The organism is Anabaena cylindrica UHCC 0172, assembly GCF_034931625.1.
Classification (GTDB): Bacteria; Cyanobacteriota; Cyanobacteriia; order Cyanobacteriales; family Nostocaceae; genus Anabaena; species Anabaena cylindrica_A.
On sequence record NZ_JAYGGY010000086.1, the window covers coordinates 1 to 57,671 of the forward strand.

General features: G+C 38.6%; 51 protein-coding genes (1 of these 51 running past the window's edge). 25 read left to right on the forward strand and 26 right to left on the reverse strand.

Annotation, left to right across the window (positions count from 1 at the left end):
* Positions 1-327 precede the first annotated feature (327 nt).
* Complete coding sequence (locus tag VB713_RS18030) at positions 328-2,406, reverse strand: mechanosensitive ion channel family protein (RefSeq protein ID WP_323312892.1); 2,079 nt, start codon at positions 2,404-2,406, stop codon at positions 328-330.
* Between the two features lie 162 nt (positions 2,407-2,568).
* On the opposite strand from VB713_RS18030, the gene VB713_RS28280 reads away from it, so the two are divergent.
* Positions 2,569-2,886 (forward strand): class I SAM-dependent methyltransferase, encoded by a 318-nt coding sequence (locus VB713_RS28280; protein ID WP_416242455.1) that lies wholly within the window; start codon positions 2,569-2,571, stop codon positions 2,884-2,886.
* 38 nt (positions 2,887-2,924) lie between these two features.
* Here VB713_RS28280 and VB713_RS18035 read toward each other — a convergent pair whose 3' ends face one another.
* From VB713_RS18035 to VB713_RS18045, 3 genes are all read right to left on the reverse strand, one after another.
* Positions 2,925-4,496: a type II CAAX endopeptidase family protein gene (locus VB713_RS18035; protein WP_323312893.1), complete on the reverse strand. Its 1,572-nt coding sequence runs from the start codon at positions 4,494-4,496 to the stop codon at positions 2,925-2,927.
* Between the two features lie 149 nt (positions 4,497-4,645).
* Positions 4,646-5,218 (reverse strand): phycobiliprotein lyase, encoded by a 573-nt coding sequence (locus tag VB713_RS18040; RefSeq protein WP_323312894.1) that lies wholly within the window; start codon positions 5,216-5,218, stop codon positions 4,646-4,648.
* 73 nt (positions 5,219-5,291) lie between these two features.
* A complete protein-coding gene (locus VB713_RS18045) occupies positions 5,292-5,972 on the reverse strand; it encodes a HEAT repeat domain-containing protein (RefSeq protein WP_323312895.1) in 681 nt (226 codons plus the stop codon).
* Between the two features lie 319 nt (positions 5,973-6,291).
* Between VB713_RS18045 and VB713_RS18050 the strand changes: the two genes are divergently transcribed.
* Positions 6,292-7,173 carry a hypothetical protein gene (locus tag VB713_RS18050; RefSeq protein WP_323312896.1) on the forward strand — a complete coding sequence of 294 codons (882 nt, stop codon included), beginning with the start codon at positions 6,292-6,294 and terminating at the stop codon, positions 7,171-7,173.
* 324 nt (positions 7,174-7,497) lie between these two features.
* Here VB713_RS18050 and VB713_RS18055 read toward each other — a convergent pair whose 3' ends face one another.
* Positions 7,498-8,322, reverse strand: coding sequence for a fasciclin domain-containing protein (locus VB713_RS18055; RefSeq protein WP_323312897.1), 825 nt, complete (start codon positions 8,320-8,322; stop codon positions 7,498-7,500).
* Between the two features lie 878 nt (positions 8,323-9,200).
* Here VB713_RS18055 and VB713_RS18060 point away from each other — a divergent pair.
* From VB713_RS18060 to VB713_RS18085, 6 genes are all read left to right on the forward strand, one after another.
* Positions 9,201-9,995, forward strand: coding sequence for a glutathione S-transferase family protein (locus tag VB713_RS18060; RefSeq protein ID WP_323312898.1), 795 nt, complete (start codon positions 9,201-9,203; stop codon positions 9,993-9,995).
* A 79-nt stretch (positions 9,996-10,074) separates the two neighbouring features.
* Complete coding sequence (locus VB713_RS18065) at positions 10,075-10,200, forward strand: hypothetical protein (protein WP_323312899.1); 126 nt, start codon at positions 10,075-10,077, stop codon at positions 10,198-10,200.
* A 26-nt stretch (positions 10,201-10,226) separates the two neighbouring features.
* Positions 10,227-11,957: an ATP-binding protein gene (locus VB713_RS18070; RefSeq protein ID WP_323312900.1), complete on the forward strand. Its 1,731-nt coding sequence runs from the start codon at positions 10,227-10,229 to the stop codon at positions 11,955-11,957.
* 543 nt (positions 11,958-12,500) lie between these two features.
* A complete protein-coding gene (locus VB713_RS18075; RefSeq protein WP_323312901.1) occupies positions 12,501-13,484 on the forward strand; it encodes an RNA polymerase sigma factor, RpoD/SigA family in 984 nt (327 codons plus the stop codon).
* Between the two features lie 188 nt (positions 13,485-13,672).
* Positions 13,673-15,016, forward strand: a complete 1,344-nt coding sequence (locus VB713_RS18080) for a P-loop NTPase fold protein (protein WP_323312902.1) — start codon at positions 13,673-13,675, stop codon at positions 15,014-15,016.
* A complete protein-coding gene (locus tag VB713_RS18085) occupies positions 14,976-16,670 on the forward strand; it encodes a tetratricopeptide repeat protein (protein ID WP_323312903.1) in 1,695 nt (564 codons plus the stop codon). The genes VB713_RS18080 and VB713_RS18085 overlap by 41 nt, the downstream gene beginning before the upstream one ends.
* A gap of 29 nt (positions 16,671-16,699) precedes the next feature.
* On the opposite strand, the gene VB713_RS18090 is transcribed toward VB713_RS18085, so the two are convergent.
* The 3 genes from VB713_RS18090 to VB713_RS18100 all read right to left on the reverse strand — a co-directional run bounded on the left by VB713_RS18090 (position 16,700) and on the right by VB713_RS18100 (position 18,149).
* Entirely contained in the window at positions 16,700-16,888 is a 189-nt protein-coding gene (locus VB713_RS18090) for a hypothetical protein (protein WP_323312904.1), read from the reverse strand.
* Between the two features lie 46 nt (positions 16,889-16,934).
* Entirely contained in the window at positions 16,935-17,630 is a 696-nt protein-coding gene (locus tag VB713_RS18095) for a Uma2 family endonuclease (RefSeq protein ID WP_323312905.1), read from the reverse strand.
* 69 nt (positions 17,631-17,699) lie between these two features.
* Positions 17,700-18,149: a hypothetical protein gene (locus tag VB713_RS18100; RefSeq protein ID WP_323312906.1), complete on the reverse strand. Its 450-nt coding sequence runs from the start codon at positions 18,147-18,149 to the stop codon at positions 17,700-17,702.
* Between the two features lie 428 nt (positions 18,150-18,577).
* Between VB713_RS18100 and VB713_RS18105 the strand changes: the two genes are divergently transcribed.
* Complete coding sequence (locus VB713_RS18105; RefSeq protein ID WP_323312907.1) at positions 18,578-19,303, forward strand: hypothetical protein; 726 nt, start codon at positions 18,578-18,580, stop codon at positions 19,301-19,303.
* A gap of 566 nt (positions 19,304-19,869) precedes the next feature.
* Positions 19,870-20,967, forward strand: coding sequence for an alkene reductase (locus VB713_RS18110; RefSeq protein ID WP_323312908.1), 1,098 nt, complete (start codon positions 19,870-19,872; stop codon positions 20,965-20,967).
* A gap of 207 nt (positions 20,968-21,174) precedes the next feature.
* On the opposite strand, the gene cobO is transcribed toward VB713_RS18110, so the two are convergent.
* Positions 21,175-21,852, reverse strand: a complete 678-nt coding sequence (gene cobO, locus VB713_RS18115; protein ID WP_323312909.1) for a cob(I)yrinic acid a,c-diamide adenosyltransferase — start codon at positions 21,850-21,852, stop codon at positions 21,175-21,177.
* Between the two features lie 488 nt (positions 21,853-22,340).
* On the opposite strand from cobO, the gene VB713_RS18120 reads away from it, so the two are divergent.
* Both VB713_RS18120 and VB713_RS18125 read left to right on the forward strand, forming a co-directional pair.
* Positions 22,341-22,688, forward strand: coding sequence for an STAS-like domain-containing protein (locus VB713_RS18120; RefSeq protein ID WP_323312910.1), 348 nt, complete (start codon positions 22,341-22,343; stop codon positions 22,686-22,688).
* 3 nt (positions 22,689-22,691) lie between these two features.
* A complete protein-coding gene (locus tag VB713_RS18125) occupies positions 22,692-23,300 on the forward strand; it encodes a hypothetical protein (RefSeq protein WP_323312911.1) in 609 nt (202 codons plus the stop codon).
* 24 nt (positions 23,301-23,324) lie between these two features.
* Here VB713_RS18125 and uvrB read toward each other — a convergent pair whose 3' ends face one another.
* Positions 23,325-25,322: an excinuclease ABC subunit UvrB gene (gene uvrB / locus VB713_RS18130; RefSeq protein WP_323312912.1), complete on the reverse strand. Its 1,998-nt coding sequence runs from the start codon at positions 25,320-25,322 to the stop codon at positions 23,325-23,327.
* A 402-nt stretch (positions 25,323-25,724) separates the two neighbouring features.
* Between uvrB and VB713_RS18135 the strand changes: the two genes are divergently transcribed.
* Positions 25,725-26,081, forward strand: coding sequence for a hypothetical protein (locus VB713_RS18135; protein WP_323312913.1), 357 nt, complete (start codon positions 25,725-25,727; stop codon positions 26,079-26,081).
* 80 nt (positions 26,082-26,161) lie between these two features.
* Here the strand turns inward: VB713_RS18135 and VB713_RS18140 are convergent, their stop codons facing one another.
* The gene (locus tag VB713_RS18140) at positions 26,162-26,938 is read right to left on the reverse strand and encodes an ABC transporter permease (protein WP_323312914.1); all 777 of its coding nucleotides are present in this window, start codon (positions 26,936-26,938) and stop codon (positions 26,162-26,164) included.
* 163 nt (positions 26,939-27,101) lie between these two features.
* Between VB713_RS18140 and VB713_RS18145 the strand changes: the two genes are divergently transcribed.
* A complete protein-coding gene (locus VB713_RS18145; RefSeq protein WP_323312915.1) occupies positions 27,102-28,250 on the forward strand; it encodes a DegT/DnrJ/EryC1/StrS family aminotransferase in 1,149 nt (382 codons plus the stop codon).
* Positions 28,251-28,362: 112 nt separating this feature from the next.
* On the opposite strand, the gene VB713_RS18150 is transcribed toward VB713_RS18145, so the two are convergent.
* Entirely contained in the window at positions 28,363-29,109 is a 747-nt protein-coding gene (locus VB713_RS18150; protein WP_323312916.1) for a DUF561 domain-containing protein, read from the reverse strand.
* A gap of 179 nt (positions 29,110-29,288) precedes the next feature.
* On the opposite strand from VB713_RS18150, the gene VB713_RS18155 reads away from it, so the two are divergent.
* On the forward strand, positions 29,289-30,482 hold the full coding sequence (locus VB713_RS18155) for a DUF4336 domain-containing protein (RefSeq protein WP_323312917.1): 1,194 nt from the start codon (positions 29,289-29,291) through the stop codon (positions 30,480-30,482).
* A 103-nt stretch (positions 30,483-30,585) separates the two neighbouring features.
* Here VB713_RS18155 and VB713_RS18160 read toward each other — a convergent pair whose 3' ends face one another.
* From VB713_RS18160 to mnmE, 5 genes are all read right to left on the reverse strand, one after another.
* Positions 30,586-31,074 carry a hypothetical protein gene (locus VB713_RS18160; protein WP_323312918.1) on the reverse strand — a complete coding sequence of 163 codons (489 nt, stop codon included), beginning with the start codon at positions 31,072-31,074 and terminating at the stop codon, positions 30,586-30,588.
* Positions 31,058-31,390, reverse strand: a complete 333-nt coding sequence (locus tag VB713_RS18165; RefSeq protein WP_323312919.1) for a hypothetical protein — start codon at positions 31,388-31,390, stop codon at positions 31,058-31,060. The genes VB713_RS18160 and VB713_RS18165 overlap by 17 nt, the downstream gene beginning before the upstream one ends.
* 69 nt (positions 31,391-31,459) lie before the next feature.
* Positions 31,460-32,851 (reverse strand): hypothetical protein, encoded by a 1,392-nt coding sequence (locus VB713_RS18170; RefSeq protein WP_323312920.1) that lies wholly within the window; start codon positions 32,849-32,851, stop codon positions 31,460-31,462.
* A gap of 15 nt (positions 32,852-32,866) precedes the next feature.
* Positions 32,867-34,159 (reverse strand): hypothetical protein, encoded by a 1,293-nt coding sequence (locus VB713_RS18175; RefSeq protein ID WP_323312921.1) that lies wholly within the window; start codon positions 34,157-34,159, stop codon positions 32,867-32,869.
* 331 nt (positions 34,160-34,490) lie between these two features.
* Complete coding sequence (mnmE, locus tag VB713_RS18180) at positions 34,491-35,939, reverse strand: tRNA uridine-5-carboxymethylaminomethyl(34) synthesis GTPase MnmE (protein WP_323312922.1); 1,449 nt, start codon at positions 35,937-35,939, stop codon at positions 34,491-34,493.
* A gap of 179 nt (positions 35,940-36,118) precedes the next feature.
* Between mnmE and VB713_RS18185 the strand changes: the two genes are divergently transcribed.
* On the forward strand, positions 36,119-36,319 hold the full coding sequence (locus tag VB713_RS18185) for a hypothetical protein (protein ID WP_323312923.1): 201 nt from the start codon (positions 36,119-36,121) through the stop codon (positions 36,317-36,319).
* On the opposite strand, the gene VB713_RS18190 is transcribed toward VB713_RS18185, so the two are convergent.
* A complete protein-coding gene (locus VB713_RS18190; RefSeq protein ID WP_323312924.1) occupies positions 36,316-37,005 on the reverse strand; it encodes a Uma2 family endonuclease in 690 nt (229 codons plus the stop codon). The two genes, VB713_RS18185 and VB713_RS18190, sit on opposite strands and share 4 nt — an antisense overlap.
* Before the next feature lie 180 nt (positions 37,006-37,185).
* On the opposite strand from VB713_RS18190, the gene VB713_RS18195 reads away from it, so the two are divergent.
* Positions 37,186-38,274: an AAA family ATPase gene (locus tag VB713_RS18195; RefSeq protein ID WP_323312925.1), complete on the forward strand. Its 1,089-nt coding sequence runs from the start codon at positions 37,186-37,188 to the stop codon at positions 38,272-38,274.
* Positions 38,267-38,968 carry a DUF3226 domain-containing protein gene (locus VB713_RS18200; protein ID WP_323312926.1) on the forward strand — a complete coding sequence of 234 codons (702 nt, stop codon included), beginning with the start codon at positions 38,267-38,269 and terminating at the stop codon, positions 38,966-38,968. Before VB713_RS18195 ends, VB713_RS18200 begins: the two co-directional genes overlap by 8 nt.
* Positions 38,969-39,040: 72 nt before the next feature.
* On the opposite strand, the gene VB713_RS18205 is transcribed toward VB713_RS18200, so the two are convergent.
* The 8 genes from VB713_RS18205 to VB713_RS18240 all read right to left on the reverse strand — a co-directional run bounded on the left by VB713_RS18205 (position 39,041) and on the right by VB713_RS18240 (position 46,636).
* Entirely contained in the window at positions 39,041-40,669 is a 1,629-nt protein-coding gene (locus tag VB713_RS18205) for a mucoidy inhibitor MuiA family protein (RefSeq protein ID WP_323312959.1), read from the reverse strand.
* A 186-nt stretch (positions 40,670-40,855) separates the two neighbouring features.
* On the reverse strand, positions 40,856-41,797 hold the full coding sequence (locus VB713_RS18210; protein ID WP_323312927.1) for a LysR family transcriptional regulator: 942 nt from the start codon (positions 41,795-41,797) through the stop codon (positions 40,856-40,858).
* A 247-nt stretch (positions 41,798-42,044) separates the two neighbouring features.
* Positions 42,045-42,839: a BMC domain-containing protein gene (locus VB713_RS18215; RefSeq protein ID WP_323312960.1), complete on the reverse strand. Its 795-nt coding sequence runs from the start codon at positions 42,837-42,839 to the stop codon at positions 42,045-42,047.
* Between the two features lie 52 nt (positions 42,840-42,891).
* Complete coding sequence (locus VB713_RS18220) at positions 42,892-43,656, reverse strand: transferase (RefSeq protein WP_323312928.1); 765 nt, start codon at positions 43,654-43,656, stop codon at positions 42,892-42,894.
* Positions 43,657-43,805: 149 nt separating this feature from the next.
* Positions 43,806-45,470, reverse strand: coding sequence for a ribulose bisphosphate carboxylase small subunit (locus VB713_RS18225; protein WP_323312929.1), 1,665 nt, complete (start codon positions 45,468-45,470; stop codon positions 43,806-43,808).
* 118 nt (positions 45,471-45,588) lie between these two features.
* Positions 45,589-45,888: a EutN/CcmL family microcompartment protein gene (locus tag VB713_RS18230; protein WP_015212737.1), complete on the reverse strand. Its 300-nt coding sequence runs from the start codon at positions 45,886-45,888 to the stop codon at positions 45,589-45,591.
* Between the two features lie 6 nt (positions 45,889-45,894).
* Positions 45,895-46,239 carry a carbon dioxide-concentrating mechanism protein CcmK gene (locus VB713_RS18235; RefSeq protein ID WP_015212738.1) on the reverse strand — a complete coding sequence of 115 codons (345 nt, stop codon included), beginning with the start codon at positions 46,237-46,239 and terminating at the stop codon, positions 45,895-45,897.
* Between the two features lie 88 nt (positions 46,240-46,327).
* Complete coding sequence (locus VB713_RS18240; RefSeq protein WP_015212739.1) at positions 46,328-46,636, reverse strand: carbon dioxide-concentrating mechanism protein CcmK; 309 nt, start codon at positions 46,634-46,636, stop codon at positions 46,328-46,330.
* A 655-nt stretch (positions 46,637-47,291) separates the two neighbouring features.
* Here VB713_RS18240 and VB713_RS18245 point away from each other — a divergent pair.
* From VB713_RS18245 to VB713_RS18275, 7 genes are all read left to right on the forward strand, one after another.
* Positions 47,292-49,148: an NAD(P)H-quinone oxidoreductase subunit F gene (locus tag VB713_RS18245; protein ID WP_323312930.1), complete on the forward strand. Its 1,857-nt coding sequence runs from the start codon at positions 47,292-47,294 to the stop codon at positions 49,146-49,148.
* Positions 49,149-49,303: 155 nt separating this feature from the next.
* Positions 49,304-50,803 (forward strand): NADH-quinone oxidoreductase subunit M, encoded by a 1,500-nt coding sequence (locus VB713_RS18250; RefSeq protein ID WP_323312961.1) that lies wholly within the window; start codon positions 49,304-49,306, stop codon positions 50,801-50,803.
* A gap of 102 nt (positions 50,804-50,905) precedes the next feature.
* The gene (locus VB713_RS18255; RefSeq protein ID WP_323312931.1) at positions 50,906-52,039 is read left to right on the forward strand and encodes a CO2 hydration protein; all 1,134 of its coding nucleotides are present in this window, start codon (positions 50,906-50,908) and stop codon (positions 52,037-52,039) included.
* A 153-nt stretch (positions 52,040-52,192) separates the two neighbouring features.
* Positions 52,193-53,038, forward strand: a complete 846-nt coding sequence (locus VB713_RS18260; protein ID WP_323312932.1) for a COP23 domain-containing protein — start codon at positions 52,193-52,195, stop codon at positions 53,036-53,038.
* A gap of 569 nt (positions 53,039-53,607) precedes the next feature.
* Positions 53,608-54,333: a peptidylprolyl isomerase gene (locus VB713_RS18265; RefSeq protein ID WP_323312933.1), complete on the forward strand. Its 726-nt coding sequence runs from the start codon at positions 53,608-53,610 to the stop codon at positions 54,331-54,333.
* Between the two features lie 79 nt (positions 54,334-54,412).
* On the forward strand, positions 54,413-57,418 hold the full coding sequence (locus VB713_RS18270) for a peptidase domain-containing ABC transporter (RefSeq protein ID WP_323312934.1): 3,006 nt from the start codon (positions 54,413-54,415) through the stop codon (positions 57,416-57,418).
* Positions 57,419-57,515: 97 nt separating this feature from the next.
* Positions 57,516-57,671, forward strand: partial view of an HlyD family efflux transporter periplasmic adaptor subunit gene (locus VB713_RS18275; RefSeq protein ID WP_323312935.1) — the start only. The gene runs 1,446 nt beyond the window's last position; 156 of the gene's 1,602 nt are visible here — the first part of the coding sequence; its start codon is at positions 57,516-57,518; its stop codon lies off the right edge, out of view.

A 57,671-nucleotide genomic window follows, 5' to 3' on the forward strand; every position in this document is an offset into this window, starting at 1 on the left:
TACCCTACGGGAAGCAAGCTACAGAATGACACTTTTAACCCGTTTTTAGTATATAATTTGTTGACTTTATCAAGTCTCAGTATTTACAAATACTACTGTTTCATCAGAGACAGTTAAAAAACTAGCTGCGTAGCAGGTTATTTAATTTTCATAGAAATCTTAATCATTTTTACCCATTCTTGATCAATTACCTCAGTGCGAATGCGAATTGTCGGGAAGGGAGAAAAAATCATCGACATAAGCTAAAAAAAAGAGACGTTACATACAACGTCTCTACATTTTTTAATAGATGTCTAATTGCAGAATTTGCTAACTGCTTAGAGGTATCTATTCTGGGATATATTCTGTCATTTTTTCCATAACAGGATAAGGTATTTGATTTAATTTCTGCCCGAAATTAAGGTTGCGTTCAGGTATTGCTGACATCTGGATATTTTCTTGCTTAAACCGTTCCTGAATCATCTGAATCACATCTTCATGAACTCCCCAAAAATCATCTGTTGTAGTCCAGCCACTTACACCTATAGAAAAATAGTAATCTTCAACTGACCAGAGAAATTTTCCTGGTTTGGGGTCTTGAAGAATTTTCGGGTGGGATTTAATAATTTCCACCAACAATTTTTGGATGTGTTCTAAATCTTCATTAAAGCTAATCCGTAACCAAATCGATACTTTACGGATTTCTGCATAAGTCAGATTTTCTATCATTCCCCCCCAAACATTATTATTGGGGATCACATACATCTGACCTGCAAAACCTTTAATTTTGGTATTTGCTAGAGAAATAGAATCTACATAACCCCAAATACCATCAACTTTTACTTCATCACCAATATCAAAGGGTTTGTTAAACATAATCATCAAACCACTGGCAAAGTTCCCCAAATTGCTTTGCAGGGCAAAAGCTAAAACGAAACTCGCACCTCCAAGCAAGGCTAAAATTGGACCAAGGCTGACTTCTAGTGCTGTCAGTGCCAACATTACACCGACGACTATACCACCACGTTTGACAACCATGACTGTAAAGTGACGCAATAGCTCAGATGTACCTCCAATCCGTTTTAAAGAGCGATTGAGGATAATTCCTAGAATCTGAGAAACAATGGTAGAGGCAATCACAATACCTACAAATTTACCGATGTTTGTCGCCCAGCGTAAGCCACCTTCTCCCGATTTAATCCAACTAACTAGTCGAACTAATGCACCTTCAGAATCCTTTAAATCAACTGCAACTATGCTAATAGCTTCGATATATTGTTGATAAGCTTTAGGATCTCCTCCTTTGCGTTCTAATTCTGCTAGAACAATTTTGAATCTATCAACTATGGCTGTTCGATCTGATTGCAGTTCTGTAACGTTAGCTACGAGTTGATTTTTTAATTTCGCTTCTGCGTCCGCATTTTTATCTAATTGTTCTGCGGCTTTTTCTAGTTTTTCTCCCTTGGTTTTGAGATTGTCTTTATCGTTAACAGTCTCAATTGATCCAGCAACTTTTGTGCTACCATCACCTTCGATTTTGGTGTTATCTAAAGCAGTTGCAGCTTTATTTAATTCTTGGGAAGATTGTTTGGTAGCATCTGGGGTTTTAATCCCTTCTATTTCTTCCCGTACTTGTTTGAGATTTTTTTTGGCTGCATCTAGCTTTTTAGTTGCTTCTTTAAATTCCGGTGAATCAGGAACAAATTCTTTTCCCTTTGTTTGGGCTTCTTCAAAAGCTTTTATTGCTGCATCTAATTTATCAATCTTTTTTGTAGCATTATCATAAGCTAATGAACCAGAAGTTAATGCTTCTCGCTCTTTTTTAGCTTTATCTAATGCTTCTTTAGCTTTATCTAATTCTCCTGTTTCTTTAGCATTTTCTATGGCCTCTTTTAAGGTATTATCTGTCTGAATATCCTGTTTAGCCTCTTTAGCCTCCTGAATAGATTCCTGCCCCTTTTGCAGATTTTGTTTGGCTTCTTCTACTTTTTTGGTAGCTTCTTCATATTCTGGAGAACCAGGAGTTGCCGTCTTGAGTTGTTCTTCTGCTGATTTAAGAGCTTCCTGTGACTTGTCTAAAGAGTCAGATGCTTCCTTCTGCTTATTAATGCTTTGATTTTGCCGTTTAATAGCTATTTCTGCATTACTAATTTTTTGAACTTTATCTTTTAGTAATATCAGCCAAGCTGCTGATTCATTTTGCAGTTCTTCTAAAGTTAATGGTTTAACTAATAATTCCAGTTCATCAACAGGAACTGTCGGATCTTGAGTTGTAACTGCAAATTTAGGGTCTCCACTAGCAACAGGTTGAATTTTTTCTGCTTTTGGTTCTTCTGATGTTTTTTCTTGCGTTCTTGCCGGTGTAGTCCATAATGCAAATGCACATACTACAACAACTAAAACAATACCACGAACTCGATAGCGCATGAACTTTTTCCTGGTGATTTACATATAAAGCTGATGATTGTAAGTCATAAAATCAAGCTATATAATAATCTGTGTTCAGGAAAATTACAGATGAGGTGTTATATAAAAACAGATATCTTAACTTTTCTTCAGCAAAAATGCCAAAATAGTTAAACACTGAAAATATCTTTTCATAAAACTTCTGCGACTAATTTACCTTTTACAGATGGTGAATTTACTCATATTTGGAGTCAAGCCACCTTATATCACATTTATGATCGTCATGCAGCATTAAAAGAGATTTATCGAGTCTTAAAAGAAGGTGGTACTTTACTATTTGATGATCTAGTCACGCCAAAATTAGAAATTAGTGCCACGGCTCATCATTATGTATATGAACGGCTACTATTTGAACCTACTTTCAGTCAAGAATCCTATATGAAAGCTCTCAGAGAACCGGGACTTTTAGTAGAGAAAAATATTCTTCCTCCTGACTCCTGACGAAAAGACTTTTTCCACAAGCCCTAATTTAAGTTGAGCTACTGGCCTAAAAGAAACAAACTGAGTAATGTGCCGCTATTCCAGAGACTGTGGAGAAGCATGGGGGCGAGGAGATTGCGCGATCGCGTGTAAACTATTCCTAATACCATGCCCAAGGCAGTGAGAGGCAGAATTTCCGATAGGCTCAGGTGAGCAGCCGCAAATAACAAGCTACTTGCGATAATGGATGCCCAAACTGGAATGTAACGAGTTAGAGAGGGCAACAAAAACCCCCGAAACAGAAATTCTTCAAAAAATGGTGCAGCTATACCAGCAGTAAAGAAAAATATCCCCAATGCGACATTATCTTTACTTTCTAGCGCCAGTTGCAACAATGGATTACTGCCACCTTGTCCTTGCCATATTTGTTGATTAATCAACGATACTACCACCACAATCGGTAAAGCGGTGCAGTAGCCACCCAATCCCCACAGAAACCAATTACTTTGAAAACGGAAGCGAAACCAGTCTTCTGAGAGGGGTAAATAGCGCCTAATGGAGAAATAAAGCACTGACAGCGCCCCGAATGCAACCAGCAAGTAACTCACCAACACAGAAAAAGCCTGGACTCGTGCATTACCTGTGCGACGAGGAATCGGTAAGGTGTTTAAAATTGCAGGTATGAATAATTGTCCCATCAGGAAAAATCCCAGAACAAAAACCTGTAAGATTATTTCTGCATTCCAAGGAGTAATCCAAGGCTTGTCACTATTTTCAGCTAATATAGACTCTTTTCCCTTCAGTAAACGCTGAATCAACAAGGCCACCAGCAGTATTACACCAATTAACGCCGTAAAACTGGGAATAGTGGCAATTATTGCTAATTTCCATACTGCGTCAGTAGCAGCAGCTTGTTGAGCAGCTTGAACATCGGCTAGAACATCTTCACGTTGTTGGAGTTGGTATAGCTGAATCAATGCAGTGGATTGAAACCAACCTTCTAAATTCTTTTGAATGAGTTGTTGAGCATTGGGGAGTAAACGAGGGGGGTTACTCCAAATTCCATTTAATACCTGAGCTATTTCGCTCAATTCTGGTTTGATATCTGAGTGTTGCTTTACTTCACTCCAAGTTGCAATGGCGTTTTCTGTTTGTCCTTGTTTGACTTGTAAGATTCCTAGCCGCAAGTCTAATTCATCCTGCAATTTTTGCAGTTGTTTAACAGACTTCTCTAACTGTTGCTGCTGTTCTTGAAGAGAGGGTTTGGTATCAAGAGGGTCGTTTGGTAAGGGTTTGGGAGGTGTGACAGATGTAATATCCGGCAGTAGCAATTTTGCTAATTTAATTTCGGCTTTGTCCAAATTAGTTTGAACAGACTCACGCGCTTGTTGATATTGCTTGGTAGCACCTTCTAGGGGTTTATCACCCAGTATCGCTGCCCGAATTGCAAGAAAATTCTCGTTGTTGCTATCCTCTGGCTGCCATGCTTGGGCTTGTAAGACAATATTGGTTTGGTATAATTCCAAGCGACTTTGGAACTGAGGTTTTTGCCAGCTACCAAATAAAGACAAGCCGGACAACATGAGTGCAAACAATGTCAGCCCAATTAACAGCAACCGCTTAAGTGTCATCTATCCCCCTTTGACTTATCCAGTGGAGAGCATACGCCCCTTGGAAATTATAAGCTAGTCGGGGGGATTGGGTAGATTTGATCTCAGGAGGTAGGGGGCAGCAGGAGTGCTAAGTACACAAAACTTGTTACTCAGCACTCAGAACTGTTTTAGCTTGCGGGTGCATTAACTGCATTAGCAGCCTCAGCAGCTTTGGCAGCTGGTGTACTACCCATACGAATTTCTGAAGTAAAAGAAGCCATACTAAACCCACCAAACCGCTTCAGGACACTTACCCGCATCCGTAAATTGGGACTAGCAAACCACAAGCGTTCTTCAGACCACATGGTTTCATATTCAGTAATTAGGGTAAGAGCGCCATCATTGCCCATTTTATAGCTGCCAGCAACGGGGGCTTTTTCTGCATAACCCATTTCCCGCAGTAATTTACCTTCATCTGGGTTATCTGTATCAGGAACGGTGGCTAACACGGTAGAACCTTGGTGTTTTTCTTCGTCCCATTCCATTGTGCCGTTCCAGGTAACTCGCGCACCACAGGAAGCTGTACTAGGTTCAATTTCATACTGTTGACACAATTTGATCACTTCTGGATGATCTGCGGCCAGCATTTCAATTACGATATCTGATTTACCATCTTCTGATTGCTTAAAAGCCAGATGGTGACTGGTGCGATGAGAAAACCATTTACCAGCACTTAACTCAAAAAATTCTTCAATATTCATGAATCAAATGATCCTGTATCAAAATTCTAACAATCCTACTTTTATTATTAAAATCTAGCAGGAGCCGTTTATCTTAAACTTGCTTGTCTATTTCTTCAAGTCTTGTGAGAGAAATTCTCGCAGCTTCAGCAACATGGGGATGACTGTCTTTTTGCAGGTATTTCAAAGCTGAGATACTCTTAGGTGTGGGCAGATTGCCTAAAGCTTCAGCTAGACGTTGCCGCACTAACCAATCCTCTGCTTGGGCAAAGCGCAGGATATTATCTACAGAGTCAATGGATTTGATTTCTCCCAAAGCGGAAATAGCAGCTTGCTGGATGACGACTTCTTCGCTATCTAGTGCTTGAATGAGGATTGTCCGGGCGCGGGGGTCTTTAATATTACCGAGAGATACTGCGGCACTAAATCTCACTAGCCAGTCGGTATCTTCATAAAATGCCCGTGATAGGGCTTCTAATGCTCTGTTATCTCCTAAATATCCTAAAGCCCCAGCGGCATCAGCACGGATACCATAATCTGGGTCACTTTCTAAAATTCTCACCAAGATGGGATAGCATTCTGGGGTTTGTTTGATACCTAGGGCAAATACTGCCATTGAGCGCAGTTGTAGGGATTCATCATCTAAGACCTTTTTAATTAAAGGTACGGCATCTTCTGGGGATATATGGCGCAAGCTGGCCAGGGCTACCATGCGATCGCGCAAATTTGGACTTTCTAACTGACTAGAAATTATATCTAAGGTTGGAGCAGTCATTTTAGGTTACAAAACATTTTTACTTATCTTTACTTTAACGTAATGCGGAAGTTCCCATTCTCAAACCTGATACCAAGGTTAACTTTTCGCGGCATGAAGAAAAGTCTAATTAGATTAGGTATACATTTCGATATAAATATTTTTCTAATCAATATGCCTACAGATAGTTAAATATATCTATCCAATAAGTTAATCGCTATTCTGAATATATCAACAATGGTAGATGTTTGCCAATGAAGAAATTGCTATGGTTGATGAAGGATGAAAAATCACAAATAAGTTCAACACAACATAGAGTAGGTATATGAAAATTAAAAACATGAAAATAAAAACTTTGATATCAGTCGCAACACTTGCTAGTTTTTATTTACTAGATCCTCAATTATTAAAAGCACAAGAACCAGGTTATCAAACACCTCCAGTTATTACTAACCAAGATCAGTCAGAGTCAGCCTATGATCAATACATGAGATTGGGGTATGCAGCAATGCAAAGGAAAGACTATCGTACAGCTAGTCAATACTTTCGATATGCATTATATGAAACACCCAAAGATCAGAAAGCCACAATTGCTTATTGGAATGCTAGAAATGAAATGAAGGGAGATAAAACTCCTTCTAACACATCCTATAACAAATATATGGAAATGGGCTACGATGCTACAGAGGCAGAAAGCTATCAAAATGCATTAATCAACTTTCAACGCGCCCTTAAAGAAAGACCCAGAGATTATTATGCGACTCAAGCTATTAGAAATGTCACCACTTATATAAATCGCGGTCAAAAGCCTTCTTCTCCGTCAGATGTAACGGCAACTACTACTTTATATGCAGGTGAATTACCTTATGATCGTTATATGAGATTGGGTTATGCAGCCACTCAAAGAAATGATTTCGCTACGGCTAAGAACTATTTTCGGAGTGCGCTTTACCAACGCACTAATGATAGACAAGCCACTATTGCTTACTGGAATGCCAAAGATAGTCTCAATAATGGCAAAGGAAAGCAAACACAAACAGAAGAGGCTTATGATCAGCAGATGAGATTAGGTTATGATGCTACGGAAAGAGAAGATTATCAAAAAGCTCTGGATCATTTCCAAGCAGCATTAAAAAACCGACCAAATGATGAATATGCGACTCAAGCAATCCGCAATGTAGGTACATATATTATTCGTGGGCAACAGGTATTAGCCAAGTAATATTAATTTCCGAAATACTTGTAACTCCTAACTCATGTACAAAAGTGCATGGGTTGTCAGCAAAATAATTTAATAATTTATCTATCATTTTAAGATATAATTTGCAGTGATAGATATTGTTAAAATCACATTTTTTGAAAATTTCAAATATAATAAATTCAGAACTAGACAGTATCTCTTCAATTTTATCAACTTGAGCAAGTCTTTATTTTGAAATATTGCAAATTAATAGATACGGTTAATTTTCAATATTTGCATTTGCAAAAGAGAATTTTCCCATATTTAAGAACCCCTTGCAAAATTTATCTACAAGGGGTTTCTTTGCTACAAACTAGGTGGCAAAATCAAATTATCAATTACATGAATTACACCATTGCTTGCGGGAATATCTGCTTTAGTGACCTGAGCGTCATTTACAAATACACCTTTAGCAGGATCAATTTTTACAGTAATGGGATCACCTTGTAGACTAGGAACTTGACCAGATTTTAAATCGCTGGAAAGGACTTTCCCTCCTACCACATGATAAGTTAAAACCTTGACCAATACTTCTTTGTTCTCTGGCTTTAACAGGTCTGCTACAGCATCTTGTGGTAATTTGGCAAAAGCTGCATCAGTGGGAGCAAAAATAGTGAATGGCCCTTGTCCTTGCAATACTTCTGTGAGTCCAGCGGCTTCTAAAGCTTTGATGAGCATTGTAAAAGAACCTGCTGATTCCGCTACTTCTAGAACGTTTTTAGTTTCAGTTGTCTCGGTTGGTTGTGGTTGGGTATCAGGGGTTGTTGGAGTTTCTATTCCAGGTTGAGTTGGTCTGACTGGTGGTGTTTCACTAGGTGCTGTACGACCATTATAGGGAGGTTCGTTGAAAATGCTTGGTCTAGGATTGAGAATGCCATTTCCCATGCTCTGGGCTATCTGTGTTTTACTTTTAGTGTTGCCCTTTTCTGTTGTTAAAGCTAGGTTAGCAGATATGGATGGAGAATTTGCTTGTATGCTTTGATGGCGATTATGGTCAGCTTCTGGGAAAATATTGGCATGAGGATTGAGGATTTCGTTCGCTCTAGATGGTAAGATTACCAGGAGACTGAAGCCAGTTACCCCTAGTATTCCCGCGAGGTTGGTCAATAATTTGCTGTAATTCGCCTTCATAAATTTGGTTTGTCTTCATTTTTAACAAGCTACATAAAAACTTATAGCATTTTGCCAACCCAAAATATAACTACAACAGGAAGTCTATTTTTTGGCAAAAACTTAGTTGGCGCTGTTAAGATAAAGTTTTACAGATTGGTTGCTCTAAATGATCAGCAGAATTTAGCCAAAAATTAATGTAAATTTGGTAACAAAGAATCTAGAAACCTTGCTACAACCTCTCTAGAAGGTTTATGCAATAGGTTTGGGTCAATTAGCTGTTGATATTGCAGGATCTGACAATTTCATTGTATTTCAAGATTTATGTAACTGGCATACTAGTAGGGTTTGTCAGGTGTCGAAAATCTATTGATACTAACCAATTTATTAAGTCTGATGTACTGTACAATTTGACATTGAGTATGAAACACAGTTTTAGTCCTATATTTTAGATGTCAGTAGTGTGAAAAATATGACAATTTAGTAAAATTGACTACAAAATATGCAGAAATATCTGCTATTGACAAACAATAAATTTGTGTATATTCAACATTTATGGTTTTATATTTAATGTCTACAATTTTTAATTAGGAAATGATTCAACCACAAAATTCTATATGGATAATTTAATAATTAATCATAAAATCAAATATTTGATAGCCTGAATTAAGCTCACGCATTAGATTTAAGAGTTAGTCTAATGGATTGATATAAAAATTTAATGATTTCAGATATATTTATTTCGAGGTGATTATTGATTATGCAAAAAAAAGGCAAGATTTCAACTCTAGATTTAATTATAAAAAAGAGCAAATGATTCAATATGATGAAAAAATTAATTATACTAAAGATGGAATTGTAAAATCAATAACTAATAAGTTAGTTACAAGGAATAGAATATGCTGGAATTATATCAGTGGGAACTATCTCAATATTCAGAAAAAGTGCGTCTCATCCTTGATTATAAAGGTTTAGAGTATCGCAAAATTGAGGTTACACCAGGAATTGGACAAGTCGAACTGTTTCGTTTAACTGGTCAAAAACAAGTTCCAGTTTTGAAGGATGGTCATAAATATATTGTAGATTCAACAGCGATCGCTAAATATCTTGACTTAGAATATCCAGAACGTCCGCTGATACCCACAACTCCCAAAAAACGCGCTACTGCTTTATTGCTAGAAGAGTGGGCTGATGAGTCAATCGGTGTTAAAGGTAGAAAAGCACTGTTTGCCGCGATTAGTCAAGATCAAAGTTTCCGTAAGTCTTTATTACCTGCTTCCACACCAGATATTTTCAAAAGCATGGTTGAAGGTGTGCCGGCTGATTTCCTCAGTATGTTGGGTTTTGGGGTTGGTTTCAGTCCAGATGCAATTACTGATGCGATCGCTAGTCTAAAACAAGATTTGGAAATTTTGACAGAATTATTAGCAGATAGTCCCTATCTCTTGGGAGATGAACCCAGCATTGCTGATTTAACAGTCGCTGGTTTGTCTATATTATTGAAGTTCCCAGAAGGTCCTTATTTGGATTTACCAGAATCCCTCAGAGGTAAAGGATTGCCCGTCTTAGTAGATAATCCTGATTATGAAGCATTTTTCACTTGGCGCGATCGCATCTACACCCAATTTAGAAAACCATTATCAGGTAAACCTCCCGCTCCTGGAAGCGCACCAACTTCAATTCAAATTGATTAGATAACAGGTAATAGGTGATGGGTAATGGGTAGGTAATAGGTAATAGGGAACAGGGAACAGGGAACAGGGAACAGGAAAGATGGGAAGGTTAATAACCCAATCACCAATTACCAATTACCAATTACCAATTACCAATCACCAATTACCAATCACCAATCACCAATCACCAATTACCAATCACCAATTACCAATTACCAAAGACTAATGACTAATAACTAATAACTAATAAAAATGAATTCAGCACAACCACTAGGTTCAGTCATCCAAGGTTCGCTTACAGGTGGGTTAGAAGTTAGATTACATCCAGATATTTCTGTAGAAGATATGCGGGTGGGTAAATTTTTAGTAGTACAAGGAGTGCGATCGCGCTTTTTCTGTATGCTGACTGATGTAGCATTAAGCGCAGCAAATGCCCGGATTATTGCAAGTCCTCCAAATTGGGAAGATACATTTTTGCGAGAAGTTTTAGCCGGTAGTGGTACTTATGGCATGATCAACCTCGCACCGATGTTGATGTTTACCCCCGAATCTCAAGAAACTTCCTTCTCCAGCAATGGTAAATCTATAAATCCCTTTATTCCCTCTACCAATGGTTTAGCATCATTTCAACCCCAAACCAGCACGACGATGGAATTGTTACCTGTAAAAACCATTCCTAGTCACTTTAGTCAAGTTTACGAAGCCAGTGAAGAAGATTTTCGTAAGGTGTTTGGTTGGGAAGATGACCCCCACAGAAATAACTTTTCTATCGGTAAACCCTTAGATATGGATGTGCCGATTTGTATTGATTTAAATCGGTTTGTGGAACGGAGTAACGGCGTTTTTGGTAAATCTGGAACCGGTAAATCCTTCCTGACAAGATTACTTTTAGCTGGTGTCATTCGCAAAAATGCAGCTGTTAACTTAATCTTTGATATGCACTCAGAATATGGCTGGGAAGCAGTAGCTGAAGGTAAAGAAGTTAACACCGTCAAAGGTTTAAAACAGTTATTTCCCGGTAAAGTTGAAGTTTATACCCTTGATCCCGAATCAACCAAACGCAGGGGTGTACGCGACGCACAAGAACTATTTCTTAGCTATGAGCAAATTGAAGTAGAAGATATTAAATTATGTGGGAGAGATTTAGGACTCTCAGATGCAGCTTTAGATAATGCAAATATCTTATTCAACGAGTTGGGTAAATCTTGGATTCCCCAGTTATTTAATATGACTGGTGAGGATATTAAAATGTTTTGTGATGACAAGCCAGGACACCCAGGTTCAATCACTTCTTTACAGCGGAAATTATTACGTTTAGATAGTTTAAAATATATGCGGGCAGTTTGTCCCCAAAACTATATCAGTAAAATTTTACAATCACTAGAAGCTGGGAAAAATGTTGTGGTAGAATTTGGTTCCCAGTCGAATATGCTCTCCTATATGTTGGTGACGAATATGATCACCAGACGCATTCATGAACATTATGTCAAAAGAGCAGATAAGTTTCTGCAAAGTAAAAATCCTTTAGATCGGCCAATGCCATTAATGATTACAATTGAGGAAGCACACCGCTTTCTTGACCCAGGAGTCGTACAAAGTACAATCTTTGGAACTATAGCTAGAGAACTGCGAAAATATTTTGTCACACTTTTGGTAGTTGATCAACGCCCGTCGGGGATAGATAATGAAGTTATGTCCCAAATTGGTACTCGCATTACTGCTTTGCTTAACGACGAAAAAGATATTGATGCCATTTTTACGGGCGTATCTGGTGCTGGAGCTTTGCGATCAGTATTAGCAAAGTTAGATTCCAAGCAACAAGCCCTAATTTTGGGTCATGCCGTGCCGATGCCAGTAGTTGTGCGTACACGTCCTTATGATTCAGCTTTCTACGCTGAAATTGGCGACCAAATTTGGGAAGAAAAATCAGATGCAGAAGTTTTCGCAGCCGCAGAACTAGCTAAAGCTGATTTAGGTTTTTAACCACTGTCAAAAAATCTACCAATTACTCAAAACTCAGCAATCAGCACTCATTACTATTTCGTGACATCCCTCCATTAAAGGAGCTTCATAAGTTCGGTTATCCGGCTACTTGTAAGCAACAGAAGAGGGGTTTTTAAGGTCACTATAGATATAGTCAGCTTTTTTAAGGAACTTCCTAAGAAACTTTAGCAGCTAGACTATTTTACTTTATAGTAGAGGGTTTTGATCTGCTACTATTTACTATCCGCCAGATTTGCCCTACCATAAAAGTAAAACTCATACTGACTTCGTGTTTGATAGTTACTGCCAGTGAATAAAAGGAAAGAAGAATTCTTGAAAACCAGTCAGTGTGCTGCGACAGAGTTTCCATAATTGAGGGAGGGTAGAGGAACCCATTCCCAAATAGCATCGTCCTAAAAAAGACTATATAAATTAATCGCTTATGGTACTTCACAAATTTTTAGTGATGTGTATACCACCTTTCTCAATCCACCCTAATTGAGAAATATTTATTTTGTTTAGGGAGTAGAGGACAACGCACCAATGCCTACTGTTAAAACCCAAAATGAAAACCTCAATACCAAATTCACGGCTGATATGGTGAGAACCTATCTGCGGGAAATTGGTCGTGTGCCGCTGCTAACCCGTGAACAAGAGATTGTATATGGGAAGCAAGTGCAACAAATGATGACCTTGCTGGACGCTAAAGAAGCTTTATCCAAAAAACTAGGCCATGAACCTAGTTTAGCAGAGTGGGCTACTCATGTTAACCAATCTGAAAACGAAGTTACGCAGACGGTAACGCAAGGTAAGCGAGCCAAGCAAAAAATGATTGAAGCCAATTTGCGTTTGGTTGTAGCTATTGCGAAAAAGTATCAGAAGCGAAATATGGAATTTCTGGATTTGATCCAGGAAGGAACCTTGGGATTAGAGAGAGGAGTAGAGAAATTTGATCCTATGCGGGGTTATAAATTCTCGACTTATGCTTACTGGTGGATTCGCCAAGCGATTACGAGAGCGATCGCACAACAAGGTCGAACAATCCGCTTACCTATCCATATTACCGAAAAGTTGAACAAAATTAAAAAAGTGCAACGGGAATTGGCACAAAAGTTGGGAAGATCCCCAACACCAACAGAAATCGCCAAAGAACTGGAATTAGAACCGGCTCAGATTCGTGAGTATCTGAACATGGCACGTCAACCAGTTTCTTTAGATGTACGAGTTGGTGATAACCAAGATACCGAACTGCAAGAAATGCTCGAAGATGATGGTCCATCACCAGAATATTACACCACTCAAGAATTCTTGCGCCAAGACCTCAATAACCTGTTAGCAGAACTTACACCCCAACAACGTGAAGTTGTGGCTCTGCGCTTTGGTTTAGAAGATGGAAATGAAATGTCTTTGGCAAAAGTTGGTGAACGGTTGAACCTCAGCCGCGAACGTGTCCGTCAATTAGAGCATCAAGCTCTTGCACATTTACGCCGCCGTCGAGCCAATGTTAAAGAATACGTTGCCAGCTAAAAGTCGAAACAAGCGCCCGCTTGTTAAAAAAGATGACTTTTGGCTGTATGCCTCCTGATTTCAGGGGGCAATTTTTTTCTCTCGCAGAGGCGCAGAGACGCAAAGAGTTAAAAAGAGTGAATTTGTACTTTCCTAAACTTGTATTTTTAAAGTAATCTATTGATATTCTTAAAAATATAATTTTATTTATGAATCAACCTAATTTTCAACGTGCTAATACTCTTAAGTCTGCTTATAATGCTTGTACTTTAGAACCGCTAGAAGGGGAAGAAATAGAAAAATATTATGTTGATTTATCAGCAGTGAGGAAAACTTCAGCAGTTGACGGCGTAAGTACAATTTTAGACTTTCAGGAAGCAGCAAATTTCAGCACTATTTTATTTACTGGCCATCGTGGTTCTGGTAAAAGCACCGAATTAAAACGCATTCAAAAGCTATGGGAGGAAAGTTATCATGTAATTTATTTAGAAGTGAATGAAGAAACAGATATTAACGATGCTAATTATACGGATTTATATTTAATTGTAATCAAACAAGTTGAGTTTGCTTTAAGAAAACTAGGTTTAACGTTTGATCAAAGATTGTTAAATAGTTTTGAAGCATGGTTTAAAGACATTACTAAAGAAAATGAAGAAAGCGTAGAAAAATCTGTCAATGTAGAAGCAGAAGCCAGTTTAGAAGGTGGTGCGCCATTTATTGCTAAATTAATGGTGAAATTATTGGCACAAATTAAAGGTTCGGATAAACAAAAAACTACAATTCGCCAAACTTTAGAAAAAGACATCTCTCGTCTCAAAGCAGATATTAACTTATTACTAGATGATGCTTATGTTAAATTACGGAAAAAATACCCAGATTCTAAGGGATTATTGATTATTTTTGATAATTTAGATCGCACTTCTCCTAGAGTTGCCGATCATTTATTTTTGGATTATGCAGCCCAATTACAAGAACTGCATTGTACAATTATTTATACAGTTCCTATTTCTGTTTTGTGTTCGCCGAAAAATCCCTTATCTTTGTTTGATGGTAATCCTCACATTGTGCCAATGGTGAACATATACCAATTAGACCGGAATATTTGTAATTTAGAATATAATCAGGTAGGACTGCAAGCAATAGCGAGTTTAGTAGAAAAGCGGGTAGATATTGATGCTGTGTTTAATTCCCGTGCAGAATTGCTAGAATTAGCTAAAGCCAGTGGTGGCCATGTGCGTCAACTCATGCAAATGATGAGGTCTGCTTGTCAAACAGCCAGTACTAAGAAGAATCCTAAAATTTTGCTAGAAGATGTTGTTTATGCTGTAAAGCAACAACAATTTAGTTTTGAAAGATTTATTCCTGAAGAACATTATCCATTATTAGCGCAAGTTTGTATTAACAAAGATGTGAGTAAAGATGAAATTGGACAGTTAATGCTGTTTAATACGTCTGTTTTAGAATACAACGGTGATAACCGATGGAATTATCCTAACCCAGTGGTGAAGCAAAATGAATTCTTCCAAAAAGCACTGGCAAAAATTACACCCTGATTTTCATGCCGAATTAGGTCAGTTTATCGCCATAAATCAGGAAAACTTGGCTGAATTATTAACCTTTATTAGTTTTTCGGAAAAGTTTACATTGGGATTTATTGAAATTAATTTTTCTCCAGATGAAGAGTTATTAATTGAGGCTTTACAAACAAATTATCAATGTGAAAATATTCAATTTGTAGTTCTCGAATTTGCTGATTCTAACTTGCGGTTTTTGCGAGATGCAATTATTCAGGAACTACCAAAAATTGAGAGAGATGCAAATAAAAAATTAGTCTTAATAATTCAAGGGCTAGAAAAATCTATTGGTCTTTCTGGTGACTATCCACCAGTTTTACAAGATTTGAATTTTGTTAGGGATTCTTATAAAAAAACAGTACCTTATCCTATTTTATTTATTTTACCAGATTACGCTATTAATCGTTTAGCTAAATTTGCCCCTGATTTTTGGGCTTGGAGTTCTGGTGTATTTCGGTTTAAAACCTTAGAAACAACTAGAGAAAATGCTATTTCTCAAACTTTAAACGCTGAGATAGAAATTGATAGGGTAGAACCACAGGAAAAACAAGAAAGGATTGAAATTTTACAACGTCTATTAATGGAATATAAGCCTACCTGTGAGCAAACAACTGATGGAAATTTACGCAGGTATAGTAATATTTTATTGGAATTGGGAACCGCATACATTAGTCATCATCAACCTAAAACAGCTAGAGAGTATTTAGCAGAAGCTTCGCAAATTGCGGAAAAATTAGCAGATGTTAATTTTCAATGTAAGGTTTTAAATAAAATCGGTGATGCTTATGCTGAGGAAAAGAAGTTGGACAAAGCGATTGATTATTATCAACAAGGGTTAAATATTGCCCAGGAATTAAATAATCGCAATGGCGAAATTTATACTTTATTTAAATTAGGTAATGCTTATTTAGATTTAAAACAGTTTACAGAAGCTAGAAAATATTATCAACAGTGTTTAGAAATTGAAAAAGAATTAGGTAGTCACGTTGCCCAAGCTAATATATACCATAATTTAGGCTGTGCTTCTCAACAATTAAGAGAATACGAACAAGCAAGATATTATTATCAGCAAGCATTGGATATCAAAATTGAATATGTTAATCGCTATTCCCAAGCTAGTACATACCACCAATTGGGAATTTTAGCCAGAGAATTAGGAGAGTATGAACAGGCAAAATACTATTATCAACAAGCTTTAGATATCTATAGTGAAAATGGAAGTTCCTATGAACAAGCCACAACATATCATGAGCTAGGAATAGTTGCCCAACAGTTGGGAGAATATGAAGAAGCACGGGACTATTATCAAATATCTTTAAATATTTATAGACAGTACGCAGATAACTACAAACAAGCTGCATCATACCATCAGTTAGGAATGGTAGCCCAACAGTTGGGAAAATATGAACAAGCACGGGACTATTATCAACAAGCTTTGGATATCAAAATCAAGTACGGTGATAGATATGCTCAAGCCTTAACCTACCATTGTTTAGGAAGACTAGCAATAGCACAGAACGATTTTACAGAAGCAAGAAAAAATTGGCAGAAAGCGTTAGATATATATGTTGAATATAAAGATGAATATCGTGCGAATATTGCGAGGGAGATTTTAGAGAGACTACCAGATTGATGGAATAAATAAAGTGGTTTTGTTTGCTTTTATTCTGGTGATCCAAACTTAGCCCTAACTTCCTGTACAGAAATTAATCTATTAGCTTGACTGTCAGCAAGTCCAGCCTCAACTACTTGCCTAACATAAATCCCATACATCAAATCATCCCAAGTAAAATTGTCAGGTAATCTGTCAATTAATTTTCGGGCTTCTGTTTTAATGTTAGGGTTTTCCATAGTTTTAGCTTAAGCCTATTTCTCTGATTACATTGTAAAAATTCTATCATGAACCTGATAAACGCCGTGAAAATTCCGTGTGTTCCGGTGAATTTAATCCAGCTTGTAATACTTCTAAAACCTTAACCATATCACTTGATAATAATGCCGTGACAGATAACCATAAACCGGGCATAACTTGACTTTTAATAATTCCCTCTGTATCAGGTTGCAGTAATATATATTCACTGTCATGTAACTGAAACCAATCTAATTTATTTTCTAAACTCTGCCAAACAATATATTCTTGAATGCCGTTACGTTTATAGGCTTTTTTCTTATCATATAAATCATAAGCTGCACTACTAGCGGCGATTTCTGCAACTAATTCCGGTGCGCCTTCAAGATAATCATCATCGGTAATTCGAGATTTTCCCCCCAAACTTTCATCAATGAATAAAACCCCATCGGGTTGAGGTTCATTATCTTGATCTAATCTAATGGTGGGTTCAATTCCTAGTTTAATTCCAGGGGTATGAATTTGATAATTTCCCAACCAAATCATCAATTTAGCATGGGGTTCTGCATGACGTTGAAAGCGTAAGGGTGAGGCCACGTAAACTACTCCTTCGATTAATTCAGCTTTTTTAACATCGAGACTTTCTGCATAACGACGCTCAAATTCATGGCGTGATAAGCGATCGCCATTTTCTAATGGTAAAATTTGAGGAGTTGGGTTAGTTTGTGGCCGCTGCATTACCATTTGCTATACCTCCAAGAATTAATTTACACAATCAGCAGAGGACGGGAAAACCCGCCCGTATATAATCAATTATGATGTTGGGGGTAAAGTTCTGCTACTAGTAGTCGGTGGTTCTGTATAATCGCAAAAGATATTTACCCCTATTTTGAGGATATACAAAACTATAACGGTTGCGATCGCCGGATCTAGAGGTAAGCCATTAGCTGAGGCTAAACTCACTAAGGAGACTATCAAACCGGTGAGTAGAGGTGAACTACCGGGATTTTTCGTGTATTCCTTGATTTGACCACGAAACCCATCATCGCCGCAAAGTTCATTTCGCAAGTTTTTGAGGGTGATATCCCACAGAGACTTACCTTCCACCATCATGGCTGCACCATTTTTTTCTCGCCATAAATCTTGAAAAGCCGTTTCCATATTACCGTTGTGCTTTTCTAACTGATCTAGTGCTTCTAGTCCGGGGGTATAATCGGGCATTAATTCCCGCATAGCTTGGATTTCGTTGTTAGTGAGTTGCATAACTGATCTGGGGTTATTACTGAGTAATGTGGAAATTAACTACATTTTCGAGATGAATATTTTTCTTACCCAATATTTTTCATTTCTCGTCCGAAATCTCAAGGTTTGCTGTTGTAGCTAACAATAGCCAAGCAAATTAGACTGTGAGAGCAATCTCGATGATCGCAATTTGCTATATATCAATATAGATTTGATTGGTAGTTTTGAAAATACATTTGTCATCCCCCAAATGAGTGAATTAATCGGCTGAAGCGTAAATTTATCAAATGATGATATTGTTCACATTATTAGCAAAAATCTATAAAAACTTCATTTTTTAAACCAGATTCTATATATAAAACCTTTGAGGGAATCGCACAGTGCCAGTGTTTAGTTAAGATTTAAGGAAATTAGAGAGAAGTAGTTAGCTTTATTACAGGAGAAATCAGGTGCTTAACAATATTTCTAAATTCATTACCTCACGTCAGTTAAAATTTCCTGTTGTTGGCGTGCTGATCACTTTTGGTATTTTAGGCTTGAGTGTGATCGGTGAGCAAACGAAAATTAACCTGAAATCTTCTACTGTGATAGCGGCTAGTTTACCAAGTTCTCAAAATCAAATTCAGAGTAGTGAGAAAACTCCTATTTTGGCGCGACTGAGAGAAATTAGAGATCAAAGAAGTCAACTCAGCGCTAACAATACAGATAGTAACGACTTAGAATCGGAAATTATTTCCGAAAATATTCAGACAATCACCACAAAGACAAGACAATTAGGGGGAACATCACGAGTAAATTTCCCTGAAAGCGATGGTATTTATCTCTATGGCCAGTCCTCAACACCAAACCAATTGGGACAAGGTTATATTGTGTTTCAGAAACAACAAGGTAAGGTGACTGGTGCATTATATATGCCGAGTTCTGAGTATAGTTGTTTTCAGGGAACAATTGCTAAATCAGGGGAATTGGCGATGACAGTAACTAGTTCTCCAGGTGAATTTGGTGCAACTCAAGTGTCAACTAACAGCAGAATACCCAGATTAAACGATGAAGATGCTATCACTTACGCTTACTCTGTAGCATTGCAGGATTATCATCAGCTAGAAGCTGTAAGTGCTAATGATAGAGAAATTTTGCAAGAGTGTAGTCAAGATGTTAATGGTGGCAATCAGTAAATGTTTGATGGAATTTCTTGACAAGGTTTCTAGATAACGCGTAAGAATTCAGGAGTCAGGAGTCAAGAGAAAGAAGGAGGTAAGAATAGTCTTGAATCTGGTCAAGTGATAGGTTTTTGATGGTGTCAACGCTTATTTCTTGCACCTTATTTACATTTTTAACCTTCAAACTATTGATATATAGCAATTCCCATTCAAGTGAGGTACAAGCAGTAATAATTAAACGCAGATGGACGCAGATAAACGCAGATAATTTTGTACTTCATTAGACTAGGAAATGCTATATATAGGTTTTTGCTTTATATGCCTAACGGCACGCTCCGCGAACAGCAAACCCTACATAAGTTTACCTCCGCAGTGTAATAGTTCTATACTAAAAACTGGTTAAAAGTTTCATTCTGTAGCTTGCTTCCCGCAGGGTACGAAGTATTCACGTAGCGTGCTGCACTACGTTACGTATGGCTATAGCTTGCGTAACGACGTAGGAGTATACGCTCCCGTCAGGAATACAGTATGACATAAGTCCAGATTTTACCCGTTTGCAGTATAGAAGAGGAAAAATGCCAATGCCAGAAAAATCAGGACTGTTCACGCCAGTTAGACTAGGTTCGCTTGACCTTCCCAACCGGATCATTATGTCTCCCATGACACGTCTCCGGGCTACTACTGACTGTGTACCTACCCCTCTAATGGTCGAATACTACAGGCAGCGGGCTTCGGCTGGACTCATCATTACAGAAGGAACACATCCTTCTCCGATGGGGCGGGGTTACACAACCTGTCCTGGGCTGCACAACGAGGAGCAGGTTAGAGACTGGAGAAAAGTGACAGATGCAGTTCATGCTGCTGGAGGTCGGATATTTGTGCAACTGATGCACGCTGGACGAGTGTCGCACTCCTCCCTATTACCTAACCATGCTCGGCCGATCGCACCTTCGGCTATCCCGGTGGTGTCTGAAGAAGTTCACACTTGGGATAGCAAAGTCCCTTTCGAGACACCCCGTCCTTTAGAGTTGGAGGAAATACCCGAAATAGTAGAGGAGTACCGCAGATCAGCGGAACTTTCTATTGAAGCAGGTTTCGATGGCGTGGAACTTCATGCAGCAACTGGATATCTCCCCAACCAGTTCCAAATCGGCGGCTCCAATAAACGCACGGATGCCTATGGTGGCACATTGGAGAATCGAACTCGCTTCACGCTCGAAGTAGTCAATGCTCTTTGTAGCGTCCGAGGAGCAGAGCGGATTGGGGTCAAGATCGCCCCCGGCTTCACAGTCAACGACACATTCGATGATGATCCTGCCGAAACTTATACTTATGTCGCAAAAGCACTCAATCCGCTGGGTTTGGCATACTTGCACGTCGGGTATGACCGAGGTTACAGCAGAGGGACTGCACCGAATTTCAACCCCATTGATCTCTTACGTTCCGTTTACCAAGGAACACTGCTGGCTGTGGGTGGGTTTGATCGACAACGAGGTGATGAAGCAATTAAAAGCGGGCGGGCTGATGCCATAGTTTTCGGACGACTGTTCATCTCTAACCCTGACTTAGTGGCTCGGCTACGGCTCAATGCCCCTCTGACCGAAGCTGATGTGAGGGAGTTCTATGGTGGTAGTGAACATGGCTACATAGACTATCAAACCCTGTCGCCACTCAATTGAGCGGCATATCTACCCGTGCATAGAGGCTGGGCAAAAACAATCAGCCCTAAAAATTCCTGTAAGGTTTCCTAAAAGGTTTTTTTAACGTATCGATTGTGGGATAAGGGTTTGGGATGACAAACTACCTTTTATCGAAACGTTTATGTATGTTTTGTTTTGCCAGAAATTATCAAGGCTCTTTTTTTTGGCTAAGGTATTGAGAATTGATCAATATTCAATTCCTGCTTGGGCTTTAACGCCTTGATCGCGGAAAGGATGCTTAACTAGAGTCATTTCGGTGACTAAATCTGCTTTTTCAATTAAAGCAGGTGGTGCGCCTCTACCTGTGAGAATTACGTGTTTATCATCTGGTTTTTCGGCTAGACCGGCTATTACTTCCTCAACTTGTAAGTAGCCTAGTTTGAGAGCAATGTTAATTTCATCCAAGAGTACGAGTTTGAAATCGGGGTTACGGATAAACTCTAATGACTTATCCCAAGCTGCGCTGGCTTTATCCAAATCGCGATCGCGATCTTGAGTTTCCCAGGTAAAGCCTTCACCCATTGCGTGAAATTCTAATTGCTCTGACCAATGGCTGAAAACCCGCTTCTCAGAAGGTTCCCAGGCTCCTTTGATGAATTGTACTATGGCTACTTTATAACCATGACCGAGCGATCGCATGACCATTCCTAAAGCCGCAGTAGTTTTACCTTTACCGTTACCGGTATTGACAATAATTAAACCTTTTTCGGGTATGGCTTTGGCTATACGTTTATCTTGGACTTCTTTGCGTCGCTGCATTTTTTGGCGATACTGGTCATCACTCAGAGATGATGACATGACCTCATCAATCAAACGCGAAATCTCTTGATCTGAATTTAAATCTTCTGGTGTGTCGTTTTTCATAAACCCTGTTAGAAATTTAAGTTTGGATGATTACTTGCTTCCTTCGCACCAAAAAATATTAAATGAACAAACTGCATTTGGTGAAGCCATTTCCGTAAGTTAATAGTATGAATAAGTATAGCATATTTTATTATTGTTAATAACAATTACCTGCTCACATAAATATAATAATTAATCAAATTAACCTGATATTATACAAGTTGATTTCAATTATTATAATTTACATATATCTATTCAGGTTACACTAAAAGCTATCAAAAAATGTTATGGCTTATAACGTTTAAGTAGTTATTTGTAATAATGGTACTGGGTATTAGACATTTACGTCAATATAGGGAATAATAGAGATAAATACGAAAGCATTTGTACTGATTTTTCGGGAACGCTAGTTGATATAGCCTTTCAATGTGATCAAAAATACTACTATTTAGCTTCAGAAGTTTCTAAACTCAAGAAGCTGAAGCTCTAGAAAGAGGGAGATAAGGACAATGATGTATAAAGCTTACGATATAGTTGGTAAATATGCCATCACTGCTGATGGTGGACAGAAGTTATATGATCAGATTCATTCATGTTTGCTGACTGGTAATCCTGTGAAGATAGATTTTAGAGGAGTAAAAGTTTTTGCATCTCCATTCGTGAATTTTGCATTTGGTCAATTGTTAAAAGATATTCCAGCAGAGAAGTTGAATCAATTGCTTGAATTCACTTTTCTCAATGAAGATGGGTCGGATGTTATTAATCACGTAATGGCTAATGCTAAACGATATTACTCTGATGAAAAATATCGTAATGCTGTGGATACGGTGATTACAGATATGGCTGGAAGTTTTTAAGGTATGGCAATTATTCAAGCTGATATCATAGATATCAAAACTGATACACCACAGCAAAGTGATATTTTCTTTGTAGATACTAACGTCTGGTTTTGGCAAACTTATAGAAATGCTGGGTTTGGTGCTAATAGTTACCAACTCAGCAATTATCCTAACTATCCCAATTATATCAATCTAGCTCTTTCAAATGGAGCTACTCTTACTTATTCTGGACTCACTTTAGCTGAACTTGCTCATATTATTGAGAAAACAGAATATAAGATTTATGTTCAATCTAATGGACATTTACACTTTAAGAAATACCGTCATGATTATCCAACAGAAAGAGCTAATGTAGTCGCTGAAGTTCAGTTTACTTGGCGACGAATCAAAAAAATTGCAATTCCTATTGATTTAACAGTAGATGACGCAACAACTGATGCTGCTATTAACCGATTTACCACTCAAGCAGTTGATGGTTATGATTTGCTGATGCTTGAAGCTATTAGAAAGCAGGAGCAGGAACAGTTAAGATTATTACTGATGATATGGATTATAGTGTTGTTCCAGGTATTCAGGTGTTTACTAGCAATAAATATGTTATTCAAGATGCTGCTATGCAAAAGAAGTTAGTAAGGCGTTAATTATACATTTATTTTATCTACCTAACATTTTATCTCGCAGATGTTTAATGCGATCGCGGAATTTTGCAGCTTCTTCAAATTCCATTTTTTTCGATGCTTCTTTCATTTGTGCTTCTAACAAGGTAATCAACTCTGGAATCTGCTCTAATGGGAGATCGTTGATATGTTCGTCTACAACTTTTAAATCTGTGGCATTTAAACGTCTGGATACATCTAAAAAAGATAAAATTGCATTACTCGATTTTTTTATAATTGGTTGGGGTGTAATTCCGTGCAGTTTATTATGTGCGGTTTGAATTCCCCTTCTTCTATCGGTTTCATCAATGGCTTTAACCATGCTTTTTGTTAAATTATCAGCATACATGATGGCTTTCCCGTGAATATGACGCGCAGCACGACCAATAGTTTGAATTAAGGAACGTTCAGTCCGCAAGAAACCTTCTTTATCTGCGTCCATAATTGCTACTAAAGAAACTTCAGGTAAATCTAAACCTTCCCGCAATAAATTCACACCTACTAACACATCAAAAATACCATTTCGCAAATCTTGTAAAATTTCTATGCGTTGAATGGAATTAATTTCTGAATGCAAATATCTGATCCGAATTCCTCTCTCGTCTAAATATTCGGTCAAATCTTCCGCCATGCGTTTGGTTAAAGTGGTAATTAGCGTTCTTTCTTTACGGTCAACTCGATCTTTTATTTCTGCTAATAAATCATCAATTTGTCCTTCTGTGGGACGAACAAAGATTTCTGGATCTACTACTCCAGTAGGTCGGATAACTTGTTCGACTATATTATCTCCAGAGATTTCTAATTCCCAAAGTCCTGGAGTTGCGGAAACGAAAATACATTGATTGGCTTTTTGCCAAAACTCTTCTACTTTTAAAGGACGGTTATCAGCCGCACTAGGAAGGCGAAAACCATGATCTATTAAAACTTTTTTCCTTGCTTGGTCGCCGTTATACATCCCCCGAATTTGCGGAACTGTAACGTGAGATTCATCAATTACTAATAACCAATCTTTAGGAAAATAGTCAATTAAACATTCTGGAGGTTCGCCGGCTTGTCTACCAGCTAAATGACGAGAATAGTTTTCAACGCCGTTACAATATCCGACCTCTTGCAACATTTCTAAATCGTAGCGTGTGCGCTGGTCTATGCGTTGTGCTTCAACTAATTTGCCTAATTCTTCTAATGTGAATTTTTGCTGTTTTAATTCTGCGGAAATATCTTCACAGGCAACTCCTAAACGTTCTTCTGGGGTGACAAAGTGACGCGCTGGGTAAATATTAACTGATTCGAGACTACTGAGAATTTCCCCAGTTACAGGGTCAATGTAGCGAATTGCATCAATTTCATCCCCAAAAAATTCCACGCGAATAATCCGGTCTTCGTAAGCGGGTCCGATTTCTAAGACATCACCACGGACGCGAAATTTGCCCCGACCCATTTCTATATCGTTGCGGCTATACTGTACAGATGTTAAGTCGCGCAGAATTTGCCTTTGGTCAACTTCTTTACCTATTTGTAGGGGAATGGCTGCTTTGAGGTATTCTGCCGGCATTCCTAAGCCGTAAATGCAGCTAATAGAAGCAACGACGATGACATCACGGCGTTCAAAGAGCGATCGCGTGGCGGAATGTCGCAACATATCGATCTCATCGTTAATCGCCGCTGTTTTCTCTATATAAGTGTCTGTAACGGGAATATACGCTTCTGGTTGATAATAGTCGTAATAGCTGACAAAATACTCAACTGCGTTATTAGGGAAAAATTCCCGCAACTCGTTACATAGCTGTGCAGCCAAGGTTTTGTTGTGTGCTAAGACTAAGGTCGGCTTACCGACTTTCTCAATCACTGCGGCGATAGAAAACGTCTTACCTGTTCCCGTCGCACCCAGTAAAGTTTGGTAACGATTACCCGCTTGAAGACTAGAGACAAGTTGTGCGATCGCTTGCGGTTGATCCCCTGTGGGACTAAAGGGAGCTTGAAGACTAAATTCCGTCATACAGTTTTGCTGAAGATACCCACTTCCATAGTAGCGAGTACCGAGGACTGAGTGCTGAGTGCTGAGTGCTGAGTTTTTGGAGGAAGTTTCAGACCCTATAATTTAGCACAATTAACAGATTTTCTATATCTGACACACCTTTGTATATTCAGAGAAGTAGTAAATCGTAGATACATATTATGTTCAATTTGTATAGTCCATAAGTCATATTTTTTACAAAAATTGACCATTTAAATTTACTTATGTATCAGTTTTAAATAAACTTATCTCTAGATGAGGTTTTTTAAGGTTACACTCACATATATAGGAGAAAATACATCTTTCCTTAATTATTGTAAAATTCACGTAATAAGTAAAAGGTGTTAGTTTACAAAACACCTAAGCTGCAAAGGAGACATAAAAGTGGAAGAAAATACCCAGGGTAATAATTTGAATACAGAAGAAGGTTCTCAAGGGACACTCATAGTTGCTGGAGATGGTTCCAATAGCAATATGCAGGTTGCAGAAACATTCTCAATGGCGGGATTACGTCCTATTGGCACAAGTAATTTAGAAGTAGTGGAAACCTACAATGCTATGGGAATTCGTCCTATAGGTGCAAACACGTTCCAAACGGTTGATAGTATCAACCTATCTGGTATTCGTCCAATTGGTTCGAGTTTAATAGTAATTTCTGATAACTATTCAGTATTTGGTAGTCGTCCAGTTGCACCCAATATCGTTGATGATTCTGAAATTTTGATGGGATTTCTAGACTAAGAACTAAGATTAATCCCATATCTTTATGAACCCAGTTTGATCACTAAACTGGGTTTTTTATGAAAATAAAGAGAAAAATTTTACCGCACTAACTGCATAGCATTATTAAAAAACTGACGGCATAAACCTTTGGTGACTAAAATTGTCGTTAGCAAATTGGCGACAACAACCATAAACATAATCAAGATTTCATAGGATACGGCTTCTAAAGCTGTCACCCCAGCTAATAATTGTCCACTGGTGAAAGCTGGGATTGTCACCATACCAATCAGCATCATTTGATTGAGAGTGGGAAGCATTGCGGCTCGAATTGCGTCTTTACGATAAGGACTAATAGCTTGCTGGGGAGTTGCACCTAAACTTAAATGAGTCTCTATTTCTGTGGGAAATTGGTTAATCGCACTGACAAGACGTTCTCCTGCGACTGCTGCTGCATTCATGCCATTACCAATCAATATACCGGCTAAAGGAATTAGATAACGTGGTTCATACCATCTATCTGGTTGGATAATCAAAAAGTTGGTATAAAGCAATGTTAGGGTGGTACTGACAAAAATTGCCCCCCACACTAAAGGTAGTACTTGAGGAATTTTTTGGCTGATGCGATTTCGTGCGACAATCGCCGTAATTGTCAGCATAATTGTTAAAATCCCCAAAACAGCCCAAACATTGTTTACAGCAAAGATGAAGTCTAAAACGTATCCTAATACGACGAGTTGGAGGATGGTTCTACCGGTGGCTAAGGCTAAGTTTAACTCTAGTCCTAATTTTTCCCAGGTTGATAAACCAATAGCGATCGCTATTAATGCTATAGCTAATGCTAAATCTACAATATCCAATTTAATTAAATCCGGCATGGTTTCTAACTCCTGAACTCCTGAACTCCTGAACTCCTGAACTCCTGACTTCTGACTCCTAACTCCTGCTATAAAACAGCCTACACGCAAATAATTCTAAATTTCATTAGCAAACATCACCCGTAAAAGTGTATCTTTTGTATCTCCATTAAAATAATAAATTATGATCCAACGCGTAAATTCCATCCCTGCATTTGATATAAAGCAGCAATACACAACCATTGAAGCGGAAGTCAGTAGTGCTGTTCTAGAGGTTCTTGCTTCTGGCCGTTATATTGGTGGCCCTGCAATTGAAGGCTTTGAACAACAGTTTGCTGCTTATCATGGTGTAAGTGAATGTGTAGCTTGTAATTCTGGTACAGATGCGCTTTTTTTAGCACTACGCGCTTTAGGAGTTGGTGCAGGTGATGAAGTTATTACCACACCTTTCACATTTTTTGCGACAACTGAAGTTATCAGTGCGGTAGGTGCAAAGCCTGTTTTTGTTGATATTGATGCTACTACCTTTAATTTGGATGTAACGCAAATAACAGATGCTATTACACCAAAAACTAAAGCTATTATTCCGGTTCACTTGTTTGGACTACCTGTGGATATGACAGCTTTGATGGAGGTTGCTCAATTTCACAATTTAGCAGTAATTGAAGATTGCGCTCAAGCTACAGGTGCAACTTGGGATGATCAAAAAGTTGGCAGCATTGGACACGTTGGTTGTTTTAGCTTTTATCCAACTAAGAATCTGGGTGGTTGTGGTGATGGTGGTGCAATTACAACTAATGATAGTGCGATCGCAACCAAACTCAGAATATTGCGAGAACATGGCAGCAAAGAAAGATATATTCACGAAGAAATCGGTGTCAATAGTCGTTTAGATGCCATTCAAGCCGTAATTCTGCAAATTAAACTCCGCTATTTAGATCAGTGGAACAAACAACGGCAGCAAATAGCCGCTTATTACTACCAATACCTCAGTCAAGTTCCCGGTATCATCACACCCCAAGAATTATTAGGAGGAGTTGGAGTTTGGAATCAATATACAATTCGCGTTTCCAGTGAAAATAGAAACGGTGCAAGTTCTAAATATCGGGACTGGGTGCGGACTCAATTACAAGAAAAGGAAGTGAGTTCAATGCTTTACTATCCTCGGCCATTACATCTGCAACCAGTTTATGAATATCTCGGCTATCAACCGGGACAATTGCCAGTATCAGAACAAGCTTGTCACGAAGTCATATCTTTACCCATGTTCCCAGAATTAACCCAGGAACAGCAAGATAAAGTAATTTATGCCTTGAAAGATTGTTTCAGCTAAAAGAGGTGACAGGGTACAGGTGACAGGTGACAGTTTTAAGAGGGAATAGGGACAAAAATTCATTATCCTGACTCCTGATTCCTGACTCCTGCCTCCTGCCTCCTATAGAAATTTATGCAAATGTACGAGTATTAGCAGTTGCCAAAGCTTCTACCAAACCACGGACAGCAGCAATCATGGCGATTTCGCTATTGAGTTGGTTGATAGCAGAACCGACACCAACACCAGCAGCACCAGATGCGATCGCTAAAGGTGCAGTAACATTAGAAATACCAGAGGCGCACAATACAGGCACAGAAACCACGCGGGAAATTTCATAAGCCGCAGCCAAAGTAGGAGCAGCCTTTTCAATCAATCCCAAAGTACCACCATGAGCAGGTTTGCTGCTAGTACCACCTTCAGTTTGAATGATATCAGCACCAGCTTTTACCAAATCTTCAGCTAATTGCACCTGTTGGTCTAATTCCAGGATATGAGGAACAGTTACAGATAGGGTAATTTCGGGTAACAAGGCACGGGTTTGGCGAGTTAGTTCTAAAACTTCTTCAGCCTCAAATCTGCGTCCTTGAGCGTAAAAAGAATCAAAATTACCAATTTCAATCAAATCAGCACCAGCAGCTACAGCTTGGACAAATTTTTCAGGTTCTACTGCGGAAACACAAACAGGTAAGCTTGTTAAACTTTTAGCTAATTGCACCAAAGACACATCAGCAGCAATATCAACAAAAGTCGCACCACCAAATTCAGTCGCTTTAATGGTAGCAGCAACACTTTCAGCATTGAAGTTATTCAAACCGCTAATCACCTTCAGGACACTGCGGTTAGCAAAAGCACGTTGCAAGTTAGGATGAATTGTCATAATTCTTGTTTTACAGCTATCAAAGTAGGAATATTTTTACACTATATAGACTCTAGAAACCAGAGGCTAGAGCAAGAGACTATTAAGAATTCAAGACAATAACACTAAAAACATCTATCCAAAGAACTAAAAATCCTGTTAGTACTAGAAATGGGAAAGAAGCTTTGAGTTAAAAAACCATGAACTCTCCAGGAAGCATCAATCAACGAGATTGGTCATGGCCTTTTTGGCCTATTTTACCACTATATCCCTACGGTAGAAGACGAACACTGCGCCGGGAAATAGTCAAGGATACTATTTGGACATTTGACCAATTACAAGGCATCCTGTATACCATAGTCCCAATTCGGATGACCGTCATCAAGCTGCAAACAGGTGGTCTTTTAGTTTATGCACCTGTCGCACCCACACCAGAATGTATCCGTTTAGTTCAGGAGTTGGCAGCAAAGCACGGTGAAGTCAAATATATCATTTTGCCAACCAGTTCTGGTTTAGAACATAAAATCTTTGTCGGACCCTTTGCCAGAAAATTTCCTCAAGCTTTGGTTTACGTTGCTCCTCACCAATGGAGTTTCCCATTTAATCTACCACTGAGTTGGCTTGGTTTTCCCCAAAAACAGACTTTAGAATTACCAAAAAATATTCATCAAAACCCTTTTGGTGATGAATTTGAATATAAAATTTTAGATATAAATTTAGGACGTGGTGCTTTTGTAGAAGTGGCATTATTGCACAAACCATCGCGCACTCTCTTAGTTACAGATACTATACTTTCAGTTCCCAAAGAACCACCAGAAATTTTACAATTAGATCCATATCCTTTATTATTTCACGCTAGAGACAATGCACAACAAATTATAGAAGATAATCAAGCTAATCGTCGTCAAGGATGGCAAAGAATATCTTTGTTTGCAATTTATTTTCGTCCCAGTGCTTTAGAAATTATGGGAATAAGAGAAATGTGGCATGATGCTAAAAAAGCACCAAACCATTCACCAAAATCATATTTTGGTTTATTTCCCTTTCGCTGGCAAAATAACTGGCAAAAGTCTTTTGATGCCTTGTGTGGAAATTCTCGTCCCTTTGTAGCACCGATTTTACAAATTCTCATTCTTCCCCAAGCACCAAAACTCGTATTAGACTGGGCAGATAAAGTTTCAAGTTGGGATTTTGAGCAAATTATTTCTTGTCATTTTGATTCACCAATTAAAGCGAGTCCGCAACAATTTCGGCAAGCGTTTACTTTTTTAGAGAAGGAACCATTATTAAAAGATGATAAACCTTTATTATCGGAAGATTTGCGATTTATTCAGGAACTAGAAGCGGATTTGGTTAAGCGTGGTATTGCAACACCTGTTAAGGATAGGATGTAGAGGATTTAAATATTGATCTGAATAAAAAGAGTCCAAGTTTATTTTTTGTATCCTCTGAATAGTTTGGATATCGAAAGATATCTCTAGATTAGAACTAACAAGTTTAAGTAATAATTTCTGGTATTACTTTATATTTATTACAATATTCTCTAATTTTGGTATCTGAGGTTATTAAAGCTGACTTAAGAACCACGGCTGTAGCCAAAACAATCTTGTCACGATTTTCTAGCTTGATATTCTCATCCTTTAAATCTAAAAAACTTTTCAAAACTTCAATATCTAATTCTCTAATCTCAATATTAGGTGTTAATTTTATAGGATTAAAGACTTCGGCGATAAATTTAGCTCGAAATTCTTGATTTGCTGTAGTGTTACCACGAAACCACTTATCAAATATTTCTATAAAAACAATACTTGGGATAATTATTAGATATTTGCTATTATAACTATTTAAAGCAATATCTATATATGACAATCCTTTTTGCGATATTTTTGATGGTACATTGAAGATATGAGCAGAATATGAAATTAATGCCACTGTATCAACAACAAATCGCCGTTTTAGAGGTATATCTTCAATATTTTCGCTCACCCAAGTTTCTCCGTATCTCGACTAAATCATCTTCAATACTTAAATTATCCCTACGAAAATCTTGCAACATATATTCTATAAATCTTTCATCAATCTCTTCAACAGAAAATAAACCTCTTTCGTCAGATAAAGTATAAATCTTTTCCAGAATGTTGTAAACATCTACATTATTCTGATTCTGTTGATTATCTAGAAATTGTGACAGTAGAGTTGCAAGAGAAACTAACTCCAAATTCCAGCTTTCCCATTCTTCAACCAATCGTATTATTTTTTCTTCTTCCGTTTGGAGATTAGCTGTGCCAAATACTATTTCCATAAATCTAGACAACTCTTCCCTGTTAAGGCAATACTGTCTCATCATGATTTTAAATTTATTATTTTAAATTTACTCAGATTCTTTCATTAAATCCTTTGTATCAGCTTCAGAAATTCCACTAACTTGACGTTGTTCAGTTAGTTGGGTTGCTTCATCAATTGCTAATACGAAATCTAAATTTATTTCTGCAATGTTTTTATCTACTGCACGTTCAAGAACTTCATAAGCCAGTTTCAAAATTTTAGAGGCGTTAAACTCACTCAACTCAGCAATCTTAGCTACAGCATCTTGAGTAAAAGGTGAAAATGTATTAGTATCTGCTTGATTTATCCGGTATGCTTGCAAGTATTTCTGGATAAGAGAATAAGCATCATTCACATTTATTTTTTCAAAGCGGATGACATTTGTTGATGTCACTTTAGAAGAAATTGGGGATCGTTGTTCCAAACCACTCTGCTCCCAAGCTGATTGGATTAAACGTGGTACTCCTGCGTGTAATACAAGTATTAAGTTGTAAAATCCCACTTTAGCATTTGTATAAAATCCGTCAAAAAGACAGGTTCTCAATTCTAAGGCAAAATCTCTTTTCTGTCTCTCACTTTGAAAATCAGGGACACGCTCAAAATCATCAACAAATATGTATGCTCCGTTAAATCCTGCTCCTAGAAACAAAGTTACAAGATGTGAGAAAATAAACTCAAGTCTTGGTTGACCACGTTTAAGATTTTGATAATATTGTTTAAAATCCTCCTGATTTACGGACTGAAATATCAAAGGAGTTAATGAGAATATAGGAAAATCTTGAGGCAAATTTTGTAAATAAGGATTTGCAAGAATTTTATATGAAACTTGACGAAAATCAATATTATTATCTCTGTACCAATCATGAGACTGAAGCTTATTCTTCAAATCATTTTCATCAGAAAAGTATTCTTCTGGATCAAAATCATCACTCAGATTAATAATTGCCTCTAACCGCAAAGATAACAGACTATCATTGATTATATTAGATTCAAATATACGTTCAAAAAAAAGATCAATAAAGCTCTCAAATGTTTTTGTTTTTCCTCCCGATGCAGGTACAAGAATTATTGCAAAACACTTATTCAGTTCATTAGAAATAGATAGACCAAAATCCTGATTAATTTTCTTTTGAAGATTTACCAAAAAAGCAGATTTGCCGTTTCCACGACCAATATATGATGTATCCATAATATACCCCAAACGCAGGTGATTAGGATCGCTTTGAGGAACCTTGAAAAAATTTTCTTCAATAGCTTCACTCTCTTTGTCACGAATAGATGGCTCATAAATTTCACCATTGTTTCGCGCATCATTCGAGTTAGGATTCACGAAAGGAGATGAAGGAAATGGGTTTTCCTTGAGGTTATATAGCTCATACCTTCCCTTATTTATAACTAGTTCTGACTTAGGTCGCTTTGAATATTTGCTAATATCCATAATTCTCTCTCTTTCTCAAGCTAAATCAATTGCAATTATGTTACGATACTTACCATCAACCATGACTGGTTCTCGGCGGAGATACATTACTTTAGTTTCATCTGGTAGTTTATCCACTTCTAAAGATATACTAATTCTGAGATGTTTATTATGATACGCATATCCTAAAAAATTATCAAAAAGATATTCAGTAATTTTCATACTATAACATACCCTTTCTCTAACATTTGGTAAGCTGACAAAATATGTTCTAGCTAACTGACGCACATCAAGATAAGCCTGATGAAGAGATTTAACAAATTCTTCTTGATTAATTTCATCCTCCCAAGATGGCTGATGCAAATACAATTTCATATTATCTGAATATTCATACAGTTCCTGAAACCTACCTGAATTGCTAGAGTTTTTAATAACAGATAAAGGATAAACCACCCTACCATTAAAATGTGGATCTGGGTAAAATTCAGTTATATGAAGTAGTCCAATCTGCTTACCTCTATAAGCCCATCTTTCAAAGGAATTTAACGATATCTGATAACCGTATAGTTCTACTAAAAAGTATTTAAGCCAGAAGTCTCTACCTCTTCGTAAAATAACATTGTATTTTGCTTGTTCAAAAGGTTCAGAATCTTCTTTAGGTAGTAGTCCATCTTCTGTCAGCTTACGAATTAGTTCATTATTTTTTTCTTCAAGATATATTTGTTTTCCTAGATGTTTATGTATATCTGCCTCTAATCTTTTTTTCAAGCTGCGAAAATAGTCCTTCATATGATTGGAAGTTGTGATTGAAACTCGCTTAATTTCTAAGCGATTTGCTGAGTATATTGGAAATATTAGCAGTCCAGATTTACGAGGATTTGCTTTATAACAAGTTTCAATGAGATAACGAAACGGCTGTTGCCGTTCTTCTTCCATCAATTTGAAAAGGTGCTGATTAAAGCTTACAGCACCTTCTATTTCATATTTTTGTATAACAGTAATTCCTTCATCAGTCAGTGAAATTACTCCATTATTATCAGTAATAAGTTTATAGTCTGTCGCTTCATCTAGAACTTGTTCAAAAGTATACTTATACCGATTCATTATATTAGTTGTAATCTTAGAATTAGCAGATTCTGTTAGTTTTTTATATTTTGATTCCCCAAGACGATACTGGTGCTTTAGATTCAAGAATTGGTCAAATATTTTTTCTTTTTGAGGTGATGTCCACACACCTTTCAGAAGAATATAAAAGTATTCTAGAAAATAAAAATTTCCTGGTGCTTGAGGAGGTTGAATCTTCGATGTCGGTATGGGGTTGTTAACCATGAAGTTATGATATATGAGTATGTTGAACTATTCTATTTTGATCTACTACAGAATTTTTAACTCAACAGCTAAAAGTTGTGCAGAATTTACTAAAATTAGAAATAAATAGTATTTATACTGCAAACGGGTCAAACTTGGACTTATGTCATACTGACCGTAACGTAGTGCAGGGAAGTATCTCGGAGATTCTAGAGCCTACGGCACGCTACGCGAACACTTCGTTCAGAATGACACTTTTAACCCGTTTTTAGTATATCAATACATTTGCAATCCATAGTATAATATCAAATCGGAACTATATTAAACCTATTCATGTTTATACTCATAAAACCTACTTTCCAATACAAAACCTACTGAAAATCCGATCTAAAACCGATTCCGTCACCTCTTCTCCGGTAATTTCTCCCAACGCATAAATCGCACCTCTTAAATCAATTGTCCAAAAATCTAAAGGTAACTTCTCGATAATTGTTGCTTGCACTTGTTCCAAATCAATCTTTGCTTTTGTTAATGCTGCGGCTTGTCGTTGATTAATTGCTAAATCCATATCAGCAGCTTGGACTTTTCCCGCTTGGACTATTTCTAAAATAGCAGTTTCTAAATCATCAATTCCTTGATTTTTTGCAGCCGCAGTTTTCACAACCTTCCTAATAACTTGATCCTCTTCCCTATCTCCATTCCTCTGCGTTCTCTGCGTCTCTGCGGTTCGTTTATTCCATAATTCCTGTGTGATTTCTGAAGATATTTCTAAAAGGTCAATTTTATTAATTACCAAAATTACCGGACGGTGTTTTACTTGTTCATAAATCTCTTGATCTGCATCTGTCCAACCTGCGGAAGCATCAATGGTAAATAAGACTAAATCAGCATTATTAGCAGCACGACGCGATCGCTCTACGCCAATTTTTTCTACCTGATCTACTGTCTCCCGAATCCCGGCTGTGTCTAAAACCTGGATCGGAATCCCCCCCACCACTAGCTGAGATTCAACTACATCACGGGTTGTACCCGGTAAATCTGTGACGATCGCGCGATCGCTCTGACTCCACGCATTCAATAAACTCGATTTTCCCACATTCGGGCGACCAACAATCGCTACTTTTAAACCGGTTCGCAATAATTCACCTTTATCTTTTGTTGCTAATAACTTAGTAATTTCCAAGCTAATTTTATCAATTTCTGTAATAATTCTTTGCTCATCTAAGGGTGGTAAATCTTCCTCAAAATCAATCCTGGCTTCGATTTCCGCCAAAATATCTAAACATTGAGCGCGTAAATTGCGAATCGGTTGAGCTAATTTACCCTGTAACCCAGCTAAAGCTGTTTGCGCTGCTTGGGTTGATTTTGCACCCACCAAATCTGCAATACTTTCTGCTTGAGTTAAATCCAAACGTCCATTTAAAAAAGCTCTTAATGTAAATTCCCCTGGTTGCGCTAATCTCGCACCATTTTCTAAACATAGTTGCAATACTTGTTGTACCGCCATAATTCCCCCGTGACAATGGAATTCCACCACATCTTCACGGGTAAAAGAACGGGGTGCTTTCATGATTAGTAACAAAGCTTCATCAACAACTTGCTGAGTTTGGGGTTGACGGATGTAACCATAGAGAATGCGGTGAGTCTCCCAAATTTGTTTTCCCGGTGCAGAAAATAGAGTTTGAGCGATCGCTATTGCATGATCACCAGAAACCCGCACAATCCCCACACTACCTTGTTGAGGGACAACAGCAGTAGCTATAGCAGCGATCGTTCCAGTATTAGCCAACAGTTCTGACATAGGAATTTTGAGGGTTCAGGAGTATGGGGAAAACTTCAATAAAAACTCTGCGTCACTCTGCGTTTACCTCAGCGAACCTCTGCGTTTAAAAGTAAAGTTACCAACCGTTTTTAGTACGGTAACATAATAGTAAAATTTATTTGAAGGGTAAAACACCCGAATTTAGAGAGGAGTTCACTGTGGAGCAGACAATTAACTGCGCTGAAGCCTGCGTTAACGGGTGTATTTTAGGCGACAAATGTCCCAATATTGAGTTTAGAGAAGCAGCCTCGAAATTTATTGAAGAGACTTCTTTAGACCAAATGCTAGAAATGGCGGAAGAACGACTGCGGAAAAAAATGTCAGAACCGCCAAAATGGGTGTTTCCAGAAGATCCTTAAATAGTATTTGGATCAATACCTAATTCTCGCAGCTTCGCCGCCAAGCGATCGCTGCATTGTTTTTCCTGTTCAGCCCGTGCAAATTCGTGTTTTGCGACTTCTTCTGGAGTGGGAACTAATTCACCTTCAGCAGTGAAAAAGCGCAACTTATGCTGATCAACTCCCAAAAATAACTCTAACTGCTGACTCCATAACCAGCCTTGATGATTAGCTTCCATTGGTTGATACTTCCCAGCTAAGAGAACAAACCCAGCCAACTCCAAATTGTGAGGATCAAACCAAAAGTATTCCGGTGTCCGAAAAATATCTTGGTAAATTTGTTTTTTTAAACCCTTATCAGTTTTGGCTGTGGAATCTGATAGCAGTTCGACAATTACATTGGGATACTTACCATCTTCTTCCCAAACCACCCAACTTTTGCGGGGTTTACGTTCAGCCCCCAAAACGACAAAAAAATCTGGACCCCGGAAATGCTCAGATTTAAGCTGGCGCGGACTGTAGTAAACAGTAACATTCCCAGACGCATAGAAGTCATTATTATCTCGCCACAACCACTCAAGACATTGAATGAGCAGCGTCATTTGTAGTCGATGTAAATCAGTTTCCAAAGGTGGTTCGTCACTATATAAATCTCCTGGAGGAAATATAACATCTTCTGGGATAGGAATATCTTGGATAATAGTCATGGTGATAAGTGGTTCAGTAATAAAAGGGTCAACTTAATTAAACATAAAACATCTATAATTAAAATTTGACACAAAAATAAGTTTTATGCACGAATTAGCTAGGAAAAAGTTATGAAAATACAAACTCAAAAATTTTTATTAGATAATGGTAAGTGAGTAAGTTTTTATCTGGAGGTTACAGTGATTAAGAATATTGAGATTAAAAATTTTAGATGTTTCGAGGATTTAAAAGTATCTGGTTTTGAGAAAATTAATTTAATTAGTGGAAAAAATAATGTTGGCAAAACTGCATTATTAGAAGCATTATTCCTAAATACTGTCCCCAGACCAGATACTATCTTATTATTACGACAAGTCAGAAGGGAATCCTCAAGGTTGAGTAAAGCTTTACCTGAAAGAACCTGGAATAATTTCTTTTTTCAACAAAATAAGAATAGTACCCTAGAGATTGAATCTACACTTGAAAATGGGTCTTCTAAAAAAATTGAAGTATTCATTGATGAGTCTGTAAAAGATTTAGAAGATACCTATCAAGAAGATAATGATGATGAAAAAGAAAAAATTATAAGCCTATTTTCTGGTAGTCAATCTGTATTATCTGTGATGCACCTGAAAACAAGGATTAATCATGGAGAGACTTTTGAAACATTAATAATTTCAAGTGCTAAAGGTGTTATAGGTAGAGATATTAAAGTTCCTGACATAAACAATGCTTTCTTCATCCCCTCCTTCTTGAGAGTTACTAGTAGAGAATTAACTGAGGAGTTTGACAAAGCTCGTTTGAGTGAGAGAGATAATGAGCTTCTCAGAGCCTTTCAAACTATTGATTCTTCTATTATTAAGGTAGAAAGCTTTAGTATCGGCGAGCCAAATCTTTATGTTACAAGAGAAGGAGAAAGTAGGTTGCCTTTATCCTTATTTGGTGATGCAATTAATCGTATTGCCGATATAATTTTAAGAATAGTGAATAATGAAAATAGTATTTTGCTGATTGATGAAATAGAGAATGGTATTCATCACTCTAATCAAGCTGCTTTTTGGAGTATTATTTACAAGTTAGCTATTGAGTTAAATGTGCAAATATTTGCTACGACACATAGTTTGGAAATGATTAAAGCTTTCATAAAAGCTGGATCAAAATATCATAATTTATCTGCTCATTTTGAGCTAACAAAAAATATTAAGAAAAGTAAAATAGTTGGGATAAGACGAGATTTGGATACTTTAAATTATGGAATAAGTCACAATAAGGAGGTGAGAGGTGAGTAGTAATAAATTGATTGTAGAAAGCAATAATGATAAATATTTTTTACAGGCAATTATTCGTCACCTCAATTGCAATATAGAAGTTGAATCTATAGAACCTGCACCTCCGATTATTATTTCAGAGGATGATTATAAATCAATGGAGGGGTTAAATTCCAAAAAACTAATAGCTGCTCTCAATTCCTTAAAAGCAGATATAGAGAAAGGCGAGATTGAAAAGGTAGGTATTATTATTGATATTGATGATAACGAAGAAAACGAAAGAATTAATTTTATTAATGAGTGTCTTCAAGAAGTTTTTCCGGGAACAACATCACTCACAGAAGTTAATAAATTTATAAATATAACTTTTGATGATATTAATATTCATCTGGCTTGTTACTTTACAAACGTTGATAGAAAAGGAGAACTAGAAACAGTTCTAAAAATGATTAAGAGCCAAAATTCAGTTTATGCTGATTGTTTAGAAAGTTGGAAAGATTGCTTGAAGAGTCATGGTAAAGAAATAAAGATTAAGGACTTTGATAAATTCTGGGTTTCCATATACCTAAGATTCGATACTTGCTCAAAAAATGACAAAAAGCAAGCGGAGCGTAAATGTAGTTTTAAGTCGGCAATGAATGAGAAAACTTGGATTTGGGACTTTGAACATCCTACATTGAATAATTTGAAGGCGTTTTTGCAGATGTTTAGTTAATTCCACTGCAAAAAAAGAAATAATACTTCTTGTTAATTGCCGTAGTAGTGTGATCATAAGCCAATTACCAATTTAAATATCCAACCCCAAGACAGTTAACTCCGGTGGATGTTCAACAGTAAATTGATAATATACTTCTTGTTGTTCCTGCGATGCCAACACAATATCCCATTCCAAAATACCCATTTCACCTAATTGAGTTTGCGGATTAGAACGAGAAAGACGCACCTTGATTTGTTCATTACGACTAACTGGTAATTGTTCAGTTAAATTTAAATGTGTTTCTTGATTTAACAAGTTAGTAATTACAATTCGATAAGCATAAGTAACTCTGCGTTGGCTACTCATCAATTTCTTATCTACCTGACGTTCAACTAAATCACGCTCAATTTTTAAACCTTCATCTATGCCTAAATTAATTTTAAATTCTTGTCCTGGAGCGATATTTTCTAATTGAGTTGCACCGACAAAAATAGTATCACGAAAAATATTTGCTGTTCCTGGTAATAAAGTTGCACCATCAGGACTATTTTTTATATTAGCTTGTAAATAGGCATAGCTAACTAAACGAGGTATGACTACATAATTGAAATTACAAGGATAATTATCTTGAAAAATTGTGGTTTTATGAGGTGTGCCATCAGTAGGAATATTACCACCACTATTTAGTTTAAATGTAACTACACTTCCTTGTTTAGATACTTCAGTCACAACTACTTCCGCGTCAATAAAACTTTCTGCATCTTCTTCTTTGGCTTTTTTTGACATCCCGCTAGGAGTAGGTAAAAGTATGGCCATAGCTGGTGGAGGAGACATGGAACGCTGCATGGTGAGAGTATCATCTGCTCGTATGCGTGGGGTGTCGATATACCAATGTTTTAGCTTAGGTGGTAATGTACCTAAACCTGGTTTAGCGGTAGAAAGGGTAAGCGCGACATCTAGCCAATCTTCTCCTGTACTTTGGGTAACTTCTGCCAAATAGCTTAAATGTAGAGTTTTGTTAATACTATCTACCCGCAAGTCATAAAGGGGTTTCCAACTGGCACGATTGACTAAATAAGATATTTCTAGTTCAAATTCACCTTTGCCTGCAACTTCTACTCCCACAATCACATTTAAACTTTCTTTGGGGTGGGGTGTTTGAATTTTTTGCAATGCAGCGCGGAGTGGTTGTAATTGTTTTTCTATTTCTTGTTGTTGGGTTTTGCATTCCCCAGATGCGATCGCATATTCGCTATACTGACTACCAATAAAATTGAGAAAATCCAATGTTTCACTCAAATTCAGATTTTTCCTAGATAGGCTCTGAGCAAAGGGTTCTTCGGTTTTTTCACCCAAGCCGGCAATAAAATGAGATTGCAATGCCAAAGCATCTATTTGAGCCTGTAAATGGCGTTTTTCTGCTTCTAGTTGCTGAATTTGTCTTGTCAACTGTGCCACTCGTTCAGCCACTGGTTCAGTAGTGTAAATGCGATCGCAACTCACCCCCAGTAACCGCACTCCTACCGTACCAGTACCACTTATCCGTACAGACTCAGTTTCTAGAGTTACAGGCAATGGTGTAATTAATAACTCCCGTTCTTGTCCTGTAAGCGATATAACACCTCGTCTTGTAACTAAAGCCTTGTCACCATAGACTGTGACAGCAACAATTTGGCTTTGTACTGTTTTGCGCCAAGATGATATTTCCGGGTTCACCACTACCAGTTTTGCCTCATGTTTAACAGTTATCAATTTAACAGTTATCAGTTATCAGTTTCATCGTTTGAGGCTAAATTTCCCTCCGTGATCCTAGATAACTGTTCACTGGTTTCATATTTCTGTTAGTTAATTGTCAATGGTTTGAGGTTGCACCGTCAAGCAGACAGGAAATTTTGGATGTAAACTTTATTGTGAAAGTCTATCAATCGTAATACTTAGAGGGGTAATATTTTGCGCCACAATCTTCTTTGCCGCTTCTAGCAGGTACTCATAATAAGTACGAGCAACAATAGATAACTGCTTACCTGCTGGGTAAACGATATACCAAGTGCGTTTGATAGGAAAATTCTGCACATCCAAAATGCTGAATTCATGAGCATCTGTCAATAAAGTATGACGAGATAAAACCGAAATTCCTAAACCTCCAGCTATTGCTTGTTTAATTGCTTCATTACTTCCTAATTCCAACTTCACCTTCACCTTTACCCCATGTTCGTCAAAGAGACTCTGCACAGCACGACGTGTACCCGAACCAGGTTCACGCATAATAAAAGGCTCTTCTCCTAACCGTTCTATGGGAATATTTTTTTCCTTTGCCAAAGGATGATTAAAAGGTGCAAAAACTACCAAAGGATTTTCTAAAAAAGGCTCAAAATTGATATCCAGATGATCTGGAACTTGGCTCATAATATACAAGTCATCCAAGTTACCAATCATGCGTTCCAAAATCCGTTCATGATTTGTAACTTGGAGCGATATATCAATTCCTGGATAAAGTTGACAAAAAGGCCCCAACAAACGGGGAATAATATATTTGGCCGTAGTGATCACAGCCAATCGTAATTGACCTTGTTTTAGCCCTTTTAAATCTGCCACTGTCATTTCAAACTGGCTTATAGTCTCAAAAATCTGGCGACAAGTGGCAAATAACTCCCGTCCTGCTTCCGTCAAAAATAACCGTTTCCCCACCTGCTCAAATAATGGCAACCCTACCGATTTTGTCAGCTGCTTGATTTGCATTGATACGGTAGGTTGGGTGAGAAATAATTCTTCAGCAGCACGAGTAAAGCTACCGTGCCGTGCAGCGGCCTCGAACACCTTCAACTGGTGCAGCGTCGCTTGGTTCAAGGTGATTCTCCTCTAATAGCAATTCGTAGACATATATTTTCAGTATTACTTAACACTAGCCAATTATGTAGTGGCACACATACCAAGTTATGAGTCTAAGTATAGACAAAAGTCTATGTTCGCTATCAGAAGTGCGGTATTGGACTTATGGAGTTAAGAAGTTATCATCAAAAAACAAGCAAATGACAAAATGCCTTCCAACTCAAGATGAATGCTGAATATTGAATAATTTATTATTGAAAATTCATCATTCATCGTTCCATAGTTCTTCCTTAATTTTGACAGGCAATCTCGCTAAATCTGGCAACTCCACAGCTTCCGCGTCTACAATTTTATCCCTGATATTCAAAGGAATATTTAAAGGCTCACGTTCTTCTATCCAACAGCTTGCGATCGGCAATGTTAGCTCCATTTCATCCAAGGGACGAGGAATTACCATCACCGCGTTTAACTCCCCAATGCGTTCTGCTTCAAACATTCCCGCTTCTACTGCTACGGCAACGTTAGCCACAGAACCGCGAATAATCGCTGTACACAAACCCGCGCCAATCTTTTCATAAGCTGCCAAATGAACATCAGCCGATTTGAGCATGGCATCACAAGCCCCTACCATTGCCGGAAAACCCCGCGTTTCCACCAAACCAATCGCTTGATTACTCAAGCGGCTATAACTGCCTTCCTCCATCAATTTACTGATGCGGTTGGTAATTGGCAGCACAATATCAAGGTTGGGATAAGGTCTGGGAATCACCAAACTAGAAACCAACTGACCAAATTGTTCAGCAGTTTGGACACCAGCTTCTACAGCCAAACGCACATCAGCAATACCACCCCGGATAATTGCGGTACAGTGACCACTACCGATTTTTTCATATCCAACCAAATGAACTCCGGCCGATTTCAACATCATGTCAGCTGTTCCAACTATTGCTGGAAAGCTAAGAGTAGATACTAAACCCAAGGCAGTATCCTTGAAGTTATCTTGATGACGGCGACGCGATGGCTGGATAGTGGTAAGAGATCGTTGATTAGATGTTTCCATCATGAATTCTCCAGAATACTCACAAAACTCTCCACTTAACAATTAACACTTACTACAGGGAATTGTCAGAGTGTTTGTCGTTCAAGGATTGTCTATGGGGAAACAATGTGATCAAAAGCCTATTGATGCTACCTTGCCCGTAAATTTGAGTCCCAAAAGTATTATTAGCTTCAGTTTCAGCTTGGCCTGGTGCTGCTTCTGAATTACTAATTTCGGTAGATTCTGGAGAATCAGGTTCTTCTTGGTGAGATTCAGTAACTTGGGCCTGTTCCTCCACTGGGGGAGATTGGCTTTTAGGAGTCGGAGAAGGCTGAGAAACGGCGTTAGACTGGTGTTGGAACTCCACAAAGGCTGAGGCTGAAAAGTGAGTTGAAGAAATTAGCTTTTCTTCCTGCTTTTCTTCTCCAACTTTTGAGGAAATGGAATTATTAGTGGATGGTTCAATTTGTTGGGTTTCTCCAACTTGGCGACTGGTATCTCCCAAAAGCGACCCAGGTGCAACTACTTCTCCTGGTGCGACAGAAAAGTTGAATACTGTCGTTGCTGCACCAATACAAGCATTAGCCCCAATTTTGCCTTGACCAACCATCAAAAAACCGGCTCCCAGATTCACTCCTGCTTCTACTTCTAAGACACCCTCATTAACCTGGAGAATTGACCCCATGCCAATACAGACCCCAGGCCCAATAATAATTTTACTGTTGGTAGCTGCTTGGAGTATTACTCCTGGAGCAAGTACCGCGCTCTTATGAATATTCACCTCGCCACTGATATACGTATCAAAACTGTCGCTGAGGCGAAGCAACGGCACAGACATGGAATTTATTACCTCGGAAGCCGGAATAATGAGTATTTAGAGTAAGTTGAGATAGGGACTGGGGACTGGTAGAGACTGGGGACAAATCAAGTCAAAATTGTCTATGTTCCTGTCACCTGTTACCTGTTACCTGTCACCTGTCACCTAAATTATGGACGTTGGATAATTGCTTCCAAGACGCGGCGTTTAGCTGCGGAATCAATACCAATTAAGCGTACATATTCACCTTCATATTCAGAAATGTAAGCTTCTAAGGTAGCGATCGCATCTCGTTCAGATGTAGCCTGAATCTGACCGCAGCTTGCCCAAGTACCTGTTCGGAAACGTCTTTGGTCTACGTGTTCAACGCTAATCTTAAACCCACCGTTTAACAACTGTCTCAGCTGGTCTATTACTTCTGTACTCAAGCGAGTACTGGTTGCAGTTGCAGTTGCAGTGCGACCACCATAATTGGCAGCTACTGCTTTTTTAGCAGTACCTGAAGATACTTCTTGATCGTTAGGACGTTGGATAATTGTTTCTAGTACCCGACGTTTGGCTTTCCTGTCAATGCCAATCAAACGCACATATTCGCCTTGATGGCTAACCATACATTCTTCCAAAGCAGCAACTACATCATTAGCTGAGGTTGCTTCAATGGGGTTACAACTTTCCCAAGTACCTGTCCGGAAACGACGCTCATTGACGTGTTCTGTACCAATTTTGTAACCATTAGCCAAGAGTTGGCGAATTTGGTTAACAGTTTCAGCACTGAGTCCACCACTAGCAACCGCACCGTTACCATTACCATTACCGTTGTAACTCTTGTAAGATGTAGTTGCAGGAGTTTTAATACTAGATGTACTTGTCGCTGCACCATCTGGACGTTGAATGATGGTTTCTAATACCCGTCTTCTACCGCTATCAATGCCGAACAAACGCACATACTCGCCACTGTGGTCTATTAGACAAGATTCTAATGCTGCGATCGCTTCTCCTAAAGACCTGGGTTCAATTGGCTGACAGCTTTGCCAAGAACCTGTGCGAAAACGTCTTTGGTCTACGTGTTCCGTGCCAATTTTATAACCCTGATTCAGTAAATAACGCACGTGTTCTACTGTTTCTGAACCCAATTTGCTTGCCACTTCACTACTCCTTTCCAACTCTTCAACAACAATACTTCTTGTATAAGATTTAGCCACAGAAAGATTAAGTTCATCCCGAATGGGGGTAATACACTTAAGATCCTCCGCACATCGATAACCAGTCCGCAAAGCCTGGTTAATCCCCACAACGTGGTGAGCAAATTCCTCATCCTGAGCTTGTACATCTGGCAAGCGGTCAGCTTGCTGCTGCGTAGTAATTATCGAGCCAGAAGCTACGTATTTACCTGGGGGAATTTCTACATCTTGGATTAAAGCGTGCATCATGACGATGCAACCAGCCCCTACTCTGGCATTAAATACCGTGGAGCGAAAGCCAATAAAGCAACTGTCACCAATGTACGCTGGTCCATGAATGAGCGCCATGTGGGTAATTGAAGCATTTTTCCCAATCCATACCGAGTATTTTTGGCCATCATCACCAATTACTCGGCCTTGCTCCAACCCATGAATTACTACACCATCCTGAATATTAGTATTTTCACCAATAAAAAAAGGTGTGCCTTCATCTGCTCTAATCGAAGTTCCTGGAGCAATAATCACATTTTGACCCAGGTGTACATCTCCAATAATCAGAGAAGAAGAATGTACAAATGCGGTTTTATGAATATCAGGTTCAGCTAAACTCCTAGACCACGGGGTTGGGGGGGCCGCCGTGCTGCGGACTGCCATCGCGAGATTCCTCCTGAAATAAGCTTTTTGTCAGTGGTCAGTAGAAGAAGGCAAAAGGCAAAAAATAATTTATTCTCTCTTCCTGTTCCCTGTTCCCTGTTCCCTGTTTTCTGACTATCTATATTTGGTCTTTTTTGCTGTAAAGGAGGCGATCTTCAACATATATAGTATCTATTATCGCCACTACTGCTGCATCTAAAGGACGTTGTTCATTGCCAAGAACTTGACGAGCGGCACCATTACGACTAAACAGCACCCACTCTTCCACTCCCGCACCGACATTATCGGCTGCAACCTCATATTCTGGCAGGAGTTTTCCGTCCTCATCTACTAATTGCAACAGCAGTAGTTTGACACCTCTAAGACTTGGATCTTTTTGCGTGCTAACTACTGTGCCACGAACTTTGGCAATTTGCATTCTAAATTATGGTCTTCTGCCGAAAGGACGAATTGCGTTTACACCTTCCCGGAACTGTTCTACATCTTCTGTATAACGAATTGGTAGAACGTATTCCAAATTTTCGTGAGGACGAGCAATGATGTGAGTAGACAGTACTTGTCCACCGTTAACTCGCTTGACATTTTCAACTCCAGCTGCTACTGAAGCTTGTACTTCGGAAACGTCACCACGAACGATGACTGTCACCCGACCACTACCGATTTTTTCATAGCCTACTAAGGTAACGCGAGCAGCTTTCACCATCGCGTCAGCAGCTTCTACTACTGCTGGAAAGCCCAGCGTTTCAACCATTCCCACTGCAATTGACATTATTGTAAATCCTTAAATCAAGTTTTCCAACAGGCAAAAATTTCCACTCAACCAAGCAACCCCGTTAATCACTTTGTTTAAACAGCTTTTAAGTACGGAACTGTTCTACTGCTTCTGTATACCGAATTGGTAAGACATATTCTAGGTTTTCGTGGGGACGAGCAATGATGTGAGTGGACAACACTTCACCGCCATTCACTCTTCTGGCTGCGTCAACTCCAGCTGCTACTGAAGCTTGTACTTCAGATACATCACCCCGGACTATCACAGTAACACGCGCACTACCGATTTTCTCATATCCTACCAAAGTTACACGGGCTGCTTTCACCATCGCATCAGCAGCTTCTACTACTGCTGGAAAGCCTTTAGTCTCTATCATTCCAACTGCAATTGGCATCGCAGAACTCCTAAAAATTTAATCAATCAGTACTATGGGTTGAAATTTTTGACGGGGATGCTGATCTTGAGGGAAGAAAATACTTCTAAAATTAAGCATATTAAACCTTGGCATCCCTGGCAACATAAATTACTATAATAGTTTGTAATAAAAAAGTTTTAGAAAACTTAACAAAACTTAATGCGCTCCTAAATTTGATCAAAGTTCACGGTTTCCTAGAGCGGCCGCTTATGCTTTATAATTTCTTTATTACATTTAGAAAATCACATTCATAATCAGGGCTAACCATATCTGGTCAGGATTGAGCAGAGGCTGTATATTCTATCGTCTCGGTCTTTCCTCAATTTTTGCTATCTGCACAGGTATTAAATGAAAAATATATAACTTTTTTAAATATAAACTATAAAATTCTTCGCACCAAGTAGAAATATAAATTTCCACCCAGAAGATTAGTAAAGGCAAGTAAATGCTGTTAAATCTGTAAACTTCTATTTAACTGCCATTGAATAGCGCACATTAAAGTAAAAATGCTGATTCAAGTTTATTGGAAAAATAGTTAAAAGAAACTTGATTTTTTCAAGTAACCGTTTTTAAGTAAAGGATTGTTTCTAGGATGTCTAAAAAACTAAAAGCTGAGTCGTTAAGGAAAATTTAAATGAATGAGTTTCTATTTTTTACAAGTTGGTTCGTACCTTTTTATAGCTTACTAGGGGCAGTTTTAACCTTGCCTTGGAGTATAGGAATAATTCAACGAACAGGGCCAAGACCTGCGGCCTACTTGAACTTGTTAACGACTTTAGTGGCTTTCGTCCATAGCCTGTTTGTATTTCAAAATATCTGGGATAGAGATCCAGAAACTTTAGTAATCACTTGGTTCCAAGCTGCGGATTTTAACTTAACGTTTGCTTTAGAACTGTCGCCGGTCAGTATTGGTGCAATAGTTTTAATCACAGCATTGAGTCTGTTAGCTCAAATTTATGCCTTGGGTTACATGGAAAAGGACTGGTCGATAGCACGTTTTTTTGGGCTTCTGGGATTTTTTGAGGCGGCTTTGAGTGGTTTAGCGATCAGTGATTCTCTGTTTCTGAGCTATGCCTTGTTGGAAGTTCTCACTCTTTCTACCTACTTGCTAGTTGGTTTTTGGTATGCTCAACCATTGGTAGTAACAGCAGCGCGGGATGCGTTTTTAACCAAACGGGTGGGAGATTTATTATTACTGATGGGTGTAGTTGCCCTTTCCACCCAAGCGGGTAGTTTAAACTTTTCTGATTTGTATGAGTGGGCGCAAACTGCTCATTTAAGTCCATTAACATCAACATTACTGGGGGTGGCCTTGATTGCTGGGCCTGCTGGTAAGTGCGCTCAGTTTCCTCTACACCTGTGGTTAGATGAGGCAATGGAAGGGCCTAACCCTGCTTCGGTGATGCGGAACTCCCTGGTAGTAGGAGGTGGTGCTTATGTGTTGTACAAAATTCAACCATTACTAGCACTCTCACCAGTGGCACTCAATGCTTTAGTCGTGATGGGTACGGTGACGGCATTAGGTGCAACCTTGGTATCGATCGCACAAATTGATATTAAACGCACCTTATCTCATTCTACCAGTGCCTACATGGGGTTAGTATTTTTGGCAGTGGGTTTACAGCAAGGGGGTGTAGCTTTGATGTTGCTGTTGACTCATGCGATCGCCAAAGCATTATTATTCATGAGTTCCGGATCTATCATCTACACTACCCAAACTCAAGATTTAACAGAAATGGGTGGTTTATGGTCACGGATGCCAGCCACTACCACAGCCTATGTCGTTGGTTCGGCTGGTCTAGTGACACTATTACCACTGGGTAGCTTTTGGGCAATGCTGGCTTGGGCTGATGGCTTGGTGAAAGTTAATCCTTGGGTAATTGTGGTTTTAGTATTAGTCAATGGGTTAACAGCATTGAATTTGACCAGAGTTTTCCGCTTAATCTTTTGGGGAGAACCGCAACAGAAGACTCGCCGCGCCCCCGAAGTTGGCTGGCAGATGGCCTTCCCAATGGTGACTTTGACGATACTGACCCTACTATTACCCCTAATGTTACAGCAATGGTACTTGTTGCCAGGATGGGAAAGTATTGATTGGTATGTGGTATTAGCTTTGCTAACTTCTACTGTATTAGGGGTGGGTATTGGTGCGACAATGTACCTACATAAAGCTTGGTCAAGATCCAGAATTCTGGCATGGAGATTTATTCAAGATTTACTAGGTTACGATTTTTACATTGACAGAGTTTATCGTCTCACCATCGTCAGTGCTGTTGCTCTGTTATCAAAGATTTCTTCTTGGAGCGATCGCTATTTAGTCGATGGTTTAGTAAACTTAGTCGGTTTTGCTGCCATTTTCAGTGGTCAAAGTTTAAAGTACAGCATTTCTGGTCAATCTCAAGCCTATATGCTGACTATTCTCGTAGTGATTAGCGTCCTTGGTTTCTTTATTAGTTGGTCATTAGGTCTACTTGATAAATTACCTTTTTAATAGTGCTGAGTACCGAGTACAGAGTATTGAGTACAGAGTATTGAGTACAGAGTATTGAGTACCGAGTGCTGAGTATTGAGTGCTGAGTATTGAGTTAGGATCTGTTCTTTTTATCTCACCCATCTTCCCCATCTCTATTTCCTTCACTGCTTATGATGCTGAGTACGTTGATTTTGCTGCCTTTACTTGGTGCTGCCTTCATCGGTTTCTATCCCTATCCTATCAGTGGGAAAATGTCCCGTAGAATGGCTTTATCCGTAGCAGTAATTATTTTTTTATGGACAGTTTTTCTGGCGATTCAGTTTCATCCAGAGGAAGTCGGCATACAGTTTGCTGAATCCCTGCCTTGGATAGATGCCTTGGGATTAAACTATAATCTAGGCATAGATGGTTTATCATTGCCATTATTATTGTTGAATGGACTTTTGACTGCCATCGCCATCTACAGCAGCGATGAATCTCTTCAGCGTCCTAGGTTTTATTACTCGTTAATCTTACTCCTGAGTACTGGGGTGACAGGAGCATTTTTGGCACAGGATTTATTGCTATTTTTCCTGTTTTATGAGTTAGAACTAATTCCTCTATATCTGCTAATTGCAATTTGGGGTGGTGCAAAGCGTGGTTATGCAGCTACCAAGTTTCTGATTTATACAGCAGTTTCGGGAATCTTGATTTTATCTAGTTTTCTGGGGATGGTTTGGTTAAGTGATTCTCCAAGCTTTGGACTAGCAACCATCAACGCCCATAATCTACCTTTAGCGACTCAATTATTACTACTGGTAGGGATTTTGATAGGTTTTGGCATTAAAATTCCCCTGGTTCCCTTTCATACTTGGTTGCCTGATGCCCACGTCGAAGCTTCCACACCGATTTCTGTACTGTTAGCTGGGGTATTGTTGAAATTAGGAACTTACGGTTTACTCAGATTTGGAATGAACTTGTTGCCGGAAGCTTGGGAATATGTAGCACCAACTTTAGCAACATGGGCAGTAATTAGTGTCCTGTTTGGTGCATCTTGTGCGATCGCTCAAACTGATATGAAAAAAATGGTAGCTTATAGTTCTATTGGACATATGGGCTATATTTTGTTAGCAGCAGCAGCAGCCACACCCCTCAGCGTCTTAGGTGCTGTCATGCAAATGATTAGCCACGGCTTGATTTCTGCCATGATGTTTTTATTGGTGGGAGTTGTATATAAAAAAACTGGTAGTCGTGATTTAGATGTTATTCGCGGACTACTGAACCCAGAACGAGGTATGCCCGTCATCGGCACCTTGATAGTTTTGGGAGTCATGGCTAGTGCTGGTATACCGGGAATGGTAGGTTTTATTTCCGAATTTATTATTTTTCGGGGCAGTTTCGAGGTTTTCCCAGTACAAACCCTGTTATCAATGCTGGGTACAGGTTTAACTGCGGTTTACTTCTTAATTCTGCTCAATCGTGCCTTTTTTGGGCGGTTATCTGCACAAGTTACCAACCTACCACGGGTTTATTGGAGCGATCGCATTCCTGCATTTATCTTGGCTTTATTAATTGTGATTTTCGGCATTCAACCATCTTGGTTAGTGCATTGGAGTCAAGCGACAATCACCGCAATGGTAAATACACCAAGTCTAGTAGTAAATGCACCAGTAGATAAACTTGGTAAAACTTAAAAGATATTAGTTTTGTGGTAGGGCTTGAATTCTACTACAAGCTAATTCTTCAATTTCTCTCCCTCAGCCTTGATTTATTTTTAATTTTCTGGAGAAATAGTAATGGTTAATCTTAAAAAGAAACCTGTTAATAAGCCTTTATCTGAATATATTCAACGCCTAGAAACTGGAGGGGCATTACTTTCTGACACTCCAGAAAATGTCATGGAAGTGGTGGGTATTCTCAAAAGCTATGGTGTAGTTTTAGATGCCTATTCCAAAAATCTTATTTACATAGCTGAACATCAATTTTTAATATTTTTTCCCTTTTTTAAATATTTTAACGGCGAAATGTCTTTTTCAAAATTACTTCATCACTGGTGGCATGACAGAATTAATTTTGAATATGCCGAATATTGCATGAAAGCCATGATGTGGCATGGTGGTGGTGGATTAGATACATATTTAGATACCGAAGAATTTAAAACCAGAACACAAGCTGTTATTGCTGCTAAATTTAAAAATAATCCTTTAATATTAGGGCTTAATCAACTATTTCCTGACTTTCTCACAGAACAGTTGCGAGTCTCAGCCTATTACACAGGTTTAGGTCAATTTTGGCGAGTAATGGCTGATATGTTCCTCAGTTTATCAGACCGCTATGACATAGGCGAAATCAAAACTATCCCTCAAGTTGTAGATCACATCAAATCAGGTTTAGTCGCAGATGCTTCAAAACCAATTACTTATAATGTCACAATTGACAACAAAGTCTATGAAATTATTTCTAAATCAGTTGGTTTAACTTTCTTAGCAGATACAGCTATTCCTTATGTAGAAGCAATTTTTTTCCGGGGAACCCCTTTTGCCGGCACAGTTTCCCTCAACGCTCAAGCCTATCAAATTCCTCCTGATCAATCTCGATTTCAATATGGGGCATTATACGCTGATCCTTTACCTATAGGTGGTGCAGGGATTCCTCCCACATTGTTGATGCAGGATATGCGCCACTATTTGCCAGAATATTTGCATGATATTTATCGTCGCAGTCTTCGAGGAGAAGATGATTTGCGTGTGCAGATTTGTATGAGTTTCCAAAAGTCGATGTTTTGCGTCACGACAGCAACTATTTTGGGATTACTGCCTTATCCTCTAGATACACAAGATCCATCTGAGCAAACAGCTAATCGTGTTTATTTAGAAAAATGGATGGATAGGTTAAAAAACTCGCAGATATTGGCAGTGAATAAATCTTGAGTAAAGCGCGATTATACTGTTTGTAGCCTGTATCAATAGTGTATGCGACCGAACAATTTAAACAACAAAAAGAAAAAATAGGCTTCTCAGATGAATCAAAAAATAAAATTCTCCGTCACTAGATGTATCAGTGAAATATTTAAAGGTTGAATTATGTCATTACAACCACTTCAGGTTTTATTTTTGAGTAGTCTTAGCTTATCCTTACTTCTTAGCAATTCTGTAGCCTTTGCCCAAGTGGATAGTGTTGTTGTCCCCACAATACCATCAGGATCATCAACAACAGTACCATCAGGATCATCAACAACAGTACCATCAGGATCATCAACAACAGTGCCATCAGGATCATCAACAACAGTGCCATCAGGATCATCCACTAATATACCGAATTCAAATACTGTTAACAGCAGCACAAGATTTAGCTGTCAATATTACAATGGTAGGTATACTGTAATGTACCAGCCCCAAAGTCAACCAGGTCAATTCTTTGCTTGGGCAGCACCTCAAGCTTTGGGTGGTGGTTGGACACCACAAAATCGCTGTGAAGCGATCGCAAGTCGTTTAGAATTATATCGCCCAGATGGCTTACAAGAACTCCAGATAGCTGTAGAAAATAACGAAAATATTATCTGTGTCACCACTGAGGCTAACTCTGGTTGTCGGATTGTCCTGACAGTACCCCGTGGTCAAGATCCTTACGCTATCCGCAGTAGTGTTTTCAATAACTTGGCCACTGCTGACAATGGACAGCAAACCATAGCTGTTAATACCTATGCTAATCGTAACCAAGGAGGCGCAGACGAATTATACAACTTGGGACGCAGCCTTTTAGGTGGCGGTAATAATCGGGTGAATTCATCTAAAAATGGCATTAATTTGAAACCGTTCCTAGATCCCCAAGATGGTGGTACAGCAAGCAACTTGCGAAATGGAGTCTCAATTGGTCGTCCTTCTCGACCACAAAATAGTACTATCTTGAATCCCCGCTTATTCCGCTAATCGTGGAATGTATCTTACGTTAGGGTTTTTGTAGTATTAATCAAGTAGTAGCCAGTGTAATTAGGGCTTGCTGAAATTCTCAAATCCTGACTAGATAAGATTTTCAACAGATGTCTGCTATGAATACAATCTTAGCCTCTTTGTACCTATTGACAAAGAGGCTTTTGCCTTTGATTGATTTTTAAAATTTTAAAAAATAGTAATTTTTCTCGAAAATTAACGATATCGACGCTAAGGTCAAGATTTGAATAACAATCTCATAATTCAGATGTTAACTTTCAAAAGTTTTTTTTATATGACTGCCAATTTGAGCTTGCAAATTAAAAAAATTGTGATAGTTTGGTACGATATCTGGTATCGATACCTTTGTTACTAAGGTTGACAAGAAAGATAATATTCTATTAATGCTCTGATTTTTAGTAAGCATTCACAAACAGAAAGAGAGCTAAAGACATGGTCTTAAGTTGTAAAAATTGTTTACCTTAACCCATAGATAAACGGGGTATAATCTGTTTCTACTATGTTTTTAACAACAATTTATAACGGTGGGAACCCTGTTCACAAGTGATATGAATCAAGTTCTGCAATTTAGCGATGCCTCCGGTGAGGATAGCCAACGCATACTGACAGCCCCAGAAGTTCTACAATTACTGGCTAAATACCAATTAATTCCTCCATTACTTAAAGAAGTGATCATTGATCAAGCGATCGCCCAAATTGAGTGTACGCCCCAAGAAGAACAACTTGCTTGTGAACAGTTAGCTCAACAATATCAAGGGCGACAAGAAATAAATGCAGAGCAATTGAACAGCACGGCCATTCGTCAATTAAAACTAGAAAAATTCAAAGAAGCTTCATGGGGAAAAGATTTAGAATCTTACTTCTTCCAGCGTAAACCTCAATTGGATAAAGTCATCTATTCCCTAATTACTACTGCTGATATCGGTATCTCTCAAGAAATCTATTTCCGTATCCAAGAAGGAGAACAGTCCTTTGCTGAATTAGCACGGGAATATGCCCAAGGGCCTGAAGCTCAAACAGATGGTTTAATTGGTCCAGTGGAATTACAATCTCTTCATCAATCACTAGTGAAAATTTTATCTACTAGCCAACCACGACAAATTTCACCGCCCACTCAAATAGGAGAATGGATAGTGATTGTGCGATTGGAAAAATTACTGCCGGCGCAGATGGATCGCCCACTGCGTCAGCGATTGTTAAATGAACGTTTCCAGGGTTGGTTGCAAGCACAAACATCTGCACAAAATTGGCAAATTAAAGAATTAGAAGGATAAATTGATAGCAATATGAATAAATACCTCTAGTCAATAACTCACTCCATAACCAACAGTAAATTAATTAATTTTCATAAACATGACTTATATTAAGAGTGCATTTGAAGAATTCATTGCCACCATTGATGGATTTGAACAACTATCGACAGCGGAAAGAAATCGCTTTGTTTCACAACAACAAGCCTTACGCTACCGGATAGGTCAAAAAATAATTAGTAAAGAAAAACTACCTGACCGCATAGCAATTCTTTATGAAGGGCGAGTCCGGCTGTTAGCGTATGACCCCCAAACCCAATTACCAATTACCTTAAAAATACTGGAACCGGGAGCGATAATTGGTGAAATTAGTTTATTGAGGCAGATTGCTTGTGAAACTGCGATCGCATCCACCGAAGTCATCTGCTTAACTTTAAGTACAGTAGATTATTTAAGTCTTCTTTCCCAAAATCCAGCCTTTGCCCATGCACGTCAAAATTCTAGTCACATCATAGAAATATTCGACGTTCTCAGCCCCCAGTTAGCCCAGCAAGCCAACGCAGGTTTAAATCTTAAAGACATTAGCCAACAAGCTTTATCAGGGGCAAAAATCCATTATTTAGAACCAGGAAGAACCTCCTCCAGTCAACTAGATGATAGTCGCGTCTGGTTTTTTAGTGGTGGTGGTACAGTAACCAATCTTTCACCAGGTTCTCAATTAGCATCTAGCAATGACAAAAATGTTCTCGAAGTAACAGGGAACGTTCCCGCACGGTTACTAGGGATAAATCCCACAGATTTATTATTCCTGAATGATGATCAAGTAGAACAGGAACTTTCAGCTAGTCAATTACAAATCAGCGATGAGTTAGACATTCCTTACGCATCAACAGAGGAAGTTTTTCCATCACCATCTGATACACCACAAGTTAAACAAAAACATCAAAACTATCCATTTTTTCGCGCCCAAGGTGAATTAAATTCAACCCTTGCTTGCTTCCAAATGCTCGCCAAGCACCTAGAAATTCCCTTCCGGAAGGAGGTAGTGCGGCGGATTTTAAATGAGCAAATGAAACGCCAAGGGAGTATATCCTTTCAACTTTGCGCTTATTTAGCAGAATTAATTGGACTTAGATCCCAATTAGTAGATGTTCCCGCTGCCGCAATTGCACGTATTCCCGCACCAGCATTAATTCAATATAGTGATAGTTTTGCTGTTATCTATGCAGTAGATGCAAATACAGTAGTTTTAGGTGTACCTTCCAAAGGCATTATCCGCCTTAAACCGGGCAAACTACTAGAAGAATTAGAGACTGATGACAGCAATTTACAGCCACAACTTAGAGTATTATTACTCAGTGCCACCCAGGAAACACCCCAAGAACGCTTTGGTTTGCGCTGGTTTTTACCCTATTTATCAAAATATCGTCGCGTCCTCATAGAAGTATTCATCGCGTCCTTTTTTGTACAATTGGCGGCTTTAGCTAATCCCCTAGTTATTCAGTTAATTATTGATAAAGTCATCGTTCAAAATAGTATTAGCACTCTGAATATTTTAGGGGTTTTACTATTAGCAGTTGGTGTATTTGAAGCCATACTTACGACACTGCGAACATACTTATTTGTGGATACGACCAATCGCATAGATATGAGTTTGGGGTCACAAATTATTGACCACTTACTGCGATTGCCACTCCGTTATTTTGAACGCCGACCGGTGGGTGAATTATCTACTCGTGTCAATGAGTTAGAAAATATTCGTCAGTTTCTCACAGGTACTGCTCTAACCGTGGGGTTAGATGCATTATTCTCTGTGGTTTATATCGTCGTCATGCTGTTTTACAGTTGGAAACTGACGGTAGTGGGGTTAGGGACAATCCCCTTATTTGTGGTAATTACGTTAATTGCTGCCCCTACAGTCAGCCGACAATTACGTGTAAAAGCTGAACGCAACGCCGCAACTCAATCTTACTTAGTTGAGGTGATGTCAGGTATTCAGACAGTGAAAGCGCAAAATATTGAATTGCGATCGCGCTTTTCCTGGCAAGAACGTTACGCTAAGTTTGTAGCCGCAGGGTTTAAAACTGTCATCACTTCCACCTTGGCTAATTCCACCAGTCAGTTTCTCAACAAACTCAGCGGCTTACTAGTGTTGTGGGTGGGAGCTTATTTAGTATTGCAAGGAGAGCTAACTTTAGGAGAATTAATCGCCTTTAGAATTATCTCCAGCTACGTAACTAGCCCCATATTGCGTTTAGCGCAAATCTGGCAGAACTTCCAAGAAACTGGGTTATCTTTAGAACGTCTCAGCGATATTGTTGATACCCCACAAGAAGCAGAAGCAGACAAGGGTAACATTCCCTTACCTGCAATCTCTGGTGCAGTCAAATATGAAAATGTTTCCTTCCGATTTGCCCCTAGTGGACCACTCCAACTCAATAATGTCAGCCTCGATTTTGAGGCTGGTAAATTTGTCGGTATTGTTGGACAAAGCGGATCAGGTAAAAGCACAATGATGAAATTACTGCTCAGACTTTACAACGTCGAGTCAGGCAGAATTTTGATTGATGGCTACGACATAGGCAAAGTCGAACTTTATTCACTGCGTCGGCAAATGGGAGTCGTTCCGCAAGATCCACTGTTATTTGACGGCACAGTCCAAGAAAACATTGCCCTGACAAATCCTGAAGCTACAACCGACGAAATTATCGAAGCGGCAAGAATTGCTGTAGCTCATGAATTTATCATGAACCTACCTAATGGTTACAACACTAGAGTAGGAGAAAGAGGATCAGCCCTTTCCGGTGGACAAAGACAGAGAATTGCGATCGCACGTTCGATTCTACAAAAGCCTAAATTATTAGTTTTAGACGAAGCCACTAGCGCTTTAGATTATCCCACAGAGAGACAAATAGGTCTCAACTTAGCTAGAGCATTTCAAGGAACTACCGTCTTCTTTATTACTCACCGTCTGAATACCGTCAGTAATGCAGATACGATTATCGTTATGGATGGTGGTAGGGTAATAGAGCAAGGTAGTCATCACGAATTAATGGCTACCAAAGGTCATTATTTCTATCTTTATCAACAACAAGAAGTTAATTTGTAATTTGTATGGACGGCTAAAACCCGTCCTGCAAATCTGTTATTTAACCTATTGACTAAATTTTCAATTCAAAATCACCAATCTAAAATCTAAAATTATTATGACTCTACTTAATGGGCATCATGTAAATGGTAATGGCAACGGCAACGGTAACGGTAACGGTAACGGTAACGGTAACGGTAAAAAGCAAGATTCCCAAGTACTGACACTGCCAAAAAAAGCAGCAAAAAACTCTTCAATTGCCCCTTATCAGGAT

Coding starts and splice junctions, on each gene's coding strand:
- VB713_RS18030 (WP_323312892.1), bottom strand. CDS start 2,406: ATGCGCTATCGAGTTCGTGGTATTGTTTTAGTTGTTGTAGTATGTGCA.
- VB713_RS18035 (WP_323312893.1), bottom strand. CDS start 4,496: ATGACACTTAAGCGGTTGCTGTTAATTGGGCTGACATTGTTTGCACTC.
- VB713_RS18040 (WP_323312894.1), bottom strand. CDS start 5,218: ATGAATATTGAAGAATTTTTTGAGTTAAGTGCTGGTAAATGGTTTTCT.
- VB713_RS18045 (WP_323312895.1), bottom strand. CDS start 5,972: ATGACTGCTCCAACCTTAGATATAATTTCTAGTCAGTTAGAAAGTCCA.
- VB713_RS18050 (WP_323312896.1), top strand. CDS start 6,292: ATGAAAATAAAAACTTTGATATCAGTCGCAACACTTGCTAGTTTTTAT.
- VB713_RS18055 (WP_323312897.1), bottom strand. CDS start 8,322: ATGAAGGCGAATTACAGCAAATTATTGACCAACCTCGCGGGAATACTA.
- VB713_RS18060 (WP_323312898.1), top strand. CDS start 9,201: ATGCTGGAATTATATCAGTGGGAACTATCTCAATATTCAGAAAAAGTG.
- VB713_RS18065 (WP_323312899.1), top strand. CDS start 10,075: ATGGGAAGGTTAATAACCCAATCACCAATTACCAATTACCAATTACCA.
- VB713_RS18070 (WP_323312900.1), top strand. CDS start 10,227: ATGAATTCAGCACAACCACTAGGTTCAGTCATCCAAGGTTCGCTTACA.
- VB713_RS18075 (WP_323312901.1), top strand. CDS start 12,501: ATGCCTACTGTTAAAACCCAAAATGAAAACCTCAATACCAAATTCACG.
- VB713_RS18080 (WP_323312902.1), top strand. CDS start 13,673: ATGAATCAACCTAATTTTCAACGTGCTAATACTCTTAAGTCTGCTTAT.
- VB713_RS18085 (WP_323312903.1), top strand. CDS start 14,976: ATGAATTCTTCCAAAAAGCACTGGCAAAAATTACACCCTGATTTTCAT.
- VB713_RS18090 (WP_323312904.1), bottom strand. CDS start 16,888: ATGGAAAACCCTAACATTAAAACAGAAGCCCGAAAATTAATTGACAGA.
- VB713_RS18095 (WP_323312905.1), bottom strand. CDS start 17,630: ATGGTAATGCAGCGGCCACAAACTAACCCAACTCCTCAAATTTTACCA.
- VB713_RS18100 (WP_323312906.1), bottom strand. CDS start 18,149: ATGCAACTCACTAACAACGAAATCCAAGCTATGCGGGAATTAATGCCC.
- VB713_RS18110 (WP_323312908.1), top strand. CDS start 19,870: ATGCCAGAAAAATCAGGACTGTTCACGCCAGTTAGACTAGGTTCGCTT.
- cobO (WP_323312909.1), bottom strand. CDS start 21,852: ATGAAAAACGACACACCAGAAGATTTAAATTCAGATCAAGAGATTTCG.
- VB713_RS18120 (WP_323312910.1), top strand. CDS start 22,341: ATGATGTATAAAGCTTACGATATAGTTGGTAAATATGCCATCACTGCT.
- VB713_RS18125 (WP_323312911.1), top strand. CDS start 22,692: ATGGCAATTATTCAAGCTGATATCATAGATATCAAAACTGATACACCA.
- uvrB (WP_323312912.1), bottom strand. CDS start 25,322: ATGACGGAATTTAGTCTTCAAGCTCCCTTTAGTCCCACAGGGGATCAA.
- VB713_RS18140 (WP_323312914.1), bottom strand. CDS start 26,938: ATGCCGGATTTAATTAAATTGGATATTGTAGATTTAGCATTAGCTATA.
- VB713_RS18145 (WP_323312915.1), top strand. CDS start 27,102: ATGATCCAACGCGTAAATTCCATCCCTGCATTTGATATAAAGCAGCAA.
- VB713_RS18150 (WP_323312916.1), bottom strand. CDS start 29,109: ATGACAATTCATCCTAACTTGCAACGTGCTTTTGCTAACCGCAGTGTC.
- VB713_RS18155 (WP_323312917.1), top strand. CDS start 29,289: ATGAACTCTCCAGGAAGCATCAATCAACGAGATTGGTCATGGCCTTTT.
- VB713_RS18165 (WP_323312919.1), bottom strand. CDS start 31,390: ATGGAAATAGTATTTGGCACAGCTAATCTCCAAACGGAAGAAGAAAAA.
- VB713_RS18170 (WP_323312920.1), bottom strand. CDS start 32,851: ATGGATATTAGCAAATATTCAAAGCGACCTAAGTCAGAACTAGTTATA.
- VB713_RS18175 (WP_323312921.1), bottom strand. CDS start 34,159: ATGGTTAACAACCCCATACCGACATCGAAGATTCAACCTCCTCAAGCA.
- mnmE (WP_323312922.1), bottom strand. CDS start 35,939: ATGTCAGAACTGTTGGCTAATACTGGAACGATCGCTGCTATAGCTACT.
- VB713_RS18190 (WP_323312924.1), bottom strand. CDS start 37,005: ATGACTATTATCCAAGATATTCCTATCCCAGAAGATGTTATATTTCCT.
- VB713_RS18215 (WP_323312960.1), bottom strand. CDS start 42,839: ATGGAAACATCTAATCAACGATCTCTTACCACTATCCAGCCATCGCGT.
- VB713_RS18220 (WP_323312928.1), bottom strand. CDS start 43,656: ATGTCTGTGCCGTTGCTTCGCCTCAGCGACAGTTTTGATACGTATATC.
- VB713_RS18225 (WP_323312929.1), bottom strand. CDS start 45,470: ATGGCAGTCCGCAGCACGGCGGCCCCCCCAACCCCGTGGTCTAGGAGT.
- VB713_RS18230 (WP_015212737.1), bottom strand. CDS start 45,888: ATGCAAATTGCCAAAGTTCGTGGCACAGTAGTTAGCACGCAAAAAGAT.
- VB713_RS18235 (WP_015212738.1), bottom strand. CDS start 46,239: ATGTCAATTGCAGTGGGAATGGTTGAAACGCTGGGCTTTCCAGCAGTA.
- VB713_RS18240 (WP_015212739.1), bottom strand. CDS start 46,636: ATGCCAATTGCAGTTGGAATGATAGAGACTAAAGGCTTTCCAGCAGTA.
- VB713_RS18245 (WP_323312930.1), top strand. CDS start 47,292: ATGAATGAGTTTCTATTTTTTACAAGTTGGTTCGTACCTTTTTATAGC.
- VB713_RS18250 (WP_323312961.1), top strand. CDS start 49,304: ATGCTGAGTACGTTGATTTTGCTGCCTTTACTTGGTGCTGCCTTCATC.
- VB713_RS18255 (WP_323312931.1), top strand. CDS start 50,906: ATGGTTAATCTTAAAAAGAAACCTGTTAATAAGCCTTTATCTGAATAT.
- VB713_RS18260 (WP_323312932.1), top strand. CDS start 52,193: ATGTCATTACAACCACTTCAGGTTTTATTTTTGAGTAGTCTTAGCTTA.
- VB713_RS18265 (WP_323312933.1), top strand. CDS start 53,608: ATGAATCAAGTTCTGCAATTTAGCGATGCCTCCGGTGAGGATAGCCAA.
- VB713_RS18270 (WP_323312934.1), top strand. CDS start 54,413: ATGACTTATATTAAGAGTGCATTTGAAGAATTCATTGCCACCATTGAT.